The sequence below is a fragment of the Halorubrum sp. F4 genome (genome assembly GCF_027257195.1).
Taxonomy (GTDB): domain Archaea; phylum Halobacteriota; class Halobacteria; order Halobacteriales; family Haloferacaceae; genus Halorubrum.
In genome coordinates this window covers 30,343-87,811 of sequence record NZ_JAPDFS010000002.1, presented here as the reverse complement: position 1 = coordinate 87,811, position 57,469 = coordinate 30,343, and the positions used below count along the sequence as shown (strand labels likewise).

At 57.1% G+C, this 57,469-nt stretch carries 52 protein-coding genes and 5 pseudogenes (1 of these 57 cut by a window edge); 32 read left to right on the top strand and 25 right to left on the bottom strand.

What is annotated here, in order from left to right:
* The 7 genes from OKW78_RS05155 to OKW78_RS05125 all read left to right on the top strand — a co-directional run.
* Positions 1-113, top strand: partial view of a TRAM domain-containing protein gene (locus OKW78_RS05155; protein ID WP_210113746.1) — the 3' portion only. 325 nt of this gene lie to the left of the window's left edge; only the last 113 of its 438 coding nucleotides appear in the window; its start codon lies off the left edge, out of view; the stop codon is at positions 111-113.
* Between the two features lie 92 nt (positions 114-205).
* A complete protein-coding gene (locus OKW78_RS05150) occupies positions 206-1,036 on the top strand; it encodes a type IV toxin-antitoxin system AbiEi family antitoxin (RefSeq protein WP_210113745.1) in 831 nt (276 codons plus the stop codon).
* Positions 1,037-1,041: 5 nt separating this feature from the next.
* Positions 1,042-1,845: a nucleotidyl transferase AbiEii/AbiGii toxin family protein gene (locus OKW78_RS05145; RefSeq protein WP_210113744.1), complete on the top strand. Its 804-nt coding sequence runs from the start codon at positions 1,042-1,044 to the stop codon at positions 1,843-1,845.
* 261 nt (positions 1,846-2,106) lie between these two features.
* Positions 2,107-3,045: a ParA family protein gene (locus tag OKW78_RS05140; protein WP_115864494.1), complete on the top strand. Its 939-nt coding sequence runs from the start codon at positions 2,107-2,109 to the stop codon at positions 3,043-3,045.
* Complete coding sequence (locus tag OKW78_RS05135; RefSeq protein ID WP_010890437.1) at positions 3,038-3,457, top strand: hypothetical protein; 420 nt, start codon at positions 3,038-3,040, stop codon at positions 3,455-3,457. Before OKW78_RS05140 ends, OKW78_RS05135 begins: the two co-directional genes overlap by 8 nt.
* A gap of 392 nt (positions 3,458-3,849) precedes the next feature.
* Complete coding sequence (locus OKW78_RS05130) at positions 3,850-4,221, top strand: helix-turn-helix domain-containing protein (protein WP_094530790.1); 372 nt, start codon at positions 3,850-3,852, stop codon at positions 4,219-4,221.
* Positions 4,218-4,607 carry a type II toxin-antitoxin system PemK/MazF family toxin gene (locus OKW78_RS05125; protein WP_144928147.1) on the top strand — a complete coding sequence of 130 codons (390 nt, stop codon included), beginning with the start codon at positions 4,218-4,220 and terminating at the stop codon, positions 4,605-4,607. Before OKW78_RS05130 ends, OKW78_RS05125 begins: the two co-directional genes overlap by 4 nt.
* Here the strand turns inward: OKW78_RS05125 and OKW78_RS05120 are convergent.
* Positions 4,524-5,039 (bottom strand): annotated as a pseudogene (locus OKW78_RS05120) (SRPBCC family protein). The gene OKW78_RS05125 and the pseudogene OKW78_RS05120 overlap by 84 nt on opposite strands.
* Before the next feature lie 154 nt (positions 5,040-5,193).
* Here OKW78_RS05120 and OKW78_RS05115 point away from each other — a divergent pair.
* Entirely contained in the window at positions 5,194-6,276 is a 1,083-nt protein-coding gene (locus tag OKW78_RS05115) for a DUF2249 domain-containing protein (protein ID WP_095638134.1), read from the top strand.
* Between the two features lie 93 nt (positions 6,277-6,369).
* Here OKW78_RS05115 and OKW78_RS05110 read toward each other — a convergent pair whose 3' ends face one another.
* From OKW78_RS05110 to OKW78_RS05095, 4 genes are all read right to left on the bottom strand, one after another.
* Positions 6,370-6,993, bottom strand: a complete 624-nt coding sequence (locus OKW78_RS05110; protein WP_095638133.1) for a hypothetical protein — start codon at positions 6,991-6,993, stop codon at positions 6,370-6,372.
* An 84-nt stretch (positions 6,994-7,077) separates the two neighbouring features.
* Positions 7,078-8,256, bottom strand: a complete 1,179-nt coding sequence (locus OKW78_RS05105) for a hypothetical protein (RefSeq protein WP_144928144.1) — start codon at positions 8,254-8,256, stop codon at positions 7,078-7,080.
* Between the two features lie 49 nt (positions 8,257-8,305).
* Positions 8,306-9,664, bottom strand: coding sequence for a cbb3-type cytochrome c oxidase subunit I (locus tag OKW78_RS05100; RefSeq protein WP_144928141.1), 1,359 nt, complete (start codon positions 9,662-9,664; stop codon positions 8,306-8,308).
* 245 nt (positions 9,665-9,909) lie between these two features.
* Complete coding sequence (locus tag OKW78_RS05095) at positions 9,910-11,268, bottom strand: heme o synthase (protein ID WP_095638130.1); 1,359 nt, start codon at positions 11,266-11,268, stop codon at positions 9,910-9,912.
* An 88-nt stretch (positions 11,269-11,356) separates the two neighbouring features.
* On the opposite strand from OKW78_RS05095, the gene OKW78_RS05090 reads away from it, so the two are divergent.
* The 8 genes from OKW78_RS05090 to OKW78_RS05055 all read left to right on the top strand — a co-directional run bounded on the left by OKW78_RS05090 (position 11,357) and on the right by OKW78_RS05055 (position 18,805).
* Positions 11,357-11,839: a metal-dependent transcriptional regulator gene (locus tag OKW78_RS05090; protein ID WP_095638129.1), complete on the top strand. Its 483-nt coding sequence runs from the start codon at positions 11,357-11,359 to the stop codon at positions 11,837-11,839.
* 71 nt (positions 11,840-11,910) lie between these two features.
* A complete protein-coding gene (locus OKW78_RS05085) occupies positions 11,911-12,144 on the top strand; it encodes a DUF2249 domain-containing protein (RefSeq protein ID WP_095638128.1) in 234 nt (77 codons plus the stop codon).
* A 125-nt stretch (positions 12,145-12,269) separates the two neighbouring features.
* Complete coding sequence (locus tag OKW78_RS05080) at positions 12,270-12,749, top strand: redoxin domain-containing protein (RefSeq protein WP_095638127.1); 480 nt, start codon at positions 12,270-12,272, stop codon at positions 12,747-12,749.
* Between the two features lie 655 nt (positions 12,750-13,404).
* Complete coding sequence (gene nirK, locus OKW78_RS05075) at positions 13,405-14,475, top strand: copper-containing nitrite reductase (protein WP_186313446.1); 1,071 nt, start codon at positions 13,405-13,407, stop codon at positions 14,473-14,475.
* Positions 14,476-14,685: 210 nt separating this feature from the next.
* On the top strand, positions 14,686-16,524 hold the full coding sequence (locus OKW78_RS05070; RefSeq protein ID WP_144927944.1) for a multicopper oxidase family protein: 1,839 nt from the start codon (positions 14,686-14,688) through the stop codon (positions 16,522-16,524).
* A gap of 308 nt (positions 16,525-16,832) precedes the next feature.
* Positions 16,833-18,107: an IS4 family transposase gene (locus OKW78_RS05065; protein ID WP_128904735.1), complete on the top strand. Its 1,275-nt coding sequence runs from the start codon at positions 16,833-16,835 to the stop codon at positions 18,105-18,107.
* Positions 18,108-18,122: 15 nt separating this feature from the next.
* Positions 18,123-18,503 carry a cupin gene (locus OKW78_RS05060; RefSeq protein ID WP_095638125.1) on the top strand — a complete coding sequence of 127 codons (381 nt, stop codon included), beginning with the start codon at positions 18,123-18,125 and terminating at the stop codon, positions 18,501-18,503.
* Positions 18,500-18,805 (top strand): cupin domain-containing protein, encoded by a 306-nt coding sequence (locus tag OKW78_RS05055; protein WP_095638124.1) that lies wholly within the window; start codon positions 18,500-18,502, stop codon positions 18,803-18,805. The genes OKW78_RS05060 and OKW78_RS05055 overlap by 4 nt, the downstream gene beginning before the upstream one ends.
* A 305-nt stretch (positions 18,806-19,110) precedes the next feature.
* Here OKW78_RS05055 and OKW78_RS05050 read toward each other — a convergent pair whose 3' ends face one another.
* Positions 19,111-19,263: a hypothetical protein gene (locus OKW78_RS05050; protein WP_186313447.1), complete on the bottom strand. Its 153-nt coding sequence runs from the start codon at positions 19,261-19,263 to the stop codon at positions 19,111-19,113.
* Between the two features lie 604 nt (positions 19,264-19,867).
* On the opposite strand from OKW78_RS05050, the gene OKW78_RS05045 reads away from it, so the two are divergent.
* Entirely contained in the window at positions 19,868-20,008 is a 141-nt protein-coding gene (locus OKW78_RS05045; protein ID WP_144049586.1) for a DUF2080 family transposase-associated protein, read from the top strand.
* A gap of 9 nt (positions 20,009-20,017) precedes the next feature.
* Positions 20,018-21,247 carry an RNA-guided endonuclease TnpB family protein gene (locus OKW78_RS05040; RefSeq protein WP_144927947.1) on the top strand — a complete coding sequence of 410 codons (1,230 nt, stop codon included), beginning with the start codon at positions 20,018-20,020 and terminating at the stop codon, positions 21,245-21,247.
* A gap of 70 nt (positions 21,248-21,317) precedes the next feature.
* On the opposite strand, the gene OKW78_RS05035 is transcribed toward OKW78_RS05040, so the two are convergent.
* The gene (locus tag OKW78_RS05035) at positions 21,318-22,535 is read right to left on the bottom strand and encodes a hypothetical protein (protein ID WP_144049585.1); all 1,218 of its coding nucleotides are present in this window, start codon (positions 22,533-22,535) and stop codon (positions 21,318-21,320) included.
* A gap of 544 nt (positions 22,536-23,079) precedes the next feature.
* Here OKW78_RS05035 and OKW78_RS05030 point away from each other — a divergent pair.
* Both OKW78_RS05030 and OKW78_RS05025 read left to right on the top strand, forming a co-directional pair.
* Complete coding sequence (locus OKW78_RS05030; protein WP_144927952.1) at positions 23,080-23,751, top strand: helix-turn-helix domain-containing protein; 672 nt, start codon at positions 23,080-23,082, stop codon at positions 23,749-23,751.
* Positions 23,752-23,846: 95 nt separating this feature from the next.
* Positions 23,847-24,233 (top strand): CGCGG family rSAM-modified RiPP protein, encoded by a 387-nt coding sequence (locus tag OKW78_RS05025; RefSeq protein WP_233139242.1) that lies wholly within the window; start codon positions 23,847-23,849, stop codon positions 24,231-24,233.
* 45 nt (positions 24,234-24,278) lie between these two features.
* Here the strand turns inward: OKW78_RS05025 and OKW78_RS05020 are convergent, their stop codons facing one another.
* Positions 24,279-24,644 (bottom strand): group 1 truncated hemoglobin, encoded by a 366-nt coding sequence (locus tag OKW78_RS05020; protein WP_186313448.1) that lies wholly within the window; start codon positions 24,642-24,644, stop codon positions 24,279-24,281.
* A gap of 165 nt (positions 24,645-24,809) precedes the next feature.
* Here OKW78_RS05020 and OKW78_RS05015 point away from each other — a divergent pair, with 165 nt between their 5' ends.
* Complete coding sequence (locus OKW78_RS05015) at positions 24,810-25,994, top strand: tellurite resistance/C4-dicarboxylate transporter family protein (protein ID WP_095638118.1); 1,185 nt, start codon at positions 24,810-24,812, stop codon at positions 25,992-25,994.
* On the opposite strand, the gene OKW78_RS05010 is transcribed toward OKW78_RS05015, so the two are convergent.
* The 3 genes from OKW78_RS05010 to OKW78_RS05000 form a co-directional block, all read right to left on the bottom strand.
* Positions 25,951-26,295 carry a plastocyanin/azurin family copper-binding protein gene (locus tag OKW78_RS05010; protein ID WP_233139251.1) on the bottom strand — a complete coding sequence of 115 codons (345 nt, stop codon included), beginning with the start codon at positions 26,293-26,295 and terminating at the stop codon, positions 25,951-25,953. The two genes, OKW78_RS05015 and OKW78_RS05010, sit on opposite strands and share 44 nt — an antisense overlap.
* A 106-nt stretch (positions 26,296-26,401) precedes the next feature.
* Positions 26,402-26,683 carry a helix-turn-helix transcriptional regulator gene (locus OKW78_RS05005; RefSeq protein WP_095638116.1) on the bottom strand — a complete coding sequence of 94 codons (282 nt, stop codon included), beginning with the start codon at positions 26,681-26,683 and terminating at the stop codon, positions 26,402-26,404.
* A gap of 155 nt (positions 26,684-26,838) precedes the next feature.
* Complete coding sequence (locus OKW78_RS05000; RefSeq protein ID WP_095638115.1) at positions 26,839-27,072, bottom strand: hypothetical protein; 234 nt, start codon at positions 27,070-27,072, stop codon at positions 26,839-26,841.
* 161 nt (positions 27,073-27,233) lie between these two features.
* Between OKW78_RS05000 and OKW78_RS04995 the strand changes: the two genes are divergently transcribed.
* Positions 27,234-28,004, top strand: coding sequence for a glucose 1-dehydrogenase (locus OKW78_RS04995; RefSeq protein ID WP_144927955.1), 771 nt, complete (start codon positions 27,234-27,236; stop codon positions 28,002-28,004).
* A 457-nt stretch (positions 28,005-28,461) separates the two neighbouring features.
* Entirely contained in the window at positions 28,462-29,628 is a 1,167-nt protein-coding gene (locus OKW78_RS04990) for an MFS transporter (protein WP_095638114.1), read from the top strand.
* 39 nt (positions 29,629-29,667) lie between these two features.
* On the opposite strand, the pseudogene OKW78_RS16970 reads toward OKW78_RS04990, so the two are convergent.
* Positions 29,668-30,405, bottom strand: a pseudogene (locus OKW78_RS16970) (uroporphyrinogen-III synthase).
* 91 nt (positions 30,406-30,496) lie between these two features.
* Between OKW78_RS16970 and OKW78_RS04985 the strand changes: the two are divergent.
* The gene (locus OKW78_RS04985; protein WP_095638113.1) at positions 30,497-31,471 is read left to right on the top strand and encodes a deoxyhypusine synthase; all 975 of its coding nucleotides are present in this window, start codon (positions 30,497-30,499) and stop codon (positions 31,469-31,471) included.
* Between the two features lie 739 nt (positions 31,472-32,210).
* Here the strand turns inward: OKW78_RS04985 and gdhB are convergent.
* From gdhB to OKW78_RS04970, 3 genes are all read right to left on the bottom strand, one after another.
* Complete coding sequence (gene gdhB / locus OKW78_RS04980) at positions 32,211-33,512, bottom strand: glutamate dehydrogenase GdhB (protein ID WP_095638111.1); 1,302 nt, start codon at positions 33,510-33,512, stop codon at positions 32,211-32,213.
* 2 nt (positions 33,513-33,514) lie between these two features.
* Positions 33,515-33,658, bottom strand: coding sequence for a rubrerythrin-like domain-containing protein (locus OKW78_RS04975; protein WP_137691468.1), 144 nt, complete (start codon positions 33,656-33,658; stop codon positions 33,515-33,517).
* 109 nt (positions 33,659-33,767) lie between these two features.
* Positions 33,768-36,650, bottom strand: a complete 2,883-nt coding sequence (locus OKW78_RS04970) for a bacterio-opsin activator domain-containing protein (protein ID WP_144927961.1) — start codon at positions 36,648-36,650, stop codon at positions 33,768-33,770.
* 259 nt (positions 36,651-36,909) lie between these two features.
* Between OKW78_RS04970 and OKW78_RS04965 the strand changes: the two genes are divergently transcribed.
* The gene (locus OKW78_RS04965) at positions 36,910-38,145 is read left to right on the top strand and encodes an MFS transporter (RefSeq protein WP_210113743.1); all 1,236 of its coding nucleotides are present in this window, start codon (positions 36,910-36,912) and stop codon (positions 38,143-38,145) included.
* Between the two features lie 290 nt (positions 38,146-38,435).
* Positions 38,436-38,885: a hypothetical protein gene (locus OKW78_RS04960; RefSeq protein WP_210113742.1), complete on the top strand. Its 450-nt coding sequence runs from the start codon at positions 38,436-38,438 to the stop codon at positions 38,883-38,885.
* 360 nt (positions 38,886-39,245) lie between these two features.
* Here OKW78_RS04960 and OKW78_RS04955 read toward each other — a convergent pair whose 3' ends face one another.
* Together OKW78_RS04955 and OKW78_RS04950 are read right to left on the bottom strand one after the other, a co-directional pair.
* The gene (locus tag OKW78_RS04955; RefSeq protein ID WP_095638108.1) at positions 39,246-39,563 is read right to left on the bottom strand and encodes a hypothetical protein; all 318 of its coding nucleotides are present in this window, start codon (positions 39,561-39,563) and stop codon (positions 39,246-39,248) included.
* 102 nt (positions 39,564-39,665) lie between these two features.
* Entirely contained in the window at positions 39,666-39,995 is a 330-nt protein-coding gene (locus tag OKW78_RS04950) for a hypothetical protein (protein ID WP_245203373.1), read from the bottom strand.
* A gap of 154 nt (positions 39,996-40,149) precedes the next feature.
* Between OKW78_RS04950 and OKW78_RS04945 the strand changes: the two genes are divergently transcribed.
* The 4 genes from OKW78_RS04945 (at position 40,150) to OKW78_RS04930 (ending at position 44,594) form a co-directional block, all read left to right on the top strand.
* Positions 40,150-41,826: a transposase gene (locus tag OKW78_RS04945; RefSeq protein WP_095638106.1), complete on the top strand. Its 1,677-nt coding sequence runs from the start codon at positions 40,150-40,152 to the stop codon at positions 41,824-41,826.
* A 489-nt stretch (positions 41,827-42,315) separates the two neighbouring features.
* A complete protein-coding gene (locus OKW78_RS04940) occupies positions 42,316-42,897 on the top strand; it encodes a hypothetical protein (RefSeq protein ID WP_058365912.1) in 582 nt (193 codons plus the stop codon).
* 3 nt (positions 42,898-42,900) lie between these two features.
* A complete protein-coding gene (locus OKW78_RS04935) occupies positions 42,901-43,359 on the top strand; it encodes a hypothetical protein (RefSeq protein WP_058365911.1) in 459 nt (152 codons plus the stop codon).
* Entirely contained in the window at positions 43,356-44,594 is a 1,239-nt protein-coding gene (locus OKW78_RS04930) for a phage integrase SAM-like domain-containing protein (protein ID WP_144800126.1), read from the top strand. Before OKW78_RS04935 ends, OKW78_RS04930 begins: the two co-directional genes overlap by 4 nt.
* Before the next feature lie 703 nt (positions 44,595-45,297).
* Here OKW78_RS04930 and OKW78_RS04925 read toward each other — a convergent pair.
* Entirely contained in the window at positions 45,298-46,077 is a 780-nt protein-coding gene (locus OKW78_RS04925) for a hypothetical protein (RefSeq protein ID WP_058365910.1), read from the bottom strand.
* A gap of 102 nt (positions 46,078-46,179) precedes the next feature.
* Here OKW78_RS04925 and OKW78_RS04920 point away from each other — a divergent pair, with 102 nt between their 5' ends.
* Complete coding sequence (locus OKW78_RS04920; protein WP_058365909.1) at positions 46,180-46,590, top strand: CopG family ribbon-helix-helix protein; 411 nt, start codon at positions 46,180-46,182, stop codon at positions 46,588-46,590.
* Here the strand turns inward: OKW78_RS04920 and OKW78_RS04915 are convergent.
* The 4 genes and pseudogenes from OKW78_RS04915 to coxB form a co-directional block, all read right to left on the bottom strand.
* Positions 46,591-46,971 (bottom strand): annotated as a pseudogene (locus tag OKW78_RS04915) (cation transporter dimerization domain-containing protein); the annotation flags it as partial. It lies immediately after the preceding gene.
* A gap of 66 nt (positions 46,972-47,037) precedes the next feature.
* A pseudogene (locus tag OKW78_RS04910) lies at positions 47,038-47,868 on the bottom strand (IS5 family transposase).
* A 102-nt stretch (positions 47,869-47,970) separates the two neighbouring features.
* Entirely contained in the window at positions 47,971-50,469 is a 2,499-nt protein-coding gene (locus tag OKW78_RS04905) for a cbb3-type cytochrome c oxidase subunit I (RefSeq protein ID WP_144800188.1), read from the bottom strand.
* Positions 50,466-51,257, bottom strand: coding sequence for a cytochrome c oxidase subunit II (gene coxB / locus OKW78_RS04900; RefSeq protein ID WP_058365907.1), 792 nt, complete (start codon positions 51,255-51,257; stop codon positions 50,466-50,468). The genes OKW78_RS04905 and coxB overlap by 4 nt, the downstream gene beginning before the upstream one ends.
* 483 nt (positions 51,258-51,740) lie before the next feature.
* Here coxB and OKW78_RS04895 point away from each other — a divergent pair, with 483 nt between their 5' ends.
* Entirely contained in the window at positions 51,741-52,736 is a 996-nt protein-coding gene (locus tag OKW78_RS04895; RefSeq protein ID WP_144800187.1) for an arsenic resistance protein, read from the top strand.
* A 66-nt stretch (positions 52,737-52,802) separates the two neighbouring features.
* Here OKW78_RS04895 and OKW78_RS04890 read toward each other — a convergent pair whose 3' ends face one another.
* The 3 genes and pseudogenes from OKW78_RS04890 to OKW78_RS04880 all read right to left on the bottom strand — a co-directional run.
* Positions 52,803-53,624, bottom strand: a complete 822-nt coding sequence (locus OKW78_RS04890; protein ID WP_080508277.1) for an IS5 family transposase — start codon at positions 53,622-53,624, stop codon at positions 52,803-52,805.
* A gap of 314 nt (positions 53,625-53,938) precedes the next feature.
* Positions 53,939-55,564, bottom strand: coding sequence for a DEAD/DEAH box helicase (locus OKW78_RS04885; RefSeq protein WP_281194155.1), 1,626 nt, complete (start codon positions 55,562-55,564; stop codon positions 53,939-53,941).
* A gap of 25 nt (positions 55,565-55,589) precedes the next feature.
* Positions 55,590-57,469, bottom strand: a pseudogene (locus tag OKW78_RS04880) (DUF1998 domain-containing protein); the annotation flags it as partial.

The window sequence follows — 57,469 nt, the reverse complement described above, 5'->3', positions numbered from 1 at the left end:
TCGTTATCATTCCAGGTGCGCAGCCCGGTGACGAGCCGACCATCGAAATCGACCAGGTCCAAGAGAACGTCGCATTTGCCAGCGTTGTCGATACCGGCCCTCAATCACTCTAACTAGGCTCATAATCCGGTGTCTGCCCGGCAGGGTGGAGGAGGCGCAACGTTGAAGCCTGCCGGGCTTCATATTCTATGTACGAAATGCAGGTATGAGTTCCACACAAGAGACCCAAACTATACGGCAGGGACTTTCGACCCGTGAGAGCCGACTCCTCTCGCATCTCGCCGCGGAGGGCCACCAAATCATCTCGATCGACGATATCGAGGCGACACTCGAGGTCGCGCCGAACACCGCCCGCGAGATCGCCTCCCGACTCACCGAGAAAGGGTGGCTGGATCGGCTGCTCCCCGGCCGATATCTCATCATCCCACTCGCTGCCGGTGAAGAGGCCGTATATACGACCCACGAGTATCTCATCGCCTCGCACGTCGCTGAGCCGATGTACATCGGCTACTACAGCGCCCTCAGCCATCACGGGCTGACCGAGCAGGTTCCTCGAACCGTCTACGTCGTCACCCCAACGCGAGCCCAGAGTCGCGAGATTCACGGCGTCCCCTATCGCGTTGCGACGGTCACCGAGCGGAAGTTCTTCGGCTACGAGCCGACGTCCATTGAGGGGACCGCCGTGAACATCGCCGACTTGGAGAAGACGCTCGTCGACTGTGCCGACCATCCCGAGTACTGCGGTGGTATCCGAGAACTCGCGAAAGCAATGGTCGCCGCGGACGACCAGGACTGTTCGTGGGCGACCGTCGGTGAGTACCTCCAGCGACTCGACAACGGTGCGGCGACCAAGCGAATCGTCTACCTTGCCGACCAACTGGATATCGACCTCCCAACGCGTGAGACGCTCGTCGCGTCGTTCACGAGCGGGTATTCGCTGCTCGACCCGACGCAGAGCGAGCAGGGATTATACGACAGTGAGTATCGCCTCCGAATTAACGTTGACCCGGGCACGCTCGGTCCGACGGAGTCCTGATTCTAATGATCAGTCAAAACCGACTCCGTGTCCTTGCCCGTGAGCTAGGTGTCCGCCAGGGCTATGCTGAGAAGAACTACGTCAACTCCTGGATTCTCTGGGGTATCTTCACGAGTGACTTTGGCGAGAACCTCATGTTCAAAGGTGGAACGGCGCTGAGCAAACTGTACTTCCCCCAGTCGTGGCGATTCTCAGAGGATCTCGATTTCGGCGTCGAAGGTCAGTACAACGAATCAGAAGACGACCTCCGTGATGTCCTTGACACAGTTACCGAGCGCTCCGGGATTGAGTTCACCATCAGCGAGCACCACGAGTCCCGCCAGCAACACTATCCGACACACTACGTCGACATGAGCATCCAGTATCGGGCGGTGCTTGACCATCCGAATACGACCAGTCTCGACGTGATGGTCGACGAGTACGTCGCATTCGACTCGGTTCACCATACGCACTCCTACGAGGATATCCCGGAGTTCGAACTGCAGGCGTATAGTGTCGAAGAGATCTTCGCGGAGAAACTTCGGGCGATCTTCCAACGGGGTGCTGCCAGAGACTACTACGATCTTTATCAGCTCTTAGAGACCGAATCTGTTGAGATTGAGTTCGACGTTGTCCTGCCTGCCTTCGAAGCAAAGTGCGACCACGACGACCTTGACGTCGATCTCACCACAGGTCTGCCGGGTGACCAGCGCGAGGACATTCAGCGCCAGTGGGAAACCTCACTTCCAGACCTGACCGGTGATCCACCGCTGTTCGATACTGTTTGGAAGAGACTGGACGAGGCCGTCATTGACAAAGGGACGGAGTAGGTACGAATCCTCTCGCCTGCGGCACGTACTAGCCCTGCACTATTAGGGGTATTCTGAAATCGGATACTATTCTAAGATAGCATCCTATTCATAGAGATTTTCTATCGATACTACTTATGCTATTTTAACAATTCAGGCTACCTTTGCTACTCATACTATTCATGCTATTCTTACTATTCAAACTATTCGGTCTATCTTGGCGATTCGGGCTATTCACTGCCCTTAGTTATAAGAGGGGATAGGGCACTATTCCAGAATAGCATGGCGGGAACGAATAGCGGGAATAGCATAGATAGCACGAATAGCCCAAATAGCCCGTACGAATCCGTGGATACAGCGGGGAATTCTCGGGCTGTCTCAGTCTGCATGCTGAAGGGTGGCGTTGGCAAGTCAACCATCGCAGTGAATCTCGCGCGTCAACTCGCCACCCACGACCATGATGTCCTCCTCATTGACCTCGATCCGAATGGACACGCTTCAGTCGGTCTCGGGTTCGATGACCACTATCACAATACAGACGAGGGCATCGGTGAGGTATTCTTCGATGAGGCAGATCCAACCTCAGTCGTCTACGATACCGAATATGAATTCGATATCCTTCCCTCGAGCGAGGATCTCGAGCAAGTCGAGCGAGAAATCGTCGTCGGTGACGTCTTCCAGCCGTCTGCTCTGTTGAAGCGCGAAGTCGTTGAGCCGCTGCTGGGCGACGAATACGACTTCATCGTCACGGACTCGCCCGCATATCGCTCGCGACTGACCGACAACGCTCTCGTCGCGACGTCTAATCTTGTTCTTCCACTAGCGCCCGGCAACGAGGCGATGTCCGGACTGGAACGCACTATCGAGCGCCAGATTGCTCCGCTGCGAAAGCACATGGACGTCGACGTCCTCGCACTCGTCCCGAATATGCTGGATGGGCGTATCGACCAGCAAACGCAAGATCGCCAGCTCCTCGAACGGCTGAACTCCCACAACAGCTTGCAGGACCGTATTCCGAACTTCGCTCGAATCACGGATTGGGAGGCTGTGGGCAGCGGCGACATTAGTCCGACACCAGGTATCCGAGACCGAACGAGTATCACGAAAGCGTACGGTGAACGCAAACCGCTATTGGACTACGACGCCAACTGTGATCAACTGAAGAATTTCGACGAACTCGCGCACATCGTCGAGGCCGGTGAGGTGGTCCGGCATGGCTGACGACGGTGACCCGTTCGCAGATCTTAGTCAGACGCTGGATGACGATGCTGACGATCAGGACGAGACGAAGAGTGAACAGGAACCGCGCGAGCCACCCGCCTCAGACACGACAACCGAACACGTCGACGAACCGGATGAGGGGGACGTCGAGGAACTGGACCCGATGACAGATACTGCCTTTTCATACGAGGCAGCCAATCAACGGCCGTTTTACGCTCGCGAAGAGACTATCGAGAACTTCGATTCCTGGCTGAACTACGAATTAGAGCGCGAGCTAAGTACTCGCGGCTATCAGAATATCGTTGTCCGTGAGATGACTGATGCGTTGCTGCGCACGGTTGTAGAGGAAGACTTGGTTGACGAGGTGGCTGAACGGTTCGAGCAAGAACGAAAGAATGCGATTTCAAAATAGTCTGAATAGCATTCTATTTCTTTTCAAGGAGAACGACGGGGGGATGTCCATCTCTTCAGGAAGGAGGTTTACTGGAATAGGTCAAATAGCATGAAAAGTATTCTATTCATATATGCACCTCCACAAGGGCACGGGACGCATGAATTCTGGATGCGTCCATCGCTGCCCGACGAACTATATTCGCGTATCTGACCAGAGAGAACGGGTTTCTACGTTATAGATCGGTAAAACAACTCGAAAATGGACGCCCACTGGTAGTTGAGACTGGCCGTCTCAATGTATACGATTCTCGAACTGCTTCGACGAGGCTACGGGCGGAGTATCCCCTTCAGCCATTTCGTCGCTTTCACACCTAACACTCATTACGATTGACACCGTATTTCTGCTCAACGATGTCCATCGACCGAGATACCTTCGAGAAGACGAGCGAGGACGAACTCGAGGAACTTTCCGTCCCGGATCAGGTGCTGGGATTTCTCGCCGCCAACGATGATCGCGCGTTCAAGGCCCGCGAAATCGCCTCTCAGATCGGTCTCGATGAGGGCGCGGTCAGCACCGCGCTCTCGAGACTGAAGGACCGCGATCTCGTCGAACACAAAGCGACGTACTGGGCGATAACCGACGACACAGAGCGACTCGACGGATACAGCGGGTACGAACGAGCGACCGCCCTGTTCAACCAGCGACTCGGTACAGAGGACAAGGAGTCCTGGCGCGAACACGCACCCGAGGAACCACATCCGAGCGTCGAGGACGAACAGTGACCGACGAAGAGACACCGATTTTCGAGCGTGACGACGTCGTCTACGGGGATGATCCGTTCAAAGGTGAGAGAGATGCTCGGCCATGGATCATTCTCTCGAATCACGAAGGCCGTCCGTTCTACGGCGATCAGTATATCGCGCTCACGTTGACGTCGAAATCTTGGATGGACGGCCTAATCGACATCCCCGGTGAGAGTTGGCTTCGTGGTGGGATCCCGGATGAGAGTCGGATTGTTCTGTGGGGAGTCCAATCGATCGTCCGCGAGGATATCGATTTCTGGCAGGGCCGCCTTGACAGCGATCTATGGGAATCGCTGATAGTAGCGATTATCGTTGATCTCCTTGATCGTGATCTTCGACGGGACATCATCTGGGAAGTCGTCTAGTCACTCCTCACCTTCGTTTAAGCTTGTCCCCTCTTCAAGCCAATCGACCTGAGCCGTGAGTTCCTTTCGCCGTTGGCGTTTGATGATCGTTGAGTCAAGTACATCTCCGATGATCGCAACGTCAAGCGCGAACTCCGTCGTTGCGACCACTTCGCTCCCGTTAGGATCTGATGTGACGGTGTACGCTGTCCGCATCTCCTCGAAGATGCCCTTGCGCTGTTCGTAGGCGAGGTCGGCGTCAGGACGGTCAACGAGTTCAAGCGTGAGTTCGATAGTCGCGATCCCCATTTCGTTCGCGACGCGAACCGTTTCGCCGTCTACGTGAACCTCATCGAACCCCGACGCTCGCATGAACTGATCGAGTTCGTTCATCGATTCGCGGACAACAGTCGGAGGCGCGTCGATCGTTCGCGAAAGCGTTACCGAATTCATGGGTCGGACTTGTCTTTCGAAAGCGGCCGAAACTCTTGTACTGGATTGGTGAGCATCCGATAATTCAGATCTCAATTCCGTCTCGTTTCACGGATGTCCCGAACAAGTTCGGCTGAGGGACCATCTTCCTTCGCGACCGTACTCGATCCGAGAGATGGTTACCGAAATCGACCTGCGGGATTCCTCGCCTCGCGAGTTCCAAGACCGGATCGACGACGCGTTCGACGAGATTGAGACGGGTACCGAAGTCCTCGTTATCTCTGATCGAGACATCGACGCTCATCTGCTTCGGTACCAGATCGAACGGAACCGTGCCCTCGACTGGGCCCACGAGGATCCTGACGCCGAACCGCGCGAGGTCGGGGTGTCCAAACAGGAACCACTCGGTGACGGGGAGTTAGGGACGTTCGACGTGCGTGATCTGATACCGCAGCGGCGACACGAGGTGTTACTCGATACGTTCAATCGCCTCGGATCTGGTGAGGGGTTCGTGCTGGTCAATGACCACGACCCGAAGCCGCTCTACTACGAACTTCGATCGATGCACGGCGATGTCATCGACTGGGAGTATACAAGTCGTGAGTCGGGTGAGTGGCGCGTCAAAATCGTGAAGACCGACGCTTCGATAGCCGACAACGAGGGCGTAATCACGCGATACGATGTCCGGGAGATCCCGAAGCCGGATCGCCACGAGACGATCCACCACCGGTACGGCATGATACCCGATGGCGAGACGATGGAACTCATCGCTCCGCACGAGCCGCGACCGCTCCGTCGCGAGTTTCGGGAGCAATATGATGACACGTTCGACTGGGAGGTAGTCGAAAAAGAGCCCGGTCGCTGTCGGGTACGGATCACAAAGTCTGAACGAAGTGAATCCACAGCTGACGGTGAGGATCCCACATCCGCGATGTCTGACAATGACGAGGTGTCCACGGAAGCGTCCGTCGAGATCCCAGAGAGTACGGCTGAGCTCGACGTCCGCGACCTTCCACCCGCGCAACGACACGAGAAGATCTTTGAGACGTACGCAGATCTCGACGACGGAGAAGGATTTACCCTCGTGAACGACCACGACCCGAAGCCGCTGTACCACCAGTTCGACGCCGAGGCTGGCCCGGAGTTCTACTGGGAGTATCGCAAGCGTGACCCCGGCGAGTTTAGAGTATTGATTGGGAAGGCCGAAACGCATGACGACGACCCGACTGCCGCGGAGGATCCAAACGCACCGTTCTGACGAGGCTGTTTCGAAAACGGACTGATCCGGAGCGAGACCCGAATCGCGGTACCGATCACGCAGTGGCCGTTGCCCTGGGGGGACCAGATCCTTTCAGAACGGAGCGTCCGGCGATCCGCGGCTCGGTCCCTCGTTTTTCATCGAACGTTCCATCGGGTTCGACCCGATTTCGGTGTCGCCCTCCGGATCGGCGGTCACGTCTCCCGTCTCGAGATACGTCTGCTCGAGGTCGGCGAGCTGCTCGTTGATCGCCTCGCTCTGGTGGTGCATGGGTGCCGCGCGGACGCGGATGAGGTCGTACTCATGTCGTTCAGAGAGCCCATTCCACGCGCGGAACGACCCGATCGTCAGCGTGTGGGTCTGTGGACAGAATGGAGTCGTCGGCGTGAACTCGGCACGGAGTACGCGGTCGATGTCGTCCGCCTCGACGGCGTCATCAGCGTCGTCGCGTTCGACGGCGTAGCGGTAGCCGGCGCTCGTGTGCCGCGTGTCGAGATTCAGCCGGGCGAGATTGTAGTTGAACGTCATATCGTACACCTTTCGGTCCTCGAAGCAGTCGCGCGTGAGACGGTGAAACGCGACGTGGTCCGCCCCGGTGAGCAGATCATGAGGTTCGAGGAACTCGCCCGGCCTCGGGACGTGATCCGAAACGAACTCGTCGTACCCGTCGAACAGGTCGCTGTCGTCGGACCCGAACAGCGACGGAAAGCTGGGCATACCCAGTTGTTCGAGATCGTGAGGGGTACTCCTACTCCCGTACATGTTCGGATGGCGGTCTCCTCGTCCGAAAACGGTCGGGTATCAACCGTTCACAAACCGGCATCCGAGGAGGTAGCCACATCCGATCGCACCGATTACCGACCCGAGAATTCCGATCACGCGTACCGGTTCGTACTGAAGGGCAACTCCCACCGATTGTACGGCGACACCGGCTCCAAGCAATGCGATCGTCACACGGGCCGCGCGTGGGTTCGCCCCCGTGAACTGACCGCCGGTAATTGGGAAGAATAGGTACGCGTATCCGACGATTGTGAGCGGAAAGAATCCGGCGAGGATGAGCGTTCGATGGACGGCGAGCGATATCGGATCCCCGAACCCGAACGCCACCGGAACGACCGACACGACGGCGGTCCCTCCTGCGATCGCACCGAGTGCGATCCCGGATACACCGACCCGTCTGCGATTCGTTTTCAGAATAACGAATAGCACGAGGGCTGCATACCCGAGCATCGCGAGTGTCGCGAAAACGCCGCCGACCCGGAACCACGGATCGATCCAGAGGAACGTCCCCAGAAAGGCCGGCGCCAGGGCTCCGGCCACGAGCACGATCCAGACGACGGGGCGAGGTAACGAGACGTGGAAAAACGCCGTCAGCAACCGCATGCCGAGCGCGTAGATTAGCAGCGTTGCGAACCCGGTGAGGTAGTAGTGGGTGACCTGTGCTACTGTGACCGTCCCGATTCCCAAAGGGGCGACGGTCATGAGGAGAGCAACCGTTCCGACGAGGAGATAGCAGACAGCAACCGGAATCATCGCTGTGGCCAGTCGAGTCGAGCGTTGGGATCGTCCACTTCCTCCAAGTGTTCCAGCTACTGTGCCGACCGCAGCTGGACCGACAGTCGCCAGCAACGACCCGACGAAAATGAGGACACCGGTCGTCCAGAGCGTCACACCAAGGGGTCTCAGGAGAATCCCCGCCGTAACGAACTGATCCGCCACGAGAAGGCTGACACCGACATAGGCGAGCCCGAAGTGAATCCCCGCGAGTCGCTGATCGACGAGGGTCTTGCCGACGTACGAGGGAAGCAGAAGGTACGCCATTCCGAACACCATCGGACAGACGAAGCCGAACACGCCGATCAGGACGGCAACCTTGTTTGCCCCACCGAGCAATGCGAGAAGCGAGCCCACGAACGACCCGACGCTCGCCACCGTGAAGCGTTGTGTCCACGTCCACAGTCCAGTTGGTCCCGTGTTCATGAGTGTTGACCTACGCTCAGGACGATCCCCGGGCGTTCTGCTGGCAAATCTAGTCGTCGGCCGCCTCATCGAGATCGTGCGCTCTGCGCGGCGAGAATGACCCCAACACGATCCGATCAATCGAATGCGGGCTGTGACGGACCAACATGAGGACCAAGTTGGACACGAACGCCACGACGCCGACGCCCACTAGCAGTCCGCCGAGGTGCCCCGGCGTTCCGGCGACTTCCAGTAGGTTCGCGCCCACGATCAGTGCGCTTCCGCCCCCGAGGAGTACCCCGTCGATCGCGGCGATCCGATCGTCGTAGAGGTCGTCGATCATCGGGACGTCCTCTAACCCTAACAGATCGCTGTACCGGTTGACCCAGATGACAAAGGGAATGATGTGATACAGCGTCCCCACGACGACGAACCCGATTGCACCCAACAACAGCAGATGACCAGCGTTCGCCGCGCCGAGCAGGTGATCGCGCGTCAACGGGTCAGATATCCACGCGGGTTCTGTGACGGCGATCCACAGCGCGAGCGCTCCCACTGCCACCATGTACCGCGTGTGCATCGGGGTCCGTTCGACCTGCATCTCGTACAGTTTGCGTGCCAAGATGAGAGAGAACGCCGACGCGGCGAACAGGATCAGCAGACCGCCGACCCGCGCGGCGGGGGCGTGACCCACGAGTCGACCGACCGCGAGCACGACCACGCCGATGGGATGCGCGATCTCTTCGATGGACCGGAGACGGTGGTCGATTCCGTGGAGTTCCGTCTGCGTGAACATCGTTCCGAGCTGGTACAGCGCGCCGTACACCGTCGTGAGAACGGCACCGAAGACCGCGAGGGTCGCGTGGGCGCCCACCACCCTGGACCGGCTGACGCCGATTCGCGAGAACGTCGGAACCGTGAAATCGATCGCGAGGAGGACGCCCAGAACGGTCAACAGGAGGAAGAAGCCGAGCGCGCCGAGGAAGTGCCGTTCGGTGACATCGTACTCCTCGACCGTGGCGAGCGTTCGGATGATGTTGTACGCGAACGCCCAGAAGCCGACGAGCATGAGCGTGGCGAACGGGATCAGCCACGCTGTCTCGACCAGGAGGAATGCGACGACGAACCCAGAGAGACCGGCGACGACCAGCCCCAACTGTACGTTTGCGAGTCGCTGCGAGTGGAGGGTCGCGCCCGACCAGACGGGCACGAACTGCGTCATCGCCCCCATGATCGTGATACAGATCCAGCCGGCTAACAGGAGATGGACGTGAGCGAGCCGGCCCAGTCCTGGGACAGCGTTCAGATGTAAGCCAATCCCCAATCCAATTCCCGCGACGAGAAATACGAGACCGACAACAAAATGCCGTAATGGGACCGTCATTGGGGGCTGTTGGTCCGCTTCGATATTCCCCGGGATGGCACCCATAAATCAGGGTACGTTCTCCATATACCTGACAGGACCACCGAACATGTTCTCCTGTCGCCGACCGTGGAACACGTTTTAATGGTGGAGAGCACCTCTGGATCTGGCTACGCGCTCCGGTTTCGAGCCGGAACGACAGGCGACGGTTTAGCCGTTGGTGATAACAAAAATGAATATCAACACGCACCTGTTCGTTCCAATTTCACGATAGTGCCGGCCCAGCGGTAGCTGAAGCCGCAGTACTCGAGTTATACTGCGAGTGTTTCGACGAGAATTGCCACGAGGACGGCCCCAAGAAATGCATTCGAGGCGTGGAAACTTCTGTAGGCGGCCGCCTGTTCGTCTTCGGAATTTCGCTCATTGACATCATACTGCTTGACCACGCTTCGAACAAACACTGCTCCGAGCACCGTGGTGGTGAGGGCATAGAGTACACCAAAACCTGTGATGACCCCCAATAACACCGCGACGATCAGAGTGAGTCCGAGCCAGGCGAAGATCCGCTGACGTGCGGTCCGCACACCGGCGACGACCGGTAACATGGGATACTCGGCCCGTGCGTAGTCCTCACGGTGGGCGATGGCAAGATTGTAGAAATGTGCCGGGGTCCAACAGCAGACCACGAGCGCGAGGAGAACCGCCGAGAGACCGACGGTCCCGGTCACGGCACCGTACCCGATCAGCGCGGGCAGCGCTCCGGAACCGCCCCCGATCACGGTGTTCCATCGGGTCGTCGGCTTCAACACGACTGTGTAGACGTACGCGTAATAGATGATTGCCGCCACCGTGAGCACGGCCGCGAGCGCGTTGACGAACGTCACCATCACCGCCATCGAGGCGACAACAAGCGCGACGGCGAAGCCGGTGGCGCGTCGAACTCCGACCCGATCGGTCGCGATCGGTCGATCAGCGGTCCGTCGCATCTTGCGGTCGCGGTCGCGCTCGTACACGTGGTTGAACGTCCCCGCCGCACCGATCCCGAGGACACCGCCGCCGAGGGTCGCCACGACCGTCACGCCGTCCAGTTCAGCGCCGGTCGCGACGGCCAGTCCCATTCCCGCCAGCGCGAGCAGGCACAACAACCACATCAATCGGGGCTTCGTCAACTCGAGATACGTCCGCATCCGATCGCGGACCCGAGTTGACCCAGGTTCGGACACCGGGGACGGAACGTCACCGTCAGACGCGATCGGCGTTACGCCGTGATTCGGCCCGTTCAGTGTTCCGCTATCAACCGGTCCCCCCGCGGTCGTCTCTACTCTGATTACGAGCGTCGCGAGGAGGAAGGAGAACACCGCGATCCCGCCCAACAGGTGGACGCCGTCGAACGGCACGACGTTGGTTCGGCCCGCCAGCCCAACACCGGCCTGTGCCACGTACGTGATCACCGCCACGATCGTTCCGACGCGAACACCACGCGAGGCCGCCGAGTACTGGGCGAGAAGCGCCGTGGTGGCGAGCAGGCCCCCGACGGCCACCGCGGAGGCCTGGTGGACCGCGGCGACCAGCGAGCCGCCGTCCGCGGCGGCGGTCGCTCCGAGCGCGACGAGCAGGTACGTCCCCACGACTGACCAGGTCAGCAGCGTCGTGAGGCGTGGTCGATCCATACCTCCGGTCCAGCTTCGGACCCTGCGTCGTTTCCGCCGAACATATTCGGAGGTACCCTCATGTCCGGTGCACGTCGGACGTACGATAATGGCTATCGACCACGCACAGGCGGACGTCTGCGGCTGCGTGCGGCCCACCGCCTGCGTCGATCGCAACGGCGGGCTGTACCTCGTCGCGATCAGGCGGATCGGAACAGGTCGCGACGCTCGAGTTCGGACCGGTGAGGTGAGCGATCGCCTCGACGTCTCGCCGTCGAGCGTGACGGAGATGTTCGATCGATTTGCCGCTTCCGGACTCCTCCGATACGAGAAGCAAGCCGGGGTCGAACTCACCGATCGGGGGAGGGAGGTCACGCTGGAACTCGAAGCGTGCCAGTGTGCCGTCCGGACGTTCTTCCGCCGTCGAACGGGGTTCGATATGTCCCTCGAAGCGGGCTACCGTATCGGATACGTCCTTCTGGACGAGGCGATCGAACGCCTGCGAGCGCTCGTCGATGGTACGGCAAACGCGTGTTCCGCGACCCCGCCGAACGGAGCCGACCGATGCCCGTTCGCGGGAACCGAGCATTAACCGCCGCGGACGGTCGCGTCCCCGAATACGTTCGGGGGAACACGCACCTCCCCGTCGATACTTGAACGGATATGGCCACTGAGCGAAACGAGATCGATCGTCGCCTGGATGTCCGAGAGATCGACGGCGAACCGTTCGGCGACATCATGGCCGAGCTCGAAGCGCTCTCCGACGACGAGACGCTACTGTTGATCAACAGCTTCGAGCCGGAGCCGTTGTATCAGGTCCTCGAAGAACGCGGGTTCCAGTATGAAACGATGTCTGACGGGTCCGACGTGTGGTATATCGAGATTCGACACGAGTGACCTGATTCCGAGGGATCTGTCGATTCCCAGTATGACCGCTTCAGGACCGGTACCCACGTGAATTCGATTCCCCTCGAACATGTTCGTGTAAAGCTTATCCTTTGGACAACAAGAAATATATCCTGATGGTTGAGCATTCAGATACTGCACCGCTGTTCACCGCGACGCACGGAACGAGCGATCACGAGACGTTCGAATTGGAAGACCACCTGGGTGACGGACCGATCGTGCTCGCGTTTTTCCCAGGCGCGTTCACGCCACCGTGTACGAACGAGATGGTCGCGCTTCAAGACAATCTCGAGTCATTCCAAGAGGTCGGAGCGACGGTCTTCGGCGTGAGCGCCGATTCACCGTTCTCTCAGGGTGCTTTCCGTGATGAACACGGAATCGAGTTCGATCTCGTTAGCGACATGAGCGGTGATGTGATCCAGCAGTACGGCCTTGAGATCGATATCGAAGAGCTCGGACTGTACGGAATCGCGAACCGAGCGGTGTTCGTAGTTGATGAGACGGGAACGGTGACGTATCGCTGGGTCGCAGACGATCCAACAAATGAGCCGGATTACGAGGAGCTGCTCGAGGCCGTGAAGACGGCAACCGAGTAGAGCGATTCCACTACGACAGACAGATCCTTGCTCATGATCGCGTAATTCTCCTTCCAAGGCTACTCTACATTCGACTATGACCTCTGAACGGCATAACACGGAACGACGGCGAAATCGTCGCGACAACGTATCTGATACTGGGATCGACGTCCGCTGCGTCCGGAGACGGTTACAACATCATACGGCACGGATCGAACGCCGTCAGGTCGGAGAGGCGCTCTCCAAACTCGAGACGCAGGGTGGCCTCACCGACGAACAACGGCAAACCGTCCGGCTGCTCGGGGGTACTCTCGCTTGGCGGCTAATTTCGAACTTCGAGTCACCACTGAACGGACGTACTCAAAACAAGCAAGCAACCGCCCGCGCTGTCGCACGATTGTTTAATCTCGTTCCAGAGAGTCATTTTGATGATAAGTGCGAGCAGCCGTGATACACTCATCTTCGTGTGGCCCGGGTGTGTTCATGGACCGCGGCTCGAAATTCACTTCCGTCCGATTCCGTACTCGACATACTTATTAAGTATTTAAAACCCCGTATATGGTGGTAGATGGCCGTTTCAACCCCGATATTGGGGAACAGTATATATTATATATGTCACTACGATGCCTCTGTTGAGATGGGAAGCATCATGTCACAAGACCTCAGCAGGCGGAAGATGGTTGCAGCGCTCGGGATCGGAGCGGTCGGCGCGGTGGCCGGCTGTATCGGCGCGCCGGTGAACGCGGAAACGCCCCCACCGGAGGACCCGAACGAAGAAGTCGTCCCCGAACTGGACCCTGTACGTGACGTCCACGTCGACCGGATCGCGGCCGATCCGACCGACGTCCCGGCGCCTGTGAACTGGGACGAGCCGCGCGAACACGACGTCACTCTTCGAACAAAGGAGCTTGTCGCGGAGGTTGAGCCCGGAGTCACGTTCAAGTACATGACCTTCGAGGGACAGGTTCCCGGGCCGATGATCCGCGTCCGGCGGGGCGACACCGTCAACCTCCGGTTCGAGGTCCCGGCCGACGACAACAGCGACATCCACAACGTCGACTTCCACGCCGTGTACGGCCCTGGTGGCGGGGCCGTCGACACGACGCTGGTGCCCGGTGACGACGCGGCGGAACTGAGCTTCCGCGCCGAGTTCCCCGGCCTGTTCACCTACCACTGCGCGGTGCCGGCGATGGACCACCACGTCAGCTCCGGGATGTTCGGCGCGATCCTCGTCGAGCCAGAGGCGGGACTGCCCGCGGTGGACCGCGAGCTCTACCTCGGTCAGCACGAGCTGTACACCAAAGGCGACCTCGGCGAGAAGGGCCACCACGCCTTCGATCACGGTGCGATGCTCGCCGAAGATCCGACGTACGTCGTGTTCAACGGCGAACACCACGGCTTCACCGAGGATCGGCTCGGACCGATCGGCGCCGAGGTGGGCGAGACCGTTCGCGTGTTCTTTGTGAACGGCGGCCCGAACCAGTCCAGCTCGTGGCACCCGATCGGCAACGTCTGGTCGCGGCTGTACCGCGACGGCGACCTCGTCTCCCCGCCAGCGCGATACGTCGAGACCACGCCGGTCGCGCCCGGCACGGCGACCGTCGGAGAGATGGAACTCGCGGTCCCGGGCCCGATCAAGATCGTCGACCACGCGCTCTCACGGGCCGGACGCCGCGGCGCACTCGCGGTCGTCGACGTCGAGGGGGAGCCGAATCCGGACGTGTACGATCCCGGATCCGACGAGTAGGTTCGGATAATTCGTTGGGTTTTGTTTCCAAGAAGCTTGTCCGATGTCTTGATTCAGGACGGTCGAATGAAGAGGATATTCGTGGGCTCAGTTGTCAACAGAGGAGTTTCGGCTCTGACATCCCGTCTTTGTCGGCGAACATGTTCGGACTAATTCCCATTAAACAGGGTTTGTCCGGTCCCCTATTTACATGAACTGGCTAGCGCGTACATGGTTGGTGACGAGACTGGACGATCCCAGAGTGATGTTGCACGGCGGCGATTTCTCGCGGCCGTGGGTATCACCGGTACCGCGGCGTTCGCGGGCTGTTCCGCGAAAAGTATCGGCGCTCCGGTAGCTGCGGGCGACTCAGAAGACGCCGAAGGAGTGTCCGACGGGACCCATTCCTCACCGGATCTCGAACGGTGGGTCGACGAAATACCTCGTCCGGGTGTTATCGAACCGAGCGGAACGAAAGATGGCCAGCCTCATTACGAGGTGGAGATGGCCGAGATCGAACAGAAGCTCCACCGCGACCTTCCGCCGACGACCCTGTGGGGCTACGGCGGGCAGTTTCCCGGCCCGACGATCGAAGCCGAACAGGGCGAACCGATTTACGTTCGGTGGCAGAATCACCTCCCGGACGAACACCTGCTCCCGGAGGATCCGACGATCCACGGCGATATCATCCCGTACGACGAGCCGGGTGCCCGCGTCGTCCCGCACCTCCACGGTGGCAATGTCGAACACGAGAGCGACGGGAAACCGCAGGCGTGGTTCACCCGCAACTTCGAGCGGACGGGCCCCGACTTCGAGAAGAAGGACTACTACTACGCGAACGACCAGCCGCCCGCAACACTGTGGTACCACGATCATTCGCTCGGCATCACGCGACTGAATGTCTACGCCGGCCTCGCGGGGTTCTATCTGATCCGGAACGACCACGAACGAGAGCTCGATCTTCCGACGGGCGACAACGAAATCCCACTCGTGTTGCAGGACCGGAGTTTCAACGAGGACGGCTCGTTATACTACCCGACGGACGTCCCAGCGACAGAAGAGGATGAAAACGATTCACATCCCGACCCAAGCATCGTTCCGCAGTTCTACGGTGACACGTCGACGGTCAACGGGAAGGCGTGGCCCCGACTGTCCGTCGATCCCGAACAGTATCGGTTCCGCCTGCTCAACGGGGCCAACAGCCGATACTACAACCTCAAGCTGCTCGAATACGACGATGAATCGGGCGACACGGGTGAGGCGGGGCCGCCGTTCGTCCAGATCGGGAACGACGGCGGGCTCCTCTCGAAACCGGTCGAGACCGCTGACCGTCTCGAACTCGGATCGAGTCAGCGCGCGGATGTCGTCGTCGACTTCAGCGAGTACGCGGGCGAGACCCTGCTCCTGCATAATAACGCCCCGGCGAAGTATCGCGGGACGAGCGGAATCGGGCCGGAGGACTCCGAACCCCTCCCGGAGGTCATGCTTATCGACGTGGCAGCCGCGGAGAGCGAGCAGGAGCCAACGCAACTCCCAGACGAACTGACGCAGGTCCCCGAGATTCCGATCGAATCCGTCGACACCGAACGCTTCCTCACGCTCGCCCGACAAACGGACGAGTACGATCGGCCCCTCTACGCACTCGGGACTCGCAACGAAAAGATCGGGTACGAACTCACGGACCCGGTCACCGAGACCCCGACGCTTGGGGACACCGAGATCTGGAGTCTCGCCAACTTCACGGGGATGTCCCACCCGATACACCTCCACCTCGTTCACTTCCAGGTGTTGGGACGGCAGTCGGCTGCTGATTACGATCCCGCCGAAGACGACATCGATCTGGACGCGCTCGATGCCCCCGAGTCGTACGAACTCGGGTGGAACGACGTGGTCACCGTCGACCCAGGTAATGTGGTACACGTGATCGCACACTTCGGGGAGTTCAAGGGGCTGTTCTCCGATCAGACAGGCGATTACATGTGGCATTGTCACATGATCGAACACGAGGACCACGACATGATGCGACCGTTCAAGGTTCGATCGCCCGATGACGAGGGTGGAAGCGAGTAGTCGTCGACGGGGGGCGTTCTGACGGGAACATGTTCGTCCCAACCCTATTACCGCTCCGTGCCGCAGGTTGAGTCGCATGAATTTAGGCCAACCTAAAAACCATCGAGCGGGCAAATCGTCCATCGCCGGCGCCCGAGCGGCGGTCCGGACAAACGACCGCGGCGCCTGCCGAACGGGTGATCCGGTATGACGGCCATCCGTCTTCAGTTAAGCAAGAAACCGCGTAACTGCGGTGGTTTATCGGGACATCTTTCGGAAGGAATGAGGAAGTCCAGTCTGTGCACGACAAGGACTCCTCATCTCGAATTATGCGTCGGCTCACTACACTGTTTCCCTCTGAGTTCCTCAAACAGCACGCCGAGGAACTCGGCGTGGTCGAACGTGACCGAAAGCTTCAGATTCCTGCCTTCGTCTGGACATTCGTGTTCGGCTTCGCCGCAGGCGAAAGCCGAACACTCGCCGGGTTTAGACGCTGTTACAACTCGACTGCCGATGAGACGATCTCACCGAGTGGGTTCTATCAGCGGTTGACTCCGACGCTTGCGGAGTACCTCCGCGACCTCGTCGAGCGCGGTCTCGACGAGGTCGCTGTTCCTGACGCGACAGCTGCTGATATCGACCGGTTCAGAGATGTGATGATCGCTGATGGAACGGTGTTGCGGTTACATGAGTTTCTTTCAGATCAGTTCGAAGCCCCCCATGAGGAGCAGGCTGGAGCGAAGCTCCACCTGCTCCATAATGCCACAAAGCAGACGATCGAACAGATTGATACTGCTGACGAGAAAGCACACGACAGCACCCTGTTCAAGACAGGGCCATGGCTTGAGAACCGTCTCATGCTGTTCGATCTCGCCTACTTCAAGTACCGCCGGTTTGCGCTGATCGACGAGAACGACGGCTACTTCGTCAGCCGGTTGAAGAAGAACGCGAACCCGGTGATTACGGCAGAATTACGGGAATGGCGCGGCCGCGCCATTCCCTTGGAGGGCAAGCAGCTCCGAGCTGTTCTCGACGATCTTGACCGGAGGTACATCGATGTAGAGGTCGAAGTGGAGTTCAAACGAGGACCGTACAACGGGACGCAGTCGTTGGATACGAAGAGGTTCCGCGTCGTCGGCGTCCGCAACGAGGACGCCGACGACTACCATCTGTATATGACGAATTTGACGAGGAAGGAGTTTTTTCCGGCTGATTTAGCGCAGATCTACCGATGTCGGTGGGAAGTTGAGTTGTTGTTCCGTGAGCTGAAGACGCAGTACAACTTGGATGAGTTCGACACGAGCGACGAACACGTGGTGAAGATCTTACTATACGCAGCACTGCTGTCGCTGCTTGTAAGCCGCGATTTATTGGATCTGGTCACTGAACAGGCGGATGATGAGCTCGTGTTTCCGACAGAGCGCTGGGCGGCGACCTTCCGGTCGCACGCCCAGCTTTTCCTCCACAAACTGGGTGAGTACCTCGGCTACTCACCACCGCCGCTGCTTGAACGACTGATCGAAGACGCTCAAAAGATCCACAGGCAGCGACCGATCTTACAAGAGACGCTCGCTACCGCTACACGTCCGAGGTGTGAGTCTTAACTGAAGACGAATGGTATGACGGCCGTTGACTTCGACGCGGAACGGACGTACGACGACGAGAAGTTCTCGACAGTCGAAGTATTTCGGAGCGAACAGATGAAAGTCGTCTGCGGCTATTTCGAACCGGGACAGTTTATCCCGGTTCACGCTCCATCAAGTGACGTGGTGATCGATGTCCGTTCCGGCACCGGGCTCATCCGCGACGGGGATGCGGAACACCGCGTCGAACCAGGAGATGTCGTGACCGTCGGAGCGGACACCGACCGCGGTGTCAAGGCCGACGACGACTCGCGGCTCGAAGCGCTGCTCGTCACCGCTCCACCGCCGACCGACGCCGAACACGAACCGGTCCGCCGAGGACTCCGAACCGACGAATTCGATCCGACCGATACATGACGACGATACACACCCTCAACGAACTGGACGGACAGCCCCACGCCAACGTCTTCCCCGACGCTGAACCGAAGACGATCAGACTCACTCTCGACGCGGGCGGCGAAGTCGCTCCTCACTCGCATCCCGACCGCAAAATCGTGTTCCATCTCATCGAGGGGGCGATCGAGTTGGAACTCGACGGCGAGACACATGAGCTGTCGGCAGGCGACGTGGCTTGCTTCGACGGGGACCAAGAGATCGCTCCCCATGCCGTCGAGGATAGCACTGCACTAATCGTCTTGGCGTCTCGGTCAGACGAGTAGCCAGAGGAGAGTGGTACTGCCTCTGTACACGGAAGACTACCTCTGGTGAAACCTCGGTCTTCAGACGCACTATGGTAAGGAACTACCGGTCGCTGAAGACTGCAACCTTGGTCTCAGAGGGAAAATGCGTCGCGTCTGCCTCTAGATCGCCAAGGCAGAACGCTTGCTCCAGTATCTCAACTACATCTGATCCGTGATGCTATGGAACTTTCCCCGAGCAGAGACACCTAACTTCCGCTGAAATCTCCACTTTTCGAACTTATACTAGAGGCGCGACGAAGAACACTTTATTCCGCTGTCTGCGACTACTCCGGTGCTACAACATCTTCACACACTGGACACTCGGCCCACACGCCCTTGGTGCCGTCGTCCTTCTCATATTCAACAAGAATCCACGCCTCCGAGATGTCCTCACCACATTCCGGGCAATGACCGAGAGATGATTCGTCAGCGGTCATGGAAAGGGATGGAAGAGGCGTGTGACAGTATTCCTTCCAAACAATTGTCAATCGGCCTTGAACGTAAGCCTTTGGCGGCTACTCGGGTCGAACGCACCGAATTTCTAGGGAATACAGATCACCAGTAGGATTAACTCACAACCACCAGAACTCTGGATCCCATGAGTGTCCGCACAGTACTTACACGGCTACTACTCGGTGACAAGACTGAGGTAGTCGTGGAGAGCCGCCAGTGCGGTGAGAATCTTTCATCGGGGGCAGATGAGTGTCCCACATGTGGGTCGGATGAAATAGAGCGCCTCCAGATTTGAGTAGACTACCGCGGTTGGGATACATCGGTTAATGTCGTCAATCAGGAGAATTTGCGTGGCTGCGAGACTCTTCTCGAAACCGTTTCCACCAGTGACGTGAATGGACAAACGTGACGTACCTCCGTTTGATCCTAGTTTACCTGAATTGAGCCGCTAAGGCCCCTTCCTCAACGAGCGACCGGAGGGAGCGAGTAGGGAGGGGATACAGCGCCGCACGATTCTCAGACACGTTCGACGCTCGGACCACAGGGCCACCGCCACATTTATGTTGAAATTAAGTGTAAACACAGGCGATGGATAAACACGAAATCGAAGGCCACGAAGTCATCGACGGGACGGCCAAAGCCACCGGCAACGGCGCTCACGTCCTTGTCCCGAAACGATGGCGTGGCGCGGACGTGAAAGTCGTCAGAACTACCGACCCCGACGAGTAGCACCACCCGATGAACTACAACTACAGGTATCGACTTCGACCGTCCGACGCCCTCGAAGAACAGTTAGCGTGGACTGTCGATACCTGTAGACAGGTCTACAACCACTTCCTCCACCGCCTGAATCGGAACGACGACACCTCGTCGTACTCTGAACAGAAACTCCTGCCGAGTCTCAAGAAGTGGTGGAGCGACCTAAAAACCGTTCACTCGAAGGTGCTACAGAAGGTCGTTCAGCGGTTGTACGACAACCTCTCGACACTCCAGGGCCGGAAAGAGAACGGCTACCGCGTTGGGACGCTCAAGTGGAAAGTACCGGGTGAGTACCGCAGTTTCACCTACAGTCAATCCGGCTTCAAGCTCAAGAACACGAGCGGTCGGACCCGACTGTGGCTCTCGAAGCTCGGAGAAATCCCCATCACCTTCCACCGCGACCTCCCCGACGACGCCGAAATCAAGACCGTCACCGTCAAACGCGAACCGACCGGTAAGTGGTACGCCATCCTCGGTGTCGAAACCCCAAACAACCCACCGGAGAAGCCGGAGAATCCCGAGAAGTGCGTTGGCATCGACGTGGGGATTCTCAAGTACGCCCACGACACGGACGGAACCGCCGTCGAATCTCTCGACCTGTCCGCCGAGCGGGAGCGGTTGGAACGCGCCCAACGCAACCTCTCGCGGAAACAGCACCGGTCTGCGAATTGGGAGAAACAGCGCCGAGTTGTGGCCGAACGCTACGCCGAGTTGAAGAACAAGCGCCGCGACTTTCTTCACAAACTCTCGAACTACTATGCCCGCGAATACGACCTCGTGGCCGTAGAGGATTTGGACGCAAAGGGGTTGGTCGAGCTACCGGGCAACTCTCGGAACCGCGCAGGTGCAGCGTGGGGGACGTTCCTGCGGATGCTGGAGTACAAGTGTAAACGCGAAGGGACACACTTCGTCGCTGTGAACCCGAGAGGGACGACGAAAGAGTGCGCGTCCTGCGGCGTTTCAACCGAGAAGCCGTTGTGGATCCGGGAACACTCGTGCCCGGCGTGTGGGTTTGAAGCGGATAGGGACGCGAACGCGGCGTGGAACATTCTTTCTCGCGGTATCAGGAAGCGGTTAGGAGCGGGACGCTCCGAATCAACGCCTGTGGAGACTGCGCTCCCTGTGGATACCTCGGTATCTGCAAAGTGCGTCGTTGAAACAGGAAGCCCCACCCTCAAGGAGCGAACGGCGTCAGCCGTGAGCGAGTAGGGTGGGGTAGTTCACTAGAAGTACCCCGTTTAGATAAGACGATTTGATACGGCCGAGTTGACCGAGAAGATCATGTCGATCGTGCCCTGAACACACTCGCGATGAGGTACGCGTACCCGAACGCACCAAAGAGCGTGAGCCAACGGCCGAGAGTGATCGCTTGTGTCGAAAGAGACGCCGTCGAGGAATTGAAGACGGCGATCACAGCGGCACCGAGGATCTCAATCCCGAGTCCGCAAGCGAGCGCAGCGATCGCTACGCTCGCGGAACGGTTCGACGACCCGGGAAACGCGCCCAGCCGCGGCGGATAGAACTGAAACGATGTTCCGACGATCATCAGGCCGAGAAAGCCGAGCAGGTTGACTCGGAGGTGGGTCTCGATCAACGCCGGAGACGTTCCGCCGACTGCGAAGAGACCGCCGAAAAGGACGCCGATGACGCCGAACGTCGCGCTTGGGAGAAGGGCGTACAATCCGATTCGGCGTTTGTCGGACTGGAACCACATTCCGAAGACGACGAGCGCGAAGCCGACCATCGCGATCACCATCAGAGCGGCACCGAGTGGGAGCAATCGTTCGTCGACGAACCCGCCGGCGATGATCCCGGGGGCAGTCGCGGCAACGGGTAGGACAAGGGCGGCCGACGATCGGGTCGGATGTGCGCCGAGGAACCGCGGAAGCAGTCGAAAGCCGAGCGTGACCACGAGCAACGTCGCAGCCCCGGCGGCCAAGAGATGCGTTGCGGCAGCCTGGACGCCGATCAGCGGCGGGAGTTCGCTGGCCTGTCCGGCGACGTTCTCGTAGCTACCGGCGAGGAGATACAGGAGAACGATCGGGACGAAGCGATTCGCGAATCGGTCGAGCGGCCGTCGGTCGGCGTTGTGATCCCCGGTTCCAGTCGTCCCGCGTCGGAGTGGTCCGGCGATCGTCAGTACGATTGATCCGACGAACACGGCGACGCCGACCGCCCAGAGCACACCGCCGAGAACGCCGAGGTCGACACGGAAGCGACGAACGAGAAGCGGGTCGAGCGCGAAACACGCAGTCCCCATAACGATGAAGGGAAACTGGACCATCGGGGCGTGTTCGAAGACGAGATCAGCGTCGAAGTACGCCGGCACGAGGGCGTAGGATTTGCCGAAGATGACGTGGAACACGAACCCGAACACGCCCAACGCCACCGTCGTGCGTCGCGGGAGGCCAGCAACAGTGGCAACCTGCCAACAACAGAGTGCGATCACCCCGATGAGAACGTATCGACGCGACCAGCGTGAGATTTCAGCGGCCATGGTTCACTTCTGCTATTCTCGAGGTACTTGATCTGTTCTGTCAATTGCCCGTTACTCGTCGGCAACCGATTTTGTCCGAACGTAGTATGGCCCATCCCAATTTCGGACCCACTCCGGAGCAGCAGGGTGCGATTGTAACTGATTCGCCTCGTACGATTCGTCCGGGAACACAGTTCCCTCCTCGTCAGTTCCGTCCTCCCAGGGTATTTCGAACGTTACTGGTTCCCGATTTTTGGCGGGAGTCAGTTGTTTGTCTGCCCCATCGTCTAGGTGGTACGGTCCGTCGACCCATTCTTGTGGATTGAATGTGACTGCTATATCTGATTTTGTATTTGTCATGGTAATCGATATTCCGGTGTGTTCTCATATTCTCGCAGAAAGACCGAAAAGGGATAGGATGACTCTCACTCCGTGGGATACGAAGCGGCACTCATCTCCAAATCCACGTGAGAGTCTCCGTTCGCCTCCGATCTGACGAACCGATATCCACTGAGATCGGGGTACGAAGACGAATCCATTTCCCCGGTGACAGCGAATGGTGAATATGGCACAGGCTCGACTCAACGTTGATCTCCCAGACGGACCGTGGGTCGGTGAGGTCTCTCGGGACTTCCCGGAAGCACGGATTCAGGTACTCAGTGCGACCCCCGGAGACGGTGCGGGGTTCGCGCTCGTGAAGATCACCGCTGACGATATTGATGAAATTCTGGACGCGATAACGGTCCACGACACGATCGAGGAAGTCTCGGTAATGGCGTTGAGTGACGGGGTTGCCACCGTCCAAGTCGAGGCACATGCACCGCTGTTGATGGCGGCTGCACGGCAGGCCGGCATCCCGATCGAGATGCCCGTTGAGATCGAGAACGGAGTGGCCCGAATCGACGTCACCGGCGCCCACGAGCGCATCGCCGACTTCGGGAAGATGCTTCGAGGCGTCGGTGCGGAGTTCGATGTCGAGTACGTTCAACAGCGGCTGAACCCGGCTGAATCGCTCACCGAGCGGCAGCGAGAGCTGTTGTTCGAGGCGGTCGAACGCGGTTACTACGACGTGCCACGCACCTGTACGTTGACAGAGGTCGCCGAACACGTCGGGATCGCGAAATCCACGTGCAGCGAGACACTCCAACGCGTGGAACGAACGATCGTCCGGGAGTTCGTCGACGATCTCCCTCGAAATCCGCTCGAATTCGATCCCGGCACAGACACCGATACGTAGAGCGTCGGTCTCAACGATTCGTGACGAATGGGAGGTCGTCGGGATTGCACCCGTGACCCCCGACCTGGCTCTCCGCAAAGCGGAACGTAGCGAACATGTTCGCACAGACATGGAGGCGTGTCCGTCTCATACATATTCTCATGTCCACACGGAACCAGCAATCAGACCGCGAACGTACCACGGCTGCCTCCGAAACCAACGAGTTGGCACCCTCATTTCTCGATGAGGAGCATGATGCGTCGTGGTCCGCAAACCTCGAACAGGAACGGTACGCTGACGATCGAGAGACGCTAATCGAGCACGCCCTTGCGGCGATCAATCAGACGGAACCTGACTACCACGTCAACCTCGTCACGCATCCGAACCACGGCACTCCCGAGGAGTACCTTGAGGCGCCGATCCACGACCACTACCCGGACGCAGAGACCAGCGTCGTCGATCAGTGCGGTTGTGGCGGCTACGTGTATCGCGTCCAGCAGTGAGTTGTGAAAAAAGCTCCTCAGAAAGACCTCTCGACTTACATGCGTTTACTGGGCCACGACATCCGGCTTGAGCGCACCGACTTCATCGAGGATCGCGTCGACGTCGTCCTCGGTGACACCGTTCTCTCTGAGCGCTTCGGCGAGGTATGTCGCAACGCGACCGAAGGCTTCCCCGGTGATTCCCATTCCCTCGTGAGCAGCCTGCATATCGGCGCCGTCGTATGATACCGGGCCGCCTGCTACGGCACTTATGAATTGTACTTGGTGAGCGTACAGCGCATCACGGTCGATATCTTCGAAATACGGCTGAAGAAGTGAATCTGAGAAGACACGATCATAAAAATCGGCCACGACAGATTCGACAGCTTCATTTCCGCCGATCCTTGCGTAGATTGTTTGCGTTTTCGCCACTACTGTCACTTAATATCTCAAGAATAAGACTGCTCCGAAAGAACATGTTCGGTGAATGTCTTCCGGGATGTGGTTAGGTGTGATCTCGTAACGGTACCCATTTACCATCCGCCCGGCCAAAATCCGACAATACGGTGGGATCGACCCCCACTTTGAGCGACTGAAATGACCAATTCATCCGGAATCGACGACCGGTCTACCTCTGTTAACAGGGAGACACTCGCTGCCTCTCTCGGTAGCGCTCTCAAGATACTCGACCCGGCATACTTCGGATTCGTCATGTCGACTGGGATCGTCTCAATTTCCTTCTTCGAGCTGGGTATCACAATTATCGCGCGGCCGCTAGCGGTGTTCAACGTCGCCTGTTACGCGTTGTTGCTTGCGCTGTTCGCAGTTCGAGCTGCGGCCTTTCCCAAACGCACGCTCGCCGATCTACGGAACCGAGACCGACACTGGGGCACGCTGACCTTCATTGTTGCCACGAATACCATCGGGGTTCAGTTTCTGCTGTTCTTCGATATTGTCGCGGTGGCGGCCGCGATGTGGGGCGTGACCGTCGTCGCCACGCCACTGCTGCTGTACTACCTGTTTGTAACCGAGATCATCGGCACGGGAAAGGCGGGTGTGAGCGAGCGGATCGACGGCGCCTTCTTGCTCGTGATCGTCTGCATGCAGTCGCTCGCAGTCCTCGGCGGGTTGCTTGCTGAACCGCTGGCAGGGTACGGAAACGTAGTCGTCCTGTTGAGCATGAGCTACTTCGGCTCTGGGTATGTCCTCTACTTCGTCGTCGTTACTGTCGTCAGCTATCGACTCCTCGATGGCCCCATCCGCCCGGACGATTGGACCGGCCCGTATTGGATCACGATGGGCGCGGCGGCGATCACGACGCTCGCGGGGACGACGCTCGGCCCGGGGCTGGTGGCGTTTCAAGGCTGGGAACCGTATGCACCAGTGATAGTCGGCGTAACGTTCCTCGCGTGGGCGATCGCCTCTTGGTGGATCCCCCTGCTGCTCGCGATTGACGTCTGGAAGTTCCTCACCGATGGGGTCGACGGCCGACCGCCAATTTGGGTGATTGTGGCCCCGTGGTTGCGGCTCGGATTCGGTAGGGGGGTTCACACGTACTCGCCGACTGCGTGGGGGCGGGTGTTCCCGATGGGGATGTACACGGCGTGTACGCTGAATCTCGCCGGGATTGGAACCTTCGGACTGCTTTCCGTCGTGCCTGTGTACTGGAGTTGGTTTGCGCTGGTGGTGTGGGCGCTGACGCTTGTCGGAATGGCACGGGCACTCGGACGGGTGTTTTTCAGCATCGATCCGACGGAGGAACCGGCTCGGGAGTCCGTGTGACGGACGCTATCTCGGGTAGAAGAGAGCGGTCACCCGATGGTCTCGTAGCGTTTTCGCCGGCTGGAAATAGTAAGGCTAAGACCTCGTCATCAGGGCGGAGAGAAGATAACTCTACGTGAATGGCACCCTTCATGCCGACCACCTCATGCGGTGTACAGACGTACGTATAGGTGCCAGACCATTCGTCTTTAGTTAAGCTTGAGAGTGATACAATTCTCAAAAGTATGCTTGTCAGTATTAGAGGCGGGAGAAGATACAGATGAGACACCAGTACTGGCGAGATCGAGCGATAAGTAACCATCACAAACGCCCTTCTATTGCCGTAGCTGGTGTGGCTAGGCCGTATTTGGGCGAAAACCACGGCTACCGAGTATTACTGATAGTATTAACTAAAGACGGATGGGGTGTCAGTTTGCGTGATCGATGTACTGGTTTTCCCACTCTACTCGGGCCTCGATCTCTCGAGTTCCTCGACGAGTGGTGGTATACTCGTTAGTTCGTCGATCACGCTGACTTTTTTCGACCAGCCCCTTCTCGACAAGTGTGTCGAGATTTGGATACAGCCGCCCGTGATGGATCTCTTTTTCGTAGTAGTCTTCGAGTTCGTCTTTGATTGCGAGCCCGTGTGGGTCCTCAAGCCCGGCAATAACATACAGGAGATCGCGCTGAAAGCCAGTGAGATCGTACATCGTTCGCGTCTCGAGTTATATTCATGAAATACTATCGATTTCTGGTATATCGGAAGTAACGAACCATCTGGGGAAGATCTGTTGTGTTTGGTACAGGCGTGAACTAGCGATAAGAGAGAGAGAAGAGTCTGATAGACAACAGACGTACCAACTCGTCACGAGCGTGGTGGAATCCGAATTTCGTCACCAACCTCATACAGATACCCCTTCAGGAGTAGCTGTTTGATTATATCGCGTCCGTCGGCAGGCTTGATTCCGTGATCTTCGAGGTATGTGATAGCTATCTCACGCGTAAGCGGGTTGGTATCGCCCAGTTCTTCGAGATATGCCTCAAGATGATTGAGGACATTTTCTTCAGCTGGTGCGATGGGCCGCCGCGAATTCGCCATTGCCAGTACCTATGAAACGCAGATAGTAGGACATTGGGATCATCGCCAGACCCCCACCTCCACACCGGTTTTCCAGTGTTCTCACTAGATTTCACGACTCTGTAATTTCGGTACACGGTGGCGGATTTCACGGGTATCGGACGCTCCGGCGAAGGTTATAAATGGTGTCTTTCAGCAGCATTTCGCGGAACTTTAGTGACGGTGTCGCGTTGGTAGCGGGTGCGGGGTCGGGGATCGGCAGAGCGACTGCGGAGCGATTCGCCGACGAGGGAGCCGATGTCGTTGTCGTGGATATCGACGACGAGGCTGGCGGAGAGACAGTCAGCCGCATCGAAAACGACGGCGGGAACGCAACGTTCGTCCGCACTGATGTCAGCGACTCCACTGAGGTCAAGGCGATGATTGAGCGTGCGCTTGAAGAGTATGGCCGCCTCGATTTCGCAGTGAACAACGTCGCCACCGGAGCCGATCCCGCGCCAGTAACCGACATCTCCGAGCAGGATTGGGACCGCGTCACCAGCATCTCCCAGAAAGGCGTGTGGCTCGGGCTGAAACATGAGATACCGGCTCTTCTGGACTCCGGTGGCGGGGCTATCGTCAACACTGCCTCACACGCCGGGATACGGGGCAGTCCCGGTCGGACGCCCTACAGCGCGAGCAAACACGGCGTTGTCGGGCTCACGCGGTCGGTCACGCTCGAATTCGCCGCAGACGGTATCAGAGTTAATGCAGTCTGTCCGACAATCGTTAACACACGTGCCCTCCAGTCGATGTCTCCCGAGGAGCAGGATGAAGTCACCGCCGGCGTGCCGATGGGTCGACCGGCCGATCCCGCCGAAGTGGCGAGCGTGATCGTGTGGCTCTGCTCGGACGACGCTTCGTTCGTCACTGGGCACGCGCTTCCCGTCGATGGTGGCCAGACGCAGCGGTGAGTGACGGATCCAGCCGGTCACGAGAGTCGGTACTGTCCGTCGTGCAACTGTTTGAACTCGTCGAGGAGATCCGGCGGAGGGCTAACTGAGGGGTAGTTTTCGTCGGTTGTTGTTCTAAACCAGCAGGGTGGTCGTCGAACCACACCTACGAGCATGCCTCCGGGGAAACATCTACGAAATCACGCTGCAGCGCCGCAACGTACGTCTCCTCAAGGAGCTCAGTCATGGTGATAATTTCTTCCCGGACGTCCGATGCCCAGTGTAGTCACACTCCGTGGTGAATTGCTTGGATGTCAAACCACGTGGCTTTCACCTACACCGTTTGTAATAATCTGCGTCTTTGGGCTTGTGAACATAATTGGCTCACCGTGAACGTCCTCCGGTTCTGATTCAGGGCGACCACTCCCCCATAGCGGATGACTTACGGGGAGCGCTCACCGAAAGAGTAATAGAGCGAATGGAATGGATACGGAAACTCCGGAACTCGCCAGCAACAGCCGTGATTTTCGCGAGTACGCTCGTCGCTGTCATGGGTGTCTCACTCATCAGCCCTGTACTCCCAGCGGTCCAGGAGGCATGGAACATTTCGGAGGCACAGGCCAGCCTCTTGCTGTCGGCGTTCACGCTCCCCGGGATCTTTCTCACTCTCCCGATTGGACTGCTAACTGACCGCATCGGTCGAAAACCGATTCTAATCCCGGCGCTTGTTGTCTTCGGACTCAGTGGGGGCGGTATCATCTTCATTTCCGACTTCACCCTGATCTTGGTCCTGCGAGCCATCCAAGGGGCGGCGAGTAGTGCGATTGCGATGCTCACGGTCACGCTCCTCGGCGACCTCTATTCCGGTGAACAACGACGAGTGCTAATTGGGACCAACGCGGCGATTCTCGCGGTGGGTGCTGCTGGCTATCCGTTACTCGGCGGTGCGCTGGCGACAGTCGCTTGGTCGGCTCCCTTCGCGTGTTTTCTCCTCGCGCTGCTCGTCGCTGTACCCGGCATAACCTTGCTCGAGGAGCCACAGCGCGACGAGAACAATACGAATTCGAGTATCCGTGCATTCCTCACCGGACCCACATCGATGACCCCCTTCGTCGTGCTCTATCTCGCTATCTTCGGTATTTTCGTCATCCTCTACGGCGCGCAACTCACCGCCGTTCCATTCCTGCTCGCCAACGAATATCACCTCTCATCAGCGAGTATCGGCCTTCTCGTGGGATTACCCGCGGTTACGATGGGAGCGACAGCAATGCAAGGTGATCGCGTGCTTCGGTCGCTCACGAGCTTCCAATCGATCGCGCTCGGATTCGTGAGTTACGGGATCGGACTCGTCGGCGTCGCCGTCGCAGACTCTATATACGTAGTTGCTGGTGCACTCCTTCTATTCGGACTTGGTCAAGGACTTGCAGAGCCGATTACGGATACGGCACTCAACGAACGAGCACCGGACGAATTCCGCGGGAGCATTATGAGTATTCGGACAAGTGTTCTCAGACTCGGCACGACGGTCGGTCCGCCGCTTAGTGTCGGGGCTGCAGCACTGTTCGGCTATCGTCAAACCCTGTTAGTGTCTGGTGCCGCTGCCTTCTTGATCGGAGTAACGTGGTTTACGGTGAGACGTCAGTGAACACTCAAAGTCAGCTAACAGATTGGAGACGGAATGTGTTCATTGGTGGGTATCCAGAATTCGACGTACGGTGACCTCGGCAAGCTGTGTGAACCCCACTGTATCCGGCATAACATCAACAGCGATCCCATGCTTGTCGACAGCACGTTTTGTTGTGCTCCTATCGCTCCAACAATCGTCTCCTCTAGCTCGCGTTGGAGTGCAGCGACAGCGTCACGTTCAGTCGCAATTTGAACGAAGTGCTCTATCGTCTTTGGCGAGGTGAACAGTATACCGTCCAGCTTACCGTCTACCGCAAGTGAAACCGACTGTCCCGCAGTCTCCGGTCGTTTCAGGCGATATAAGGCTGTTTCGCTGACAATTCCACCAGCTGCTTCCAGTCCTTCAACAAGTACTTCGCTGCCGTGTGCACTCCGAGCAAGTTCAACGGTTTGGCCCTCGACTTCAGTAGATAACTCGTCGACGAGTCCTGTGGATGTGAACGTCGATGGAACGATATCGACTGAATAGCCCCGATTGCATAATGCGGTTGCAGTCTGATCTCCGACAGCACAAACAGTGGTGCCTCGTTGTTTCCATCCCGCTGTCGCAGCTAGATCGACACCGGTCTCGCTTGTGAAGATACAGTAGTCCGCATGTTGGGGGAACCTGACCGGTCGGTGTGATTGCCAGCATTGGGTCTGGAATCGGGGATACATCGAGTGACTGGAGATACTCGACCGCCTCAACGATACGGCTGTCGTCGGGTCGGAGAACAGCCACCGTCGGCTGGGACATATTGAACAGTTAGCTGATGCTGGACTTGTGTGTATCGAGAATCGGCGACCCGTCTCGAACGATTCAAACCGGCATCCTGCTAATTGCCGGTATGGACGAGGAGTCTCACGACCACGTTGTTCCGGGAAGTGCTGAAGAGTTGACCACGCCAGACGTGCAGGGCTACGACTTCCGTGGCGAATTCGATTTTCAGGAGATGCTGGAAGCGTATGCAACGACGGGCTTTCAGGCGACGCAACTCGCAGAGGCCATCGACATCGCCGAGCAAATGCAAGACGCCGATGCCACGATCTATCTCACATGCACGTCGAATATCATTTCGTCGGGATTGCGTGAAGTCGTCGCCTACCTCGTTCGTGAAGGGTACGTCGACGTGCTTATCACGACCGCGGGATCGCTGGCGGAGGATGTTATCAAAACGGCGAAGCCGTTCAAAATGGGAGAGTGGGATGCGGATGAAGCAGTTCTCCGGGAACAGGGAATCAACCGTCTTGGGAATCTGTTCGTCCCTTCCAACCGTTACGTTTGGTTGGAGGAGTACCTATACGACTTCTTCGAGGAGTTCTTCGCTGAGGAAAAGGTTCGGACGCCGACATCGTTTGCCCGAGAGTTAGGGGAGACACTCGACGATCAGGATTCGGTTCTGAAACAAGCAGCGGACAATGATGTTCCCGTCTACTGTCCGGCACTGACGGATTCCGAGGTTGGGAATTTTCTCTACTATTACCGACAGGGGTACGATTCGGAGGTCGGAATCGAGATTCTCGACGATTACGACTCGCTCATTGAGGACGGAATGCTCGCCGATACGACGGGTCTGATCGCAGTTGGAGGTGGCGTGCCGAAACACCACGCGATTATGACGAACTTGTTCCGCGGTGGGGCCGATTACGTCGTCTATATCTCGACCGGTATGGAAGGGGATGGGTCACTCTCTGGCGCACCCCCGAACGAGGCAGTATCGTGGGGGAAGATCAAAGATGATGACCGGACAAATTATACGCAGGTCGAAGCAGAGGCGACGCTCGTCTTCCCACTGCTCGTGGCGGGTGCTTTCAGCGAGTAGAGATGATACACCCGAACATGAACCACGCAGCCGGCTTGTTGCGTGATCAGTCACGAGACGGATGGGACTTACCAGTATCCTGTACAGTGAACCGACCGGCCATCGGTAGCAAGCCCCTGTGTCTGGATCCACTTGAGCAGTTCTTGAGAACAATATAATAAGGTGGTGGTGCGCCTGTAGGCCGAGCGTCTAACGTGTTTGATACTTGTGCGGCGCTGAATCCTTCCCTACTCGCTCGCTCCACTTGCTCGTTGAGGAAGGGGCCTTAGCGCCTCAATTCAAGTAACCAATTTCTTCCGTATTTCAAACTATTTATTGTTTTTATAGAAGATTACTTACTATCTCAGTGAAATATGCTTGGACGGCTCCGAATGTGACTCGCATGGTAGCGGCCCCAAATCCAAGAGCGATGAAACTCACCACGACAACGAGATCAGCCTTCGAATCGTTGGGACTAAGCAAGAGCGTGAGCGCCACAAGCGTCCCCGACATCGTACTGATGAAGAGCCCTGTTAGAAATGACAAACTCGTGAAAAATGGATCAGTGAAACCCATAACGGAGTACGTTGGTTCATAGATTCCGACGTAAGATAAACTGAAGCCGATGACGACGTATCCGATAAAGCAGATAGTGATGAGGATAGTCCCGGGGCTAACGAGTTGATACAGTCCAAACAGTCCCCGTTCAAACGGGGTAGTTGGCTGTCGGATCCGTCTGAGTGGGCGATAGTCCATCTCCCTACGGCCAGAGCCCCCGTACCTCGTGGGATTCAGCGATCCGTGAGAGCGCAACAATATAGGCTGCATCACGCCACGTGACATCGCGGTGCTCGTATTCGTCTGTGACTGCCTGCCAAGCGGCTTGCATCTCCGTTTCGAGTTCGTCGTTCACCCGTTCGAGCGACCACGATCGGCGATTGATATCCTGGAGCCACTCGAAGTAGCTCACCGTGACTCCGCCAGCATTAGCGAGAATATCGGGGATAACTGCAATGTCTCGCTCTGCGAGAATCGCACTCGCCGTCGAAGTGGTGGGACCGTTTGCGCCTTCAACGACGAGGTCAGCGGCGATCGCACTCGCATTTGCTTCGGTGATCACGTTTCCGAGAGCGGCAGGGATGAGTACGTCAACATCGAGTGTGAGCAACTCATCGTTTGAGATCACGTCGTCTGCGTATTTCGTGACGGCTTCAGGCTCCTCGTCGTGTGACGGGACGGTCGCCGTCTCGATCCCGTCTGGGTCGTACATTGCGCCGTTCACGTCACTGATTGCGACGACCATTGCTCCCCACTCATCAAGCAGCCGGGCGGCGTTCGCACCGACACTCCCGTAGCCCTGGATTGCGACCGTTGTTCCCTCGAGATCGCTCCCATAATATTCGCAGGCCTGCTTGGTGATGATCGCGACACTCCGTCCAGGCGCTTCCTCACGACCTTCACTCCCCCCGATGACTGGTGGCTTCCCGGTGACGACTCCCGGTATCGTTTCACCTTCCTGCATCGAGTACGCGTCCATCAGCCACGCCATCGTCTGTGGATCAGTACCCATATCCGGCGCGGGAATATCGCGATTCGGTCCGATAACATCGCGAATTTCCTGGGCAAACCGACGAGTGAGTCGCTCTTTTTCTCCCGAACTCAACTCTTTCGGGTTGACTGCGACGCCACCCTTGGCACCCCCGAACGGGAGATCCATAACAGCGCACTTCCAGGTCATCCACATGCCGAGTCCGACACACTCGTCTCTACTCACCTCGGGGTGATACCGGAGCCCTCCTTTAAACGGGCCTCTGACACTGTCGTGTTGAGCTCGGTAGCCGGTGAACACATCGACCGTACCGTCATCGCGTTCGACTGGGACTGTTACTTCGTGGACTTTCTTCGGATATCTGAGCCGTTCGACGATACTGGGGTCGATATCCAAGTGACTGGCAGCATGATCCAACTGACGGCGGGCGGTCTCGAGTGCCGACTCAGGCTCGATTGGTTCTGCCGCCTCGTCGTCCGATCCGTTGTGGGTGCTCTCAGATTTTGATGCCATAATTATTCAAGTGACATTCGCCGGTTTCGCATCGGGCCGCCACAGTCGGGACATTGGCCTGGGCTGTCTTCTGCGATGATGATGCTGCCACACTCGAAGCACTCGTACGGGGTTTTTTCGTCTGATTCAGGGTCGACATCTATCATAGTGGGTTCACGAGTGCCAGCCGGTAATATAGGGCACTCTATGTACGTGTAATAAGTGTATAAGGGAATATTCAGCTGTTAACCACCAAACACCCTCTGAAATTTGGAGTTAGTTATTGAACTCTTCGATTCCCGAAATTGAGATATTGTGCTCCTCGAAGAGCGTTTCGAACAGTTTGCGCTGGACAGTCCGAGAGTGTTTATAAAATGCTGGAGGGGAGATTCCGAGTGTCTCCGCAACATCTTCGCCTGTGTTCTCGCGTGGTGACTCGAAGAACCCGCTGTAGTATGCCGTCTGGATCACCTCGAGTTGCCGTGAGGTCAGTTTCTCGAGGAACTTCGAGTACAAGTCGCGTTCCATGGACTGATCCAGCGTCTGCTTCGAACGGAGTTCGACGGTGGAGAACGTCTCTCGGACGAGTTGGGTGATGGTCCGGACATCGATACTGTCCGGAATATCGATGACGAGGCTTGTGGATGTCGGGTCGGCGGTTGCCTCGTGGAAGACAGCACCATGATCGGCCAGCTCGAGAGCGAGAAACGGTTGGGTAAGCCGCAACCGGAGCACACTCCCCTCACCATCCGTACTAATCTGTTGTACGTCGTCAATCCCGACCAACTGCGAGGCGGCGTCTACAACGTCAGTTACTGCTCCGTCGTCGACAGTCACAAACACGTAACTTCCCTCTGTGGATTGTTGGACTCCACCTCGATACGAGAGTGTACACGCTGCGTCTCGAGCGAGCCGTGAAAGGATAAACGCAGGATCATCGATGCCGAATTCGACCCGCGTCACCGATGTCGTGAGCAGTGCATTCTTTCGTTCAATAGCACTGAGCGCAGACGCGATAGTTTCGCCGAGTTCAGCGAGGACAGCCTTCGTCGTGTCGTCGAACGCGTCCTGGGTCGGTGCGTAGACAGTCAACACGCCGTGCGTAAGGTCGTTGTACACGAGAGGGATGCTCAATACAGAGAGGTAGTCACGAGCCAGTGCGGCCTTCCGCCACGGCTCGTCGCGGAGACCAGCGGCGACGTTCGTCACTATCGTCACGTCGCCAGTGGCCGCGGTTTGCCCGGCTGGCTCCCCAGCTGATGCGTCGATAGCGAATGCTTGGCTATCCAGATATCCCTGTTCGCTGCCTGCCCAAGCCCGTGGTTCGACGGAGTCAGTTATCCGGTCAATCGTCCCGATCCAGGCGAATTGGAATCGGTTCTCGCCGGTCAACAGCTCACAGACAGTATGGTCGATTTCCTCCCGTGTTTCCGCTTGCACGAGAGCTTGATCGATCTCCCGGATTGTCTCGTTGATCCGATTCAGCTCGGTCAGCTGTTCGTTTTGTTCCTGTAGTGTGCGATCTTGCTTTCGAAGTCGGGACTCGCGTGTGACGCGGTCAAGGGCTGCCTCGGCGGTTGCAGCGAGAAGATCAGCCAGTTCCCGGGTTACGTCGTCGAAGACGCCGACTCGGTCCGAGCCAGCGACGAACACGCCGTGGTTACCGAGTGGAATGTAGGCTGTACTGCGGAGGTCAGTCACCCGGTTTTCGAGCCGGTCTGCCTCATGAACATCGTCAAAAAACAGCGCTTCGTCCTCGACGAAACTGTAACCCGGAAGTGTTTCGCCGTCGGCGTGTACGGTGGGGAGCGGACCGTTGAGTTCTTTCATCGTCGCCGAGTGCGCTGTGGGTCGAAGCTCGTTGGCATCAGCATCAAAGAGATAGAACGCACTTGCATCCAGATCGAGGACGACAGGTGTGTCGTCGACGACATGCTGGGCGATTTCCTGATGCGTTTCGGCGTACAGAAAATCACGGGCGGTCTCTTGGAGGGTCGCAAGCGCCTCCTCGCGTTGCTTACGTTTCGTGATATCCCGACAGCTGAAGAGAAGCGTCCCGTCTTGAATCGAGACCTCGCGAACGTTGATCAGAAGCGTGTGCTCACGACCCGCTTTGTCCGTCGCGGTCGTCTCGATGTTCTTAAGCACGCCGTCTTCTGTGAGCTCCTCACAGTCGAAGAGGTCCGTACCGAGGAGGTTGTCGATCGTCCCTTGCTCGTGAATCTCGTCGGCCGTGTAGCCGAAGATGAAGTGGACGTTGGGACAAACATAGGTGTACTCGCCGGCCTCGTTCGTGATGAGGACGGTATCGGTCATGTTGTTGAGCGTGACGCGGTGGAGCTCCTCTGATTGTCGGAGGTCGCGTTCGAGATCGACGCGCTCGGTGATGTCTACGCCCTCAACGACGATTGAAACGAGATCTCCACGCTCGTTCTCGACTGGACGCACGGAGAGATCGATGACGCGTGGATCCTCGACGTGTGGCGGCTGTGTGACGACCGCGTTGCCGAATCTCCCATCGAACGCGTTCTCCACGATTTGTTGTACGTCCGTGCTCTTCGTACCGGTCTTTGCCCACCACGGAAGCGTCCAGAACGGTTCACCGACGATCGTTTCAACATCCACATCGCTCATTTCCCGTGCTGTCTTGTTCACACGCGCAAGTGAGCCAGCAGGATCGAGCACCCACGTCGCGGTCCGCGAATCGTTGAATATGGCGTCGAACTGTCTGGCCCGGTCCCATCGCGTGGCTGTCCGCCGTGCGGATCGGACGGCACGCTCGGTTCGTTCGATGAGTTCGTCGGTCATCTCTTCTACCGGCTCCGTGAGCACGATGTAATCCGTGACACCAGCCTTGATAGCGTCGCTGGCAATAGCTTCGCTCCCAGCGGCGGTACAAAGTACGACCGGGAGCGTCGTGGTTTCGGTGCGGATCTCCTTGAGGAGTTCCAGCCCTGTTGCCCCTTCGAGCGTGTCTCCGGTGATGAGACAGTCAATGGTCCGATTTCGGACTATATCACTCGCTTCCGCCTTGGTTCCAACTGTATGTACAGTCGCGTCAGTCCGTGTCTCAAGCGTAACAGCGAATTGCGTGAGCCAGTTATTTGTTCCGACGAGTAGTACCGTCGACGAATTGAGGACTAATTGAGAAGCGACCATTATTCGATCAGTTGAATACAGGGAACGCTTCCCTCGAGCCCGGTTCGAATTCGTCCCCAATTCTGCTGCTGGCCTAGGCCAGAATGAATGTACATTGGTGGTTAACCATCTAACAGTAAGAGAATAAAAGGATTTACCATCTAACCCTTAAAGGTATGCGGAGAGATACATAACATGGATACACTATCGTCAGAATTCGTTACAGGCACCTGTCGATACCCGATTTCCGTGGTTCACCGTCCGTCCACATTCTCGAGTAATGACTACCCAACCGACCCCCCAGCATCAAGAACCCACTAATAGCGATCCACACCAGAAACATCAGTCAACGTGGGGTATCGTCGCCGGCGCGAGCCTCATCTCGACAGGGTTGGCAGCCTACGAGATTGTGCCCGCGAGCGTCTCCCCGCTTATTCGTGACTCGCTGGGTATCGGGCCAACAATCGCAGGCTTCCTCGTTGGAGTCATGTTCGGTACTGCAGTGATTGCAAGCCTTCCAGTTGGTGCGGTGCTTGACCGGACAGACTCTAGAAACGTGATGGCACTCGCCGTTCTCACACTACTTGTCGCCGGAACGTGGGGATGGATCGCTGGACGGCAAGGGAACTACCGATCAGTGATTGCGTCGCGAGCGCTTGGGGGGGTCGCCTACGTCGTCGTGTGGAACGCTGGCATCGATATCGTGAGTCGAGCAGCGACTAGCGGGAATCGAGCAACCGCTGTCGGCATTTTCACCGCAAGTGGCCCGATCGGATTCGCGCTCGGTCAAGGAACCGGGCCACTCATTGCGCATCGATTCGGGTGGCCTACAATCTTTATTGCGTTCACGGGGCTCACAGTCATGGGTCTCATCGTATTCTGGCCAGCAAGTCGAGGGATCGGGACGAGTCAGGGAGATGCCCCCTCGGTTCAGGAGTTTGGTGCAGTTCTTCGGAACCGGGAGGTCTGGTCTGTCGGATTGCTCGGGTTTCTCGGCTATTCGCTGTACTTGTTCGTGAATAGCTGGGGCGCGTCGTATCTCACGACCGAGGTTGGCCTGTCACTCGCTGTGAGTGGACTCCTGGTGGCAGTGTTCCCCGCAATCGGGGTCGTCTCTAGAATCAGTAGTGGCCTCCTGTCTGACCGCGTCTTCGGTGGTCGCCGCCAACCCATCGTTTTCGGGTCCTTCGCAGCTGCTGCTCCGCTCGTATTGGTGTTCACTCAGTTTCGGTCACTTCCATTACTCGTTGCGCTCCTGCTGCTCACCGGGTTCGCGGTTCAGCTTACGCTGGGGCTGTCTTTCACGTATGTCCGGGAAGTCGTCGATTCAAGAGTCGCTGCGACAGCCGTCGCGTTCCAGACGAGTGTCGGGTTAGCGGGGGCGTTCCTTGCCCCGATTGTAGGCGGCGTTGTTGTCGACCGAGCGGGGTTCGATACGGCATTTCTACTCGCTGGAGTCGTCGCTATCTGTGGAATCGTGGTTGCATGGCGAGCTCCAGAGCCAGGTTACTCGTAGAAAGGGTTCAGCAACTGTCTTTCACGCTGTCAAGTCGTGGTACTCGGCGCTGAACAGCTGTTGGTGCTCTTCAACTGGAAAGGATTCTGCGACAGTTCGGCTCTCGGTGATGAACGTCGGTACGTCGGTGGCGCCGTTTTGACGTGTAGGTTGAAACCCTCTGAAGTTGATAGTTTTTCATCCTCAATCGCTCAGTACAGGGGACTCATGAATCGCTCAGTACAGATGAAGTATACAGCGAATCAGGACAACCGAGAAGACATTTCACTTCCCAGTCCAATCAGTCTAATATGAAGCGTCGGAACCTTCTCCAGATGAGCGGGTTGAGTCTTAGTCTTGCGATTGCCGGATGCTTTCGGGATGATTCCGATGAGAGTGAGCAGAGAGAAGTGTTCGAGGATCCAAACCCACAATTGTTCGACGGTGAAGGTCCTACGATAATTGAGGAGGTACGTAACGAAGGTGGCTTCTTTGCAGTCGAATACGAGCACGACGGCGACAGCGATTTCACTGTCGAACTGCGCTCTGAGGAGGCCTCACACTCACTCGTACTCGTAGATCGAGAGGGCGCTGTCGAAGGTCGGTGGGCAGAAGGGACATATGATGCTGAATACGTCATAGAGGTTACCGCAACCGGTGACTGGCACCTTCGTGTTGAGCAACCACGTCCCAGTCAGGAGGATGTGTTCTCTCTTCCGGCATCGCTATCCGGCGAGTGGCCAGATTACGCGTCCATATGAGTTCACTGGACAAACATCGATCAATGCAACGTATTCCGGGGAGGGCCGGTTTGTCGCTCGTATTCTCGGCCCTCACGGCAACCCTCGTAAACCCCTCTTCGAAACGGATAGCTCATTTGAAGGAGAAACGACCGAAACCTACGACGGCGCTGGGTGGGTGTATATCGAAGCGTATGATGAGTGGACACTCGAAATCAATCGATAACTTCACACTATTCAGTAACCGGCTATCTCAGACGAGAACATATCTGAAGAAAAGGATTTCAACAGAGCCACATATCCGGCTCTGTTGAACCCACATTCTTCAGAGATACGATAGGCTGAAACAGCCGGTTGGTGAGAGCTGCGTGTGTTTCGTCGCTATCCGATGACGAAGAACCCGCTCCACACGAGGATAGAGGCGAGGATCGCGGCGATGAACACTACCGCCGTAATCACCTGCGAACCCCGACGGTTGTATTGACGAGCGGCCACGATTGCCGGAATAGCAGTCACCACTACAGCAGGCACCACCGTATAAATCACTGTACTGGGAATGAATTGGTCGAGTCCGATGGTATCGAAGACGATCAGTGAGACGAATTGTACGGGCAGTATCGCGGCGACCGACACGATACACAGGAGGGAGAAACCGACATCACGCAATCCCACATTGAGGGTCTTGGAGGACATCGCCATATGAATAATCCATAGTGCTCCGACAAATACTTACACCCGAGAAAATCGGTCGGCTTTAGGTAGGTTAACTCCCTGTGTTGACCGCAACCGGGCCAGAATATATCATTTGTTGAGGATTTCAACAGAGCCCCAGAAGACGTCCCGAAACGTATCTCCACTGCTGTCTTCCTCGACTGCAGTCGAGAGTGCTGCTTCGAATTCGACGACTGCGTAGTGTAGGGCATCCACGTCACCGTCGGAGAAACGATCAAGCAGGTTATCGAGTTCGGCAACCTCTTTGTTCCGTTTTTGGCTTGGAGATGAGTCAGATTTAGACCTCCCCGAATCGGTCGAGGTCGAGAACGTGTCCGATTGGACATCGCCACAGTCGTGAAGTCGGAGATGAGTGAGTGTCTCGAACGACTCCCCGCAATCGTCGCACTCGTGAGCCATAGTCCGACTAGAGGCATGTGGAGGAAATGTGTTCCCCCTGGAACCGGATTGCGGAACTAATCTCTCTCCCCTAGCGAGTACCGACCTTCCCCAATCTCGATGTCTCTTATCGAGATGGACGAGGACTTCTGCGTGTCCGAGTCAGTATCTCGTAGTGGCTTCGACTCCCGAGTCTCGTCGAACGATCTTTCGACGTATCGCTCAGCGATCGTACGTTGAGTGGCCGGCGTATGATTCGACACCACTGTATGACCGAACGTCGCTCGCGGGACTGGAATCAGATGTTCGGACGATTTCGGAGACGTGGTTCTGCCACGAGTGCCACAACTCGGTCGAAAAGTTCGTCTGTTCGCTGCCGCTCGCTTACTTCAAATTCGAGACCCATGACCGCTATGCGGGATCGACGAGCTACGAGATGGACACCCTCTTTCGAGTGTTCATGTTGAAAGAACTCCACGGATGGGACCACGAGACAGCACTCGTCGAATTCCTCGAGTGCCACCCTGAATTGCGTGAGCAACTCGGACTCGAGAGCGTTCCGAATCAGTCGACGCTCTGGCGTAGCTGGCACGAGCGCTTCACGGGTGAGTTACGCGAGACGGTTGAGACGGCTGCCCGGACGGCCCTGATCAATGCCCAAAACGCGGGTGTGAGCGTTCCGCGTGACCCGGACAGGACGCTCCCTCAGCGAGGAGACAGTACCGGAGACTCCGATCCGGACGAGCAGACCGTGCTGGAACAGGCGGGAACGATCACGGATCACGTCAGTCGCGTTGTCTTCCCGGCGTTCTCGATGGATCGCGGAGAGGGCTGTGAGATCCACGAGAATGCCTACTGGGACTTACAGACCTATCTCGGCCTCCGCGAGAACTTAGCTGCCAATGAGGGGGCTCGGAGCTTCATCTACGAGTCGACGCGTAGTCGGACACCTCTGGGGCACGCCCATCGTGATCAGATTCGTGACCTCTCGATAGCGGAGATTCGTGAGATGTACCGTCAGGCCGTGAAACGGCTATTGGATGAAGTCGCGGAGACAGAGCAGTTCTTCCGAGCCGGAATCGTGGCCATCGACATCACTGAAGCTGAGCCCTTCACCGGTGATAGAACAGGTCACGAGGATGAGATCATCGGGACAAAAGAGAAGACCGACGAATACGCCTATCAGTGGGCGACCGTCCAGCTCGTCGGTAATGCGGTCCCGATTGTCTTAGACGCAAGGCCGGTGCGGCGTGGCGAGAGTCGGCTGGAAATTGTCGAGGATCTACTTGACTCGGCTGAGGACCTCGTCCACGTCGACAGCGTGCTGATGGACAGAGAATTCGACAGCCAACACGTCTTGGAGATGATTAGCCAACGCGGGCTCACGTACGTCGTCCCAAAGCGGATGCACACGAGCGAGAGAGCCCAGGCGAAACGACTCTTGAAGAGTGAGACAGATCGATACGTGAACGACCGTAAGCTCCACTTGGGCAAGAATGAGTGGCACCAGACGACGCTCGTGTACCGTCGAAACGAGAATTCTGAACACACTGACCACCGGCAGTATTCGGTGTTCATGTGCAACGGTAATGTGGGACTGCTGAGTGAGTACGGCTATCGCTGGGAGATCGAGAGCGGCTACCGGAGCATTAAGCGGTTCATGGCCGCGACAACCTCGAAGAACTTCGTACTGCGATTCTTCTACTTCGCGTTCGCCTGTCTGCTGTACTCAATCTGGCGGGCCGTCGACCTCCTCGTGCAAGTCGAGTTGACGGGTGAGTACGAGCATTCCCCGATTGTGACTGCGGACAATACGCTCACACTGTTGAAGAAGGAAACTGGAGTCGGGTAATCGGCGATATTGAGCCAGTGAGAACAGGAGTAACGAGCGGCAGCGCTGTTCTGATCTCTTCAAATACGCAGTTCTAGTTGGGATACTAACTGGAAGTGGTGTCCCGGCCCGAGTGTGAACCGTGTCAAGTTCGGTGGTTCGGCTGATATCGTGCATACCAGCGGTGCTATAGCCGCCGTAGTCTCAACTTCCCCCCGCCCACGAATTGGTATAGCCATATGAAGTTTATATATCTCCGAATAGCGGAATTGTAGGCTGAGACCGCTGAATTTGGCTAGTACGCCCAAAACAACAACTGGACGTGATTAGTATAGTAATCACGACCAGTTTGAAGTACCCCGCCGCCGTCGGTGAAGCACGAATGCTGCAACCGCCTCACGACGGCGCTTCCCCCGGGGTAGAACTGCCAAGAACGGGGTTTGAGATTTCTCTGACTCTCCTCAGCCGAGGTCGAGGCGATGGCGAAGAAACGCATTCGATATAGAACTAATGACCTCAACCTATATTAAGATAAAGCGCGAACGGTGTTGTATGTCCGAAGACGAATCGAACTCCGAGGGCCTGATGGAACGCCAGACCACGGGTGAAGACCGCGTGAGGATGACCGCCCGGCAGCTTTCGGAGCCTCAGACGGCGAACTGGATCGCCTCGGAAGCGGGCTGGTCACACGAGCCGACCAAACGCGTCCTCGATCGGCTCGTCGACGATGGCATCCTCCACCGTGACGAAAGCGGGACTCACACCACGTATTACCCTGATTACCGCCGCCAAGCAATGCAGGAGGCGATGCGGCTTCGAGACAGCGGGCACACTGTCGAGGAACTCACGGACCGTCTCGCCGATATGAAGACGCAGATTCGCGACTGGGAGAATGAATTCGAGGTCGAGTCACCGAACCAGCTTCGCGGGACGCTCGCTGACGAGTCTCTTGACGCTGAGGAGGAAGATCGTCGCCGTGAGATTGCCCGCGAGTGGGAGCACCTTCAGCGGCGTATCCAGATCGTTGGCTTCGCCATCCGCGAATGGGACTTCCTCGCTCCGACGACAGAGCCCGCTGAGGCCAGCAGCTAACGAATGTCGGTCCCGCATCCAGGTGGTGATCCGAACGCGAACCTCTACACCCAATTGAAGCGGGACGTCCTCGACCGTGTTCCCCAGATCACGGCCGTCGAGTACGTTCCTGACGATATCGAGGCCAAGCAGCTGCGGGCGATTTTCGATCCGGCCCGTCTGGATCCCCCGACAGGCCCTGATTCGCCGGAGCTGACCGTCAAGTGGTATCGGCAGGACCCTCACGATTGGTTCCGTATCAACTACACCGACCCGAACACGGGCTTTCACGCCGGCTGGCACCAGGACGAGGACCATCCCGATCTCGGACGGGCGCATTTCCAGTACTCAGTCGCCGATACGGAGGATCGCTGGGAGATTACATTCGAACACGAGACCCCTTCCCTGGTTCTCTGGGAAATCGTCGAAGAGCTCCTCGAGGACGTCCGTCCGACCTACCAGTACGCGAACGAGGAACCATGACACCCCGAGAACGCGCCGATCAGTCACTCAAGAATTTCTTCGAGCGCTACCTCCAGGATAAGGGGAAAGGCCGCGGTGGCGACGGCGGGAACTACCGACGTAACGCTGCACGCGAGCTCGAGCGGTTCGCCGAGTGGGCCGCCGGCGACCGCGGCGCCGACGACTGGACCGGGATCGTATCCGACGACGTCGACCAGGAGCCCACCTTCGAAGACCTCGATGAACGCGTCTTCCGGGAGTACGCCCGGCATCTCGCCGGCGATCGCGGGCTCAAACAGAATACCGTACAAACCTATTATCGCTATATCTCCGCGTGGTGCGGGTGGTGCGTCAACGAGGGATATCTCGAAGCCCATTACGCGCAGCGGGCGAGTGCGATGGCGCCGCTGCCGGAGGACGACGGTCGCAAGCCCGGTGATCAGCAGGCCTGGACGTCCGAGCAGCGCCACGCCCTGACCCGGTACGTCGACGAGCGAGCCCGTGACGCCATCGAGACGTTCACCACACTCCCGGGGGATACTGACCCTCTTGACAGACAGCGAGCGCGCTACGCGGCGCTGAAGGCGGCTCGTGACCGGGCGCTGGTGTTCGTTCTCGCGTACACCGCTGTCCGCGTCGGGGAACTGCTCCGGGATCCGAACGACCCACGCCGGCGCGGCGTCCGGTGGGAGGAAATTTCGCTCGACGACGGTAGTATGGATGTCTACCGGAAGAAGCAGCAATGGGACGCCGCCAGTCTCCCCGACCCAGTAATCTCTCCACTGCGGAGCTATCGAAGGCTGATGGACCCACCGACGGAACGCTGGCCGGTGTTCCCGACGTTCGACCAACGGACGCTCGCAGGACTCATCCAGGATGAGCTAGCCGAACGAGGGGAACTCCCGGAAGCAATTACTGAGCGCCGTGAAGAATACGCTCGCGATCTACTGCTGGCGCTCGATGAGGACATTCGGCCGCCGTCGATTACGACGGACGGCGCACGGACGATTCTCCAACGGCTCTCGGAGGCCGCAGAGGTCGATATCGACCACCCGAAACACGATTATCTCGCGCCCCACGGTGGTCGACGTGGAATGGGCGAGGTACTTGTCCGCGCGTTTGGGTACACGGTGGCGGCCCGGTATCTCGATAACTCCGAAGAGATGGTTCGAGAACGGTATTCACATATCGAGGCAGGGGAGTTAGGTGATGTTGCTACAGAAGCTCTGGAAGAGGTCGATTCGACTGAGCGCTAACTATACTAATCACTTTTCGATGAGATGCCTAAACGCGGAGAGTGTATTTTTCCCCTCCTCGGTAAGATCTACGTCCGTCCTTCGCCCCACGTCTTTGGTTTCAACGAAGCCCTTCTCGGTTATCATTCAGTGGATCACAGTCTCGTCGACCGCAACGTGATCCGGATTTACCCCATCGAGCGACTGGAGATCTGTCTTCAGTACCCAGTTGTGGATGGTTGACGGACAACGGTTGACCTCACCGTATGTTGTATAAAAACAATTTCCTATATTCACTTAAGCTAAATAGGGCACATACCGAGCTTCATCGCAGGTTTGGGTATTGCCTCGCGCTCCAGAAAATCTAACTCGAAGCAGTCGCTATCTCCTCGAGGCGTGCGATTTCGAGGAACCCGTAATCTCGGCAGGTTCATCATGGAAGACAGGGCTAACCAGCTGGATGAGAAACGTCGGTGCGAGGAACGTCGAAAGGAGTACTGTCACGTCTACAGCTCTGTTCGCGACGATCACCACGCGCAGTATTAGGAGGATCCACTCAGGGGCAACCCCGGAGCTCTCCTGTGCTTTCTCAAGTGTCTTTCGGACATCCACTCTTCGTATCACTTTCCGGAATTTCACTGCCAATTCTTTGGTGGACAGTGTCCGACCGACCGTCTACATAACCCTGCGATAGGCGCATCGTGGAAGTATAGATTCAGTCCTTTCAAAAGACCCCGAGGATGAACCCGATCCCCATCACGATGAGGATCGCTGCCGTAAATGTAGGGAGGTACTCGACATATCCTTCGAGCCGCTCTTCGTACCGCTCATAGCCGGCCACAAGCAGGAGAGTCACTCCGACGAGGGAGACGATGACGGCGAGCGAGTAGAGAAGCATCAACTCGAGACAGTATGCCGAGCCGGTACAGATGGCAATAATGTCAAACTCTTCGTTGTGTGTGAAGCCAAGCGCAAACGCGAGTGCAACCATCCCGTAGAGGCCACGCTCGGGCGTTTCGTCGACGCGACCGTGCGAGTGGTCGTGGCTGGACTCACCGACGAATGGGAGGGCGCGTCGAATGCGAGCCCCCCACGTGGACGTCTCTTCAGTGCGATGTGTGTGCTCGTGGTCGTCCGCGTGATCATGGGCGTGCTTATCTTCCTCTTCTTCTCCGTCGTGATTAAATCCAGTACCGTGGTCATGCCCGTTGAAATACTGCCAGATTCCGAGCCCGATAAGTAGCGCGCCCGCCACGTAATTCATCCAGCTGAGTTGTGTGAGCCCGAAGTACGAAAGCGCCCAGAAGTAGACCACCACCATCGCTATACTACTGATGAGGTGGCCGATCCCGAGGATGAGACTCGATGCAGCGCCGTAGAACCACTTGTTCGGTTTGTCGAGTGCATAGCTCGCCGCGATTGCCCACCCGTGGCCCGGGGCGAGCCCGTGAGAGAGCCCGAGCACACTCGCCCCGAGTGCAAGACCAAGTACTCCAGTCACCATATAGAAGAATACGAGACTGACGGACTGATAGGGGTTGTTATGGCCGATTCGGGGATCCCGTAATAATGAGTTTCATAGGCGTCCCCGGCTAACATTCCCTTAATGCGAACCAGCCTGAATATTCCCGGAGAAATTCTCGAGTCGTTCGACGAAACGTGGCAAGACGAAGGACTCGAATCGCGCTCGCGTGCTGTTCGGGAGGCGATCCAAGAGTATATAGAGCGTCATACCACCCTCGAAGGGCTTGACGGGACCGCAGTCGCTGCGCTCGCCTTCGACTACGAGCACACGCTCGTCATCGGGGATCTCCACACTGTCCAACACGAGTTTGATGATATCATCGGGACGACTCAGCATATGCATCATGGCGAGTGGTGTCTCGAAACAATCTTCTGTGAGGGGTCAGCTGGACGGATTCGCGAACTCGTCTACCAGCTTCGCGATTTCGACGCTGTGGGGAGAGTCAACGTAATGTTCCTTCAGCCGGACCACGATAATCAGACGGCCGACTGATTACACACCAGGAGTGTGGCGTATCTCTGTATTCGTGCGTTGGTCGTGGAGCTGGTCTCCGGATCCGTCAGACTCGACGGGTGAGCCGTCCTCGTCGGCGTCCTTCCACTCGTCCGTTCCTGCCGGATCAAGATGGACGTGTGCGTCGCCGACGGCGGGGAGATCTCGAAGCCTGTCGATAAGCACTGTTTCGATTTCGTGGGCAGTGCGAAGTGTGTAGTCTCCGGGAACCTCGACGTGGAGTTCAACTTCGAGATTAGCCCCCATATAGTAGACGGCAGTGTCGTGGACACCTTCGACGGCAGGGTGTTCACGAACGCAGTCTTCGACGCACTGTTGGACGCCGGCTGGCGGGGCTGCGCCAGACAGATACGTGACGTTCGCCCAGCAGATGACGGTCGTGTTAACTTAGACAGGCTGTGTTGAATCGCTGTAAGGCGTAGTGATTCACTGTTTAACGAAGCGCTTGATGTTATAGACGACACACATCAGAGCGATTTCTCGGAACTCACGAAACTACGTCTGCGCTCGCACGGCGAAGCCGAGCGAGCGCTTCACAGCCGAGTTCACGGTTTCGGTCATAGAGCGCTGATTGTAGCTGTTATCGTCAATTCTGGCGTTGTGTGCGTGGTCGTACGGAGCGAAGATACGGTGCTTGATCAGCGGTCTGATCCCGAGGTCGCGTAATCCTTCACGAAGCGATTGCTTGTCATAGCCTTTATCGGCCGCAAGAGACCGCAGATCGCCCGCGTTCCGGCGGGCGATCTGCTCAGCAAGGTCTGCGTCGCTTCCTTCCCGGTTCGTTGAGCAGTGAACGTCAAGGACGGCTTAAGACGCTGTATCGACTAATTTCGTGACTTTGAGCTTTTGAACGCGGTAGCTAATTCGCTGGCAGTAGTGGCGGCTCGCTGCTGAGCGTTCGTAGAACGTGGCGTCGATCGCGGCGTGTTCAGAGAGATCGTGCAGCTGCGCCGACTGGCGCAGCAGCACTCGACACACGCTCATACTGATCCGGTCGAACGCCTTACACAACGTGGACGGCGCTGGGAGATCGGCCGCGTTGAGGCCGATCTCTCCGGTTATTTGTGGCATTTCTTTGAGCAGGTCGATCGTAATGCGGTACGATGAATCGAGGTAAATCCGCAGACAGTGAAGGGAAACGAGTGCATAGTCGGCGAATCCGCCGCCACCTTCCGGGGCGGCAGATTCGCCTCCATCGCCAGTAACTCTTTGAGCAACCGGCACAACTTCCCCGATGAAGCGGGAGATTTGTGTCACAGGCAACCGGATCTTCCCGCTTCAACTCCTTTGATTTAGTGGCCTACCCCGCTGCTGTATGGTGATTCAACACAGTCAAATACGGTGACTCCGCCGCTGTCCTCAGAAGAGGTAGAACAGCGGGAAGATGAACACCCAGACGATGTCGACGAAGTGCCAGTAGAGGCCGAAGTACTCGATCGGCCGCTCGTCCTCTAAGTAGTGCCCCTGATACGCCCTGACGAACAGGAAGATGGCGATCACGAGGCCGATAACTACGTGGATCCCGTGGAGCCCCGTCGTCACGTAATAGATCGACGCCTGGATTGGGTCACCGTGGGCGTTCGCCGAAATCGTCACGCCCCGCTCGAAGATCTCTTTGTTCCACTCCCAGAGCTTGATACCCAGGAATGTGAACCCAAGCACTATCGTTGCGCCGAGTGACGCAAGCAGGCCCTGCCGGCTCTTCCGGCGAGCAGCGACCAGCGCCAAGATCACGGTGAACGATGAGGTGAGCAGCACGAACGTGTTGATCAGTCCCGGTAGTGGTTCGGCCAGTGGCTCCCACGTCATCCAGCCGGCGTTGTACCGGACGAAGATGGCCGCGGAGAGGAACGCGCCAAAGACGATCACGTCCGACGCGATGAAGAACCACATCCCCAGCTTGACTTTCTCGACACCTTCGAACGGCCACCGTTCGGCGAACTCGGTCGGTGGGGCATAGAAGTCCTCGAGGCTCCACTTCACCCCGGTCCAGACGAGTCCGACCAATCCGACAACGATGAGTATCGGGTATACCGGATTCGAGATCGTCACGCTCGTCGATGCGAGCGACTCGCCGACCTCGAAGACAACGTTATCGCGGAATCCGGTAAGCCCGAGGAACAACACACCAACTGCAAACGAGAGTGTGAGCGGCCATATGCTTGCGTGGCTCGGGTGCTTGTCCCAGTACGGGTACTCCTTGATGTGCTCGGAGTGGGTGTCACCACCGTCAGTCGCCCCGTTCCCGTTGGCGTCGGTCTTCACTGCCGGACCTCTGTCGGGCACATAATCCTTCACGAATTCGAGCTTGCCGGACGCGTAGGACGGCCGGTTTGGCCAGTTCTGGAGCGGCGGCGGTGAAGAGATGGCCCACTCGGCAGTCCGCGAGTAGTCCCACGGGTTGTCGCCGGCGGGCTCGCCGGAAACGTACGACTTCGCGAAGTTGTAGAACATGATGAAGAAGGAGAATCCGAGTACGAATGCACCGATCGTCCCGAACTGGTGATAGATCTGGAGTTCGGGGTTGTACTCGAAGACACGGCGCGGCGTCTCCCAGCCGAGGAACATCGAGAAGTAGACGGCGTTAAACCCGATGAAGAACAGCACGAAATGGATCTTCCCGAGGAGTTCATCGTACATCTTCCCGGTTATTTTCGGGAACCAGTAGTACGCAGCGCCGATCAGGGCTGTCGCCCCCCCGAACATCACGTAGTGGAAGTGCGCGACCACCCAGTAGGTGCCACGGAACTCGTAGTCGAGGACGATGGCGCCGAGGAACACTCCGGTGATGCCGCCGAGGATGAACAATAGTAGCGCCCCGAACGCGAAGAGGAACGGTGTCGTGAACTGTATTCGTCCCTTGATGAGCGTGTAGATCAGCGAGAACACGATCAGGTCGAAGGGTAAGGAGATCCCGATAGTGGTCGCCATCATCAGCGTCTTGATCTCCAGGTTGATCGTCGTCAGGAACATGTGATGCATCCATACGAGGAACGACTGGACGGAGACAAGACAGATGGCGATGATCACCCACTTCCGTCCGACGAGCCGGCGCCCTGAGAACGTCTGGAACAGCTCCAACATCGCACCGAGAGCCGGGAAGAAGACGATGTACACCTCCGGATGGCCGAAGAACCAGAACAGGTGGCCCCATAGCAGGGACCCGCCCTCTGTTGCGGAGAAGTACACCGACCCAAGCACGCGGTCGGACGCGAGGATGAGTCCCGCAGCGAGCAATGCAGCGAACGCGAACAGCATCATCCACACGGTCGCGAGGATGGTCCAGGTAAACATCGGCATATCCATGATCCCCATTCCTTCGGCACGCGAGTGATGAATAGACACGAGGAAATTCACCGACGAGGCGGTGACTCCGATGGTGAACATCGCGAGTGCCAGTATCGCTCCCGTTGAGCCGATACTCGGTGTGTACGCGGGTATGTTGAGCGGAGCGTATATCGTCCAGCCAGCGCTCAGCGTGCCGCCCTGGAAGAAGCTGATTGACAACAGTACGCCGGAGAACAGGTACATCCAATAGGAGAGCGCGTTAAGCCGTGGGAACGCAAGGTCGTCGGCACCGATCTGGAGCGGCACGAAGTAGTTTGCAAAGCCGAAGGCAAACGGGGAGAGGAACCAGAACACCATTATCAGTCCGTGGGCCGTGACGGCCTCGTTGTACGCGAGCCCAGACAGGATCTGATTCATCGGGTCCCAGAGCTGGACACGGATCAGCAGCGCAAGGACACCGCCGAACAGTAGGAAGAACAGGGCAGTAATCGTGTATAGGATGCCGATGTCCTTGTGGTTGGTCGTGACGAGCCATCGTTTGACGGAAGTCGTTGGCGGGAGTTCGCTCATGCGGGGGCACCTCGAATGACTGCGTTGTCAACGCTGGAGGCATTTCCGGCGCCAGCGCTGTCGACACTAGAAGTGTTTTCACCTTGGGTTCCAGCATACCATTCTTCCCACTCGTCTTGCGGGAGCACCGTGATTTGACCAGTCATCGCAGAGTGGCCCGCGCCGCAGAGTTCGAAGCACTCGACTCGGTAAGTTGCTTCGCCACCCTGTGCTTCAACGTCCTCGGAACTCACGGAGAACCAGGTACTACTGTACTCTCCGGGGATGGCGTCGGATTTTATCCGTAACTCCGACGAGCCGAAGTTGTGCCACACGTCGCGTGAAGTCACGTTGAGGTCGATCCGCTGATCGGCCGGAACGATCATCTCGCCCCTCGTGGAGTAACCGTTCGGATAGATGTACTCCCAACCGAACTGGTACCCCTCGACGGTGATTTCGATATTCCCCGCGTCGCTCGTGTCTGGACCCTCTTCGACGTAGAGGAGGAGTCCGTACGCGTACACGACAAGGCTGATGACGACGATCGCGCTCAATCCGAACGACAGGAAGAGCTTCTTCGCTTTCGGACCGCCCTGTCCGGTCGGGAGTTCACCGACGATCGGCGCGTCAAAGTCCTCCTTCGGTTCACTGCCGTCGTCGCGATATTTGAACACGTTCCACAGCGTGTACGCGACGACGATTGTGCCGACGAGCGTACCGAGCGCGAGGAAGACGAAGAAGATCTCGTCGAAGACCTCCGCCTGCGCGCGCCAGTCGCTCCCCTGTTGCAGGATAATTGGATCTATCATGTTTGCCTTTCGACTCTTGCGCGCCCCTTCACGAGGGTACACTTATTATTTTGTATCGTCCGGCTAGAATGGCCGCACCGAACTCTCGGACGAGACGTTACGGCGACGCCGACAGAGCAAGATTGTAACAGACGATTTGCGCAATCAGACACGCATCCGAAACCGAGACAGATACCCTTCCGTCGCGCGTTCGATATGACTGTATTCCAGCTCATGAACGACGTTCCAACTGTATCAACGACCACCATTTCGACGCGGTCGCCATCGACGAGAGCCTCCACGTGTCTCCTTCTCTCCCCCTCGGTTTTGCGCTCGTGGGATCTTCTGCAGTTGAGACTAATTCACTCGCTACATATGGACCAGAAATGGCCAGTGACTGTCTCACGTTGTCACAAAATTGTCTATTGTATTCCCAATCTATCTCTTTAGTGTCATTACAATAAGCAACATCCTTAGGATGGCTCCCGACACAGACGCAACAGAATGGATTTCGTCGAGAAGTACCAGAGTGTATTCGTTATTATTGCGATTCTGAGTGGGTTAGTGCTCGGTCAGATCGCTGGTGTTCCGCCGATTGCGGACTCACTCATTCTCCCGTTCTTGATGGTGATGCTGTTCGCCGCGTTCACCGGAATCCCACTCTCTCGCCTCCGGGCAGCGTTCGGAAATCGTCGTGTAGTCGGGTCTAGTCTTCTGGTCAATTTCATCTGGAGTCCGCTGTTAGCGGTGGCACTCGGCGCGGTTTTCCTTCGAGATCACCCTGCCCTGTGGGTCGGACTCATCATGCTGATGGTGACACCATGTACGGATTGGTATCTCATTTTCACCGATATTGCGGACGGAGATGTTCCGCTGGCTACCTCTATTCTCCCGTACAACCTCGTTCTCCAGTTGATACTGCTTCCACTCTACTTGTACGTCTTCGCGGGCGAACTGGTCGCGTTACCGATGGAGCTGCTGATCGAAAGCGTCGTTCTCGTACTCGTCGTCCCGCTTGTGGTTGGTGGACTTGCTCGGTGGGCATTGACCCGACAAAAGGGGACGCAGTGGTTCAAGCAGCACTTCCTGCCGAAATTGAGTCCGCTCCAGATTATTTTCCTCAGTCTCGCCATCGGCGCAATGTTCGCTTCGCAGGGGGAGCTAATCCTCGAAAACCCCGGATTACTTGCTCTTCTCGCGGTTCCCGTTCTCGTCTTCTATGCGATCAATCTCGGCATCGGGTTTGGCGTCGGACAAGTACTCTCGTTCTCCTACAAGGAGATGGTCTGTTTCAACAACACGATCCTCTCACGGAACTCACCGACGGCCCTCGCAATTGCCGTCGTCGCGTTCCCGAACGAGCCGCTCATCCCGCTCGCACTGGTTATTGGGCCGCTGTTGGAACTTCCGCTGTTAGGCTTCATTGCACAAATCCATTTGGCGATCCGAAACCGCGAGTGGTGGCCGTTTGATCCAGCAACGGTGTTTAGCAGAGACTGAATGAAGACTGGCAAGAATCATTACTCCCTGATCCTGAGCGGTCTGTGAATCATATGTCTTGACCACTCAGAGTGATCGGTCGATGTTGTGACTGAGACAAGCGATGGTGAGTTCACGGAACTGCTTCCACCATCGTCGTGAGCGGACGAACGCACCGTACTTCCGCTTGAGCGTAGAGTTGACTGTCTCGGATTGACTCCGCTGGCCATAGAGATCAGCATCTAAGCGCGCGTTCCATGCCTTATGGAGCGATGTGAACTCACGATGCTTGATCAGTGGACGAACCTCGTGTTGACGAGCAAGCCGCCTGATCTTCTGGTCGTCGTAGCCCTTGTCACCGAGCAGAATGTCGATATTCTCGGGATTGCGTTTGATCAGTGACGGCGCAACCTGGCTATCGTGTTTCCGGGTCGTCGTCACGTGTAAATCTAGGATTGCGTTCACCTTCGCATCGACCAGCAGCGTCACTTTGAGCTGCTGAATCGTGAGCTCGGCGCGTTTCGTGTAGTGTTTCGAAGCGTGACTGCGGTCGAACCCTGATGCATCAACTCCAACAACTCCGCTCGTCGGAAGTAGCGTCGCTGAGAGAGTCAATATGATACGCCATACGGTCATATCAAGTCGATTGAACGCCTTACAGAGCGTTGAAGGAGTAGGAAGTTCAGCTAATCCAAGAGCTCGACGGATGCGTGGCATCTCGATCAGTTCGTCAAGCAAGCCACGGTAGGTTGTGTTCTTTTGAACTTTGAGACACAACAGAACAACGTGTTGGGGAAGTGTATAGCGGTGTTTAGAAAATTTCGAGGAGTATCGGGAGACCGCTCGACGCGCCAGATGGATCGCCTTCTCAGCAAAACGGAGAATCTGCGACTTCGGGAGGGCCTTCATTTCGTCGAATTACAGGCTAAACATGTAACTCTTTGAGGATTTCAACAGAGCCGCGGCGCTGTATCCCCTCCTTACTCGCTCCCTTCGGTCGCTCGTTGAGGAAGGGGCCATTCGTCTTTAGTTAAGCCCAGTAGTAATACTTGAGTTTAAATTATGTCTAAGAGTATTAGATGTAGTAGAAATCACGGCTGAGATTCTGTTGTTGCTGATATCGAACGACAAGCAACCCTCAAAACCGCCATTTTCCACCTATTGCCGGCACGAACGTGTCGAATCTGGATCGAATATGAAGCTACTAAGTATTACTAAGAGTATTAACTAAAGACGAATGACAGCGCGAGTTTCGTCACAAAGTGGTGATCGCACTCGCCACACGTGGATTGCGGAGTGTCGTAGACTGTCCCGCAGTTGATGCAGGTGTAGTACCCATCGAGTGGCCAGCTGAAAAGGTGGGCCCGCCGTTCGAGTATTCCAGCGACCTTACCTATCGTCATGAAATTCTCGACGACGGTCCCCGCCTCCCGTTCGGTAATGTTCGTGGCGTCGATTAGGCGTCTCCGTAGTTCATCGGGCCGGAGTGGTTTGTCGTATAACGTTGCGTAAATCCCTCTGACGAAATCCAGATCGTCCCCCTCACCGGAAACGAGAAGATCGTAGAGCGAACTGGCGATGTCCGCCTCCTCAGCATCTTGGTTGATGTCCGCAGCTTCTAAAGCCGCTTTTGCAGTCGCGGATTCTCCAGACAATAACTCATTTACTGATAACGCCTCCGTAGTGAATTCCGACGGGATATCTTTGGGAAGGCGAGCGGAGATCGTTCGCTCATCTTCTTCAACGACTTCGATATCCGGATCGACAAACGGGTTGATCCGCTGGAAAATAGTGAGTTTGTTCTCAACAGTTGCGCTTGCGCCAATGATCGTGAGATCGTCATCGTCTTCGCTCTGGTGGTCGTTAAGGGTCTGTCTCTCACGGATGTACCTACGCATCAACGCTGCAGTAAACGAGCCAAAGAGCTCCGAATACTCGTGGATCTCGTCGAATACAAAGTACTTCGGTTCGGCCACAAATCGGTGCTGTTCTTCGTCTTCGTTGATATTGAACAGCCTGTAGTTGATCGTATCAGGGTTCGTCAACAGAATATCGGCAGGACTTTCGACGATTGCGTCGCGTGTGATCTTGATGAAATCGAACGTGAGATCATCCTCATGCTCTTGTAACGGTTCCACCACAAACGACTCGTCGGATCTCTGACGAACGGTCAACGACGAATCACAGTTACCACACGGGCAGTCGAAGTACTGGAACGTGGTCTGAAGGTATGCCAACTCATCAGGGTCACGTCTCTTCGTGTCTCCGTCGTAGATCCCGACGGTAATCTCTCTGTCAGAGTCCCGCTCGCGGTTAAGAGTGAACAAATAGTCGATAAGCCGCTTCAACTGATCCTGAGCTAGCGCTTTAGTCGGATACGTCAGCACACACTTGACGCTGTCTGGTGGATGAGCGTCGTGCCCGCCATCTTTGGCTTCGCAGATAAACTGGAGTATCGGGATGAGCCATCCTTCCGTTTTCCCTCGGCCGGTTCCCGCGGTCAATAGCGTATGGTGGTCTTCACGGATCGCCTCGATGGAGTCTTCCTGAAATTCAAAGAGATGTCGAAATCCTGCCTCGCGGAACGTGTTCGTTATATCCGGGTGTAGGCCGTGCTCGTCGGAGAAATCTCTCCACGTCGTGTCACTCATTCGGGGCAGATCAAGGACCTGAAGATAGGGACCCTTCGTACGGATGAACTCAGGAAGTTCGTCTTCCAACGAACCTCCACCGTCGTTGTGATAGCGGGATAGGAGATTCTTGACCGCTCGCTGTGGTTGCGAACCGGCGTAGTGTTCAGCGTACGATTCACGTGCTGTGTCAGCGAGTTCAAGTGGGTCGAATTCCATCGGTGGCAATTTGTGTGGGATGTGTTCAGTCGTCGTTCTGTGCGTCTACGTCTCGTTGCTCGATCGGTCGAATCGACAGTTCTCCCTCGTCAAGAACGGTCTGTAGCCGCTGTCGATCGAACAGCTGCTGGTCATTCCTGACATCGCAGCCGTACTGATACAGACACGAGGGACATCCATCGTCACAGTCACAGTCGAATTGCTCCCCCATAAGATCGGCTGCGCGACGGAAAGCCCGGTACTGGCTTCCGGTTCGTTCAAACACCAACTTTGTGACATCGGAACCCCCTTCTTGGGACTCGAACACGTCGACGTGCTCCTCACCGACGTATTCCGATAGTTCTCTGATGTTGACACCACCAAGGTACTGGAGTGCGACTCGGAGACCGTGCGCGAGAGTGTGGGATAGTTCTAAGTCGTCGACGTCGACGCGGATCCCCTGTGTTTCGTACTGGTATCCGAGCCGAACGAACTCCGAGCTTGCGCCCCGACCACTCGGGAAGTGTTCCGGGTCTGCACTACACCGCCTCGTATCGGTACTGTCTCGGTAGATTATCCCAGGACAATTCTCTTCACCGCACACCTCGAAGAGCGACTCTCTCGCATCAACCTCACCAGATTTGTACTTTGTTCGGTAATTTTCTGTGTGTAGGAGGACGGAGTAATCTCCGTACGTAAGCGTTCCGAGCACGTCTCCGTCTTCAGATAGCAATTCGTACGCTTGGTCGGCGTCGAATGAGAGTATCGAGGTTTCCCGCTCCGAGTACGTATTCTGTATCTCCTTGTTCGGTTCTTGGTGGAGGTAACGTGCTTCCTCCCCGTTCGAGGTCAACTTGAGATTATCGTGATACGCGTCGACGGAGTCCAGCACAACGAGGCGACGTCGCTTCAGCGCCACTTCGTTATCACAGCTACAACTGTTGGTATCTAACGGGTGTGACGCGTGACATGCGGGACACACGAGTTCATCGGCGAGTTGCGTGTTGTCCGTCAAATTCATGACCGTTTCACGGAGGTCCGATCCGGCTTTGTCGGCAAATCGAACCCGTGAGACGGTGTATGTCTCCCCGTCGTCCAAGTAGGTGGCTCCGGGGTGCAGTTCCGACAGCGCCATCCTCATCGCACGTCCGCTACTCTGGTCGCCGACGTTTTGACGGTCGTAATCTTCGTCGACGAGCGTTAGTCCCGCCGTGGTGGCGACACTCCGCATCGAGAAGTCGTACTTGCTCTCACGGGATTCTTTGAGGAAGTCGAAGTAACTTGTCCCCACCAGCTCAGATAGGTGTTCATCAAGGACGTCGATCCGCTCTTTGAGACCACGACGCTCACGCATGATTTCCCCGCGCTCATCAGAGCTGGCTCGCTGCTGCTCCCGTCGGAGCTCTCGGTCTCTACGAGAGAGTTCAGCCAGTTCGTCCTCCAGAGATGCCTCATATTCTCGGTAAGCGGTGATATATCGTTCATCGAATTTTGAGAGGGCATCATCAATGAGGTGGGAGAATCGGTTCTGTGCGTTTAGTAATTCTCCCTCACAGTCATCCCGTTCGCAGGACTTCCGATCTGTATCTGGACTGTATTTTCGCTCGCACTCCTCGCAATACTGGTATTCGAGAAGCGAGTTGAGATACTCGCTGATCTCTGGTTCGTGGTCGGAAACGATCTCACCCAGTACCGAGATCTTCGAGTTTTCGTCAGAAAGCGAGAGGTTATCCGCGGACAGGGACATTACGTGGGTCAGCTTACTGTTGTCGTTCAGTTCAGTCTCGTTTAGGGTTCCTCTCTGGTGGTACGTGTCCCCGCCGTCGACGGAACGTGCCTTTCCATGATGACTGACGTCCCAAGGAATCGTGAAGTGGGCAGCGATGTAATCGAATATCGCCCAAGACAGGGAAATCCGTAACACTT

What these genes read in the sequence shown, in the direction of transcription:
- OKW78_RS05150 (WP_210113745.1), top strand. Translation starts at nt 206, where the DNA reads ATGAGTTCCACACAAGAGACCCAAACTATACGGCAGGGACTTTCGACC.
- OKW78_RS05145 (WP_210113744.1), top strand. Translation starts at nt 1,042, where the DNA reads ATGATCAGTCAAAACCGACTCCGTGTCCTTGCCCGTGAGCTAGGTGTC.
- OKW78_RS05140 (WP_115864494.1), top strand. Translation starts at nt 2,107, where the DNA reads ATGGCGGGAACGAATAGCGGGAATAGCATAGATAGCACGAATAGCCCA.
- OKW78_RS05135 (WP_010890437.1), top strand. Translation starts at nt 3,038, where the DNA reads ATGGCTGACGACGGTGACCCGTTCGCAGATCTTAGTCAGACGCTGGAT.
- OKW78_RS05130 (WP_094530790.1), top strand. Translation starts at nt 3,850, where the DNA reads ATGTCCATCGACCGAGATACCTTCGAGAAGACGAGCGAGGACGAACTC.
- OKW78_RS05115 (WP_095638134.1), top strand. Translation starts at nt 5,194, where the DNA reads ATGGTTACCGAAATCGACCTGCGGGATTCCTCGCCTCGCGAGTTCCAA.
- OKW78_RS05110 (WP_095638133.1), bottom strand. Translation starts at nt 6,993, where the DNA reads ATGCCCAGCTTTCCGTCGCTGTTCGGGTCCGACGACAGCGACCTGTTC.
- OKW78_RS05105 (WP_144928144.1), bottom strand. Translation starts at nt 8,256, where the DNA reads ATGAACACGGGACCAACTGGACTGTGGACGTGGACACAACGCTTCACG.
- OKW78_RS05100 (WP_144928141.1), bottom strand. Translation starts at nt 9,664, where the DNA reads ATGGGTGCCATCCCGGGGAATATCGAAGCGGACCAACAGCCCCCAATG.
- OKW78_RS05095 (WP_095638130.1), bottom strand. Translation starts at nt 11,268, where the DNA reads ATGGATCGACCACGCCTCACGACGCTGCTGACCTGGTCAGTCGTGGGG.
- OKW78_RS05090 (WP_095638129.1), top strand. Translation starts at nt 11,357, where the DNA reads ATGGCTATCGACCACGCACAGGCGGACGTCTGCGGCTGCGTGCGGCCC.
- OKW78_RS05085 (WP_095638128.1), top strand. Translation starts at nt 11,911, where the DNA reads ATGGCCACTGAGCGAAACGAGATCGATCGTCGCCTGGATGTCCGAGAG.
- OKW78_RS05080 (WP_095638127.1), top strand. Translation starts at nt 12,270, where the DNA reads ATGGTTGAGCATTCAGATACTGCACCGCTGTTCACCGCGACGCACGGA.
- nirK (WP_186313446.1), top strand. Translation starts at nt 13,405, where the DNA reads ATGGTTGCAGCGCTCGGGATCGGAGCGGTCGGCGCGGTGGCCGGCTGT.
- OKW78_RS05070 (WP_144927944.1), top strand. Translation starts at nt 14,686, where the DNA reads ATGGTTGGTGACGAGACTGGACGATCCCAGAGTGATGTTGCACGGCGG.
- OKW78_RS05065 (WP_128904735.1), top strand. Translation starts at nt 16,833, where the DNA reads ATGCGTCGGCTCACTACACTGTTTCCCTCTGAGTTCCTCAAACAGCAC.
- OKW78_RS05060 (WP_095638125.1), top strand. Translation starts at nt 18,123, where the DNA reads ATGACGGCCGTTGACTTCGACGCGGAACGGACGTACGACGACGAGAAG.
- OKW78_RS05055 (WP_095638124.1), top strand. Translation starts at nt 18,500, where the DNA reads ATGACGACGATACACACCCTCAACGAACTGGACGGACAGCCCCACGCC.
- OKW78_RS05050 (WP_186313447.1), bottom strand. Translation starts at nt 19,263, where the DNA reads ATGACCGCTGACGAATCATCTCTCGGTCATTGCCCGGAATGTGGTGAG.
- OKW78_RS05045 (WP_144049586.1), top strand. Translation starts at nt 19,868, where the DNA reads ATGGATAAACACGAAATCGAAGGCCACGAAGTCATCGACGGGACGGCC.
- OKW78_RS05040 (WP_144927947.1), top strand. Translation starts at nt 20,018, where the DNA reads ATGAACTACAACTACAGGTATCGACTTCGACCGTCCGACGCCCTCGAA.
- OKW78_RS05035 (WP_144049585.1), bottom strand. Translation starts at nt 22,535, where the DNA reads ATGGCCGCTGAAATCTCACGCTGGTCGCGTCGATACGTTCTCATCGGG.
- OKW78_RS05030 (WP_144927952.1), top strand. Translation starts at nt 23,080, where the DNA reads ATGGCACAGGCTCGACTCAACGTTGATCTCCCAGACGGACCGTGGGTC.
- OKW78_RS05025 (WP_233139242.1), top strand. Translation starts at nt 23,847, where the DNA reads ATGTTCGCACAGACATGGAGGCGTGTCCGTCTCATACATATTCTCATG.
- OKW78_RS05015 (WP_095638118.1), top strand. Translation starts at nt 24,810, where the DNA reads ATGACCAATTCATCCGGAATCGACGACCGGTCTACCTCTGTTAACAGG.
- OKW78_RS05010 (WP_233139251.1), bottom strand. Translation starts at nt 26,295, where the DNA reads ATGGTTACTTATCGCTCGATCTCGCCAGTACTGGTGTCTCATCTGTAT.
- OKW78_RS05005 (WP_095638116.1), bottom strand. Translation starts at nt 26,683, where the DNA reads ATGTACGATCTCACTGGCTTTCAGCGCGATCTCCTGTATGTTATTGCC.
- OKW78_RS05000 (WP_095638115.1), bottom strand. Translation starts at nt 27,072, where the DNA reads ATGGCGAATTCGCGGCGGCCCATCGCACCAGCTGAAGAAAATGTCCTC.
- OKW78_RS04995 (WP_144927955.1), top strand. Translation starts at nt 27,234, where the DNA reads ATGGTGTCTTTCAGCAGCATTTCGCGGAACTTTAGTGACGGTGTCGCG.
- OKW78_RS04990 (WP_095638114.1), top strand. Translation starts at nt 28,462, where the DNA reads ATGGAATGGATACGGAAACTCCGGAACTCGCCAGCAACAGCCGTGATT.
- OKW78_RS04985 (WP_095638113.1), top strand. Translation starts at nt 30,497, where the DNA reads ATGGACGAGGAGTCTCACGACCACGTTGTTCCGGGAAGTGCTGAAGAG.
- gdhB (WP_095638111.1), bottom strand. Translation starts at nt 33,512, where the DNA reads ATGGCATCAAAATCTGAGAGCACCCACAACGGATCGGACGACGAGGCG.
- OKW78_RS04975 (WP_137691468.1), bottom strand. Translation starts at nt 33,658, where the DNA reads ATGATAGATGTCGACCCTGAATCAGACGAAAAAACCCCGTACGAGTGC.
- OKW78_RS04970 (WP_144927961.1), bottom strand. Translation starts at nt 36,650, where the DNA reads ATGGTCGCTTCTCAATTAGTCCTCAATTCGTCGACGGTACTACTCGTC.
- OKW78_RS04965 (WP_210113743.1), top strand. Translation starts at nt 36,910, where the DNA reads ATGACTACCCAACCGACCCCCCAGCATCAAGAACCCACTAATAGCGAT.
- OKW78_RS04960 (WP_210113742.1), top strand. Translation starts at nt 38,436, where the DNA reads ATGAAGCGTCGGAACCTTCTCCAGATGAGCGGGTTGAGTCTTAGTCTT.
- OKW78_RS04955 (WP_095638108.1), bottom strand. Translation starts at nt 39,563, where the DNA reads ATGGCGATGTCCTCCAAGACCCTCAATGTGGGATTGCGTGATGTCGGT.
- OKW78_RS04950 (WP_245203373.1), bottom strand. Translation starts at nt 39,995, where the DNA reads ATGGCTCACGAGTGCGACGATTGCGGGGAGTCGTTCGAGACACTCACT.
- OKW78_RS04940 (WP_058365912.1), top strand. Translation starts at nt 42,316, where the DNA reads ATGACCTCAACCTATATTAAGATAAAGCGCGAACGGTGTTGTATGTCC.
- OKW78_RS04935 (WP_058365911.1), top strand. Translation starts at nt 42,901, where the DNA reads ATGTCGGTCCCGCATCCAGGTGGTGATCCGAACGCGAACCTCTACACC.
- OKW78_RS04930 (WP_144800126.1), top strand. Translation starts at nt 43,356, where the DNA reads ATGACACCCCGAGAACGCGCCGATCAGTCACTCAAGAATTTCTTCGAG.
- OKW78_RS04925 (WP_058365910.1), bottom strand. Translation starts at nt 46,077, where the DNA reads ATGGTGACTGGAGTACTTGGTCTTGCACTCGGGGCGAGTGTGCTCGGG.
- OKW78_RS04920 (WP_058365909.1), top strand. Translation starts at nt 46,180, where the DNA reads ATGCGAACCAGCCTGAATATTCCCGGAGAAATTCTCGAGTCGTTCGAC.
- OKW78_RS04905 (WP_144800188.1), bottom strand. Translation starts at nt 50,469, where the DNA reads ATGAGCGAACTCCCGCCAACGACTTCCGTCAAACGATGGCTCGTCACG.
- coxB (WP_058365907.1), bottom strand. Translation starts at nt 51,257, where the DNA reads ATGATAGATCCAATTATCCTGCAACAGGGGAGCGACTGGCGCGCGCAG.
- OKW78_RS04895 (WP_144800187.1), top strand. Translation starts at nt 51,741, where the DNA reads ATGGATTTCGTCGAGAAGTACCAGAGTGTATTCGTTATTATTGCGATT.
- OKW78_RS04890 (WP_080508277.1), bottom strand. Translation starts at nt 53,624, where the DNA reads ATGAAGGCCCTCCCGAAGTCGCAGATTCTCCGTTTTGCTGAGAAGGCG.
- OKW78_RS04885 (WP_281194155.1), bottom strand. Translation starts at nt 55,564, where the DNA reads ATGGAATTCGACCCACTTGAACTCGCTGACACAGCACGTGAATCGTAC.